Raw genomic sequence first — 53,852 nt, forward strand, 5'->3', positions numbered from 1 at the left:
GTGGAGGTAGCGCCTGCGGTGCGTGGCTGATGGCCTGACCTGACGCTTCAACAGCATTGGTGGATCCCCCAGCTTGGTCTGGGGGATTTTTTTGTTCTCTTTGCTGGGGTGATCTTTCCCAGAGCTTTTCTAGAGTTAAATTGGGGCCATTGCCTCTGTGACTTAGGGATATGGCAATCATTTCTTCTCGGGATACAGGCCAGAACGCTGAGGGCCCCAAGCGGCGGCAGCAAAAGTCTTCAGCCTGGAGAAAAGAAGGCAGAGAGTTGAGCTTTGCTGGGGAAAGGGGAGCGGATCCCTCTGCCCTGTTGCAGCCGCAAGCCCACCCTGGCGAAGCCCAGGAAGAATCCCTGCGCCCGCGCACCCTAGCGGAATATATTGGCCAGACGGAACTTAAAGAAGTGCTCTCCATTGCCATTGCGGCGGCCCGCGCTCGCCAAGAGCCTCTGGATCACCTGCTGTTCTACGGCCCGCCTGGTCTAGGCAAAACCACGGTGGCAGCAGTGCTGGCGGCAGAAATGGGATCCCAGTTCTACATGACCACCGCGCCGGCTTTGGAGAGCCCCCGCGACATTGCCGGGTATTTGGTGCGCTTGAAGCGGGGGGATGTGTTGTTTATTGACGAGATCCACCGCCTGCCCAAGGTTACAGAAGAATTGCTCTATCCGGCGATGGAGGATTTTCGTCTTGATATCACCATTGGCAAAGGTCGCTCTGCTCGCATCACCTCTCTGCCCTTGGAACGCTTTACCCTCATCGGGGCCACAACCCGCATTGGCGCCCTCACTTCTCCGCTGCGGGATCGCTTTGGCCACGTGCAACGGCTGCGCTTTTACGAGCCTCACGAGCTGGTGCAGATCGTGCTGCGCACGGCTCGCCTCTTAAATGTCTCCACCGATCCAGAAGGGGCTGCAGAGATCGCCCGCCGTTCTCGGGGCACGCCCCGCATTGCCAACCGCCTGTTCAAGCGGGTGCGAGATTACGCCCAGGTGCGAGGGGATGGCCACATTAGCCAAGAAGTGGCAGCAGCCGCTCTGGAGCTGTTCCAGGTGGATCCCATGGGTTTGGATTGGATCGATCGCAAGCTGCTGACGGTGCTGGTGGAGCAGTTCGGTGGAGGGCCAGTGGGCTTGGAGACGATGGCCGCGGTGACGGGTGAGGATCCCCAAACCATTGAAGAAGTGTATGAGCCTTATCTGCTGCAGATCGGCTACCTGCAGCGCACGCCCCGGGGTCGAGTGGTTACCCCTGCTGCGCTACGGCATCTGGGCTATGAAGCCCAGTCTCCTCTGCCTTTGTGGAGCTAATTTGTCTTTTCCCTCTCCCACAAAAGGAGAGAAGGGGTTGAGAGCTCCATATCTAGCTGCGGTCATTGCCCACAGGGCTGAAGCTGGGCACCACCAGCTCGCGGTTTTGCTTGGTAAGGCGACCGTACAGCTCCTGCGTGTTGGGGAAGTTGGCCGCCGGCAAGGTGGGGAAGCGGCGATAGGGCACCGTGTCCTCGCCGAAGAGATCCCGATACTCCTGGGTGTTCAGCAGGGCGCGCACAAAGGCTTTCACCCCCTGGGTGGCCAAGATCTGGTTGTACTTGCGGATCTCCTGCTGGTTGAGAGGCGCACGGCCCAGGAAGTGCTTGGTGCCCAGCTCGATCACCTTGGTGTTGGGATAGGGGGCATAGAACTCGGAGCGGTACAGCTCGGAACACCCCAGGGCCTCGATGAACTCCTTGACGGTGATCTCGCCGTTGCGCAGCTTGGACTCGGCAGAGCTGAGCTCGGCGCTGATGTTGTAGATGTCCATATCCCGCTCGAAGACCTGCCGGTAGGCGGCGCGGATGAGGTTGTTGACTTCCGCTTTGTTGGCCAGGCTGGTGAGCTTGAAGACAGGGATCTCTTGGCGTACCTTGGGCACCCCCTGCTGGGCCCGCCGCTGGATTTCCAGCTCGCCGGAAGGCATATCCCGAGGCTGACCCAACTTGACAAAGAGAGGGATGTCGTCGTCGGTGCGAATGGGCTTGGTCACTGCCATGTCGGTGGAGCCGGGGCGCATCCGCCGCAGCGCCAGGCCGCCGGGGGTGAGGTAGCGCTCGTAGGGCACGATATCTTCCCCGAAGACCTGCTGGTACTCCTCGCTGTCGAGGATGGCGTCCACGACGGCGTAGAACCCTTGCTTGGAGGCGATGTCAAATAGGCGGTTCATCTCCTGGCGCCCGTAGGTGGGTCGGCCCAGCAGCTTGCGGTGGATAAACTCGATGGCTTTGCAGACATACAAGCTGGACCAGTACTTGTTGCGGAAGAGATCCGACTTGGCCAGTTGGCGCACAAACTCTTTGACGGGAATTTCCCCCGACTCCAGCTTGATCTCCCAACGGGTTAGCCGTTGGCCTTCGTAGGGCATGTAACCGTACACCTGCTGGTAGCAGGCGCGGATCACCGCTTGCGTCGAGACTTCGCTGCCAACAATCCCCGCCCGCACCCCTAGCCGCCGGCTGCGATCGCCGGGAGTTTGGGTGAGCTTGAAGACTTTGGGGCCAAGGCTACCGGGATCCCCCACTGCCTTGGGATTGGTGCGGGCGTTGGTGAGGGCAAAGCCGCGCCGGATGAGGATGCGCTTGACATCCTTGTTGAAGGGGGCGGGGCGGGCGCTGAGGGAACGGGTTTCCTTGGGGAAGATGGCCCCAAATTGGATCTCCAGCGGGTCGTTGCCGGAGCCATAGGCATGCTGATCCGGCAGAGGCCGGTTGTAGCGGGCAAAGAGGGTAATGAACTGGGGCACCTTGCGGCGGGGGGCAGCGTAGGTGTAGAGGTCGAACTTGGCTCCCCAGTTGGCGCTGGTTTGGGCTTCTATCCCCAGCTTGCGCAGGTAGGGCACCGTCTCCTCGCCGAAGTAGTCCCCGTACTCGCGGCTGTCCACCAGGGCGTCCACCAGGCCGGCCAGGCCCTTGCTGGAGACGATGGAGAAGTAGGTCTGCACTTCCTCGCGGGTTTCAGGGGCCCGGCCCAGGAAGTGGCGGAAGGCCAGCTCGACAACGCGGCTGTTAATGTAAGGCTCGTAAAACTGCTTGCGGTAGAGCTCCGATTTGCCCAGGCGGCGAATGAACTCCTTCATGGAGATCTCGCCGTTTTTCACCTTCGACTCCAGGTTGGAAAGCTTGAGGCCGTAGGCGCGGCGGATGTCCCGCTCAAACACCTGCCGGTAGGCGGCCTTGATGACTTCTTCCTTCTCGGCGTTGGACAGCCCCGGCTTCATGGCAAAAACGGGAACTTTCTCGGCAGCCAAGTTGTAAACCTGGGGTAGCTGCAGCCCCTGCAGGGGCAGGCCGTCGGCGGTGCTGGCGTTGCGCTGCCGCAGCTTGTCGGAAGGGGCGGGAGCGATGAACTCGCTCAGCAAAACATCGAAGTATTGGTTGATAATGGCAACCGCTTCGGCATCTTTGCGGAAGTAGCCAGCCGCTGCCCGCTTCATCTCTTGAATGGCGACAATGGTGGCCTCGGCGGAGCAGGCATTTTCGATGATCTCCCGCAGGCCGCGCGTGTTGACGGCGATGATACTGGGATCCCCGGCCACCAGGGCGTAGGTAACGTAGCGCAAAAACCAGCTCAGATCCCGCAGCGATTTGCGCATGTTGGCAGCTCCGTAGCGGGAGATGTTGATGGGGCGGAAATTGGGGGGAATCTCCACGCCGCTGGCGCTGAAGATGTTGCGGATGGCCTCGATGAATCCGCCGGTGGATTCCACGTAGAAGGCAGTACCCAGCTTGAAGGCTTCTTTCTCGTCTTGGGTCGCTTCTGGCCGCTCCAGATAGGCCATGGGCGAGCCCCCTGTGAAGATGCGGTTGGCTGCCCGGCTGACGATGATTTCCGAATTGGCCGCAATGACCTCGGCAATCTCTAGCCGTTTCAGGCCGCTGGAGAAAAAGTCCTCGAGGCGATCCAGCTCGGTGCGTCCCAGATAGCGATCCTGCTGTTCCGCCTGGGAGATGGTCGATACAGGCACGGTTTGGTAGAGACGGGGGTTGGAAACGACTGCGCCAGCGGATACGTTGATACCCATCGATCTTTTAAACTCCGTTTTGATCGAAAAAACTGCCGACAAAGGCCGAGGACAGTGCCATCGAAGGGGGTGAAGAGGCTGACCCACGACTGGAGGAGCATCCCTCTCTGAGCTGAGAAGGATCGATGCCCGATCCCTGAGGGGGAAGCCAAGCCTAGAATACTAGGGGCACGGGCCCAGAGTGGGGAGGTTGTTGCAGTTTGTAACACTGTTTCTCATCCACAAAGACATGGCTCTCAACCCAGCTCTACCCTCCCATCTGTTGTCTTCCGCTTTTCTCCTTGAGGATTGGGAGCAGGGACATTACGAACGCGTTACCCAGGTTTTACAGCAACAGCTCGAGCAGGGATCCCCCTCTCCAGAGCTGTATTGGGAGCTGGGAGCCGCCTATCTCCTGCTGGGTCGGGAACTGGAGGCGCAGCTGGTGTGGCAAGAGGGCTTGGCGATGCTGCAAGCGGGGGGGGTGGCCGAATCCGAGGCCGTCTACCACCTGCTGAGGAGCTTGCAGGCTTTGGCGGAAAGCCTGTGGGAGAAGGGCCATTGGCCGCAGGCAGCAGCTCTGTATCGGCAGCTTCTGGAGTTGGGGGATGGACAGCTGGAGCTGTCTTCTGGCCAGGCTTTGGCTGCTCACCGCATTGGCCTGACCCAAGAGCGGAGCCGGCTGTGGGCTGCGGCAGCGGAGTGGTTTGAGCGGGCTTGCCAGCAGGATCCGACGGCGGCAGAGAGTTTTTGGCGCTGGGGCTTGGCCCTGATGAAGCTGGGCCGTTTGCGAGAGGCGATTTCCCCTCTGCAGGAGGCTGCGCGGCTGCGCCCTGAGTGGGGGGATCCCTGGGTACAGATGGGCCTGGCGTGGCTGGATCTGCAGGATCCAGTTCAGGCTGTGGGGTGTTTCCAGGCGGCTGAGGCGCGGGGCACCGGGACAGCGCAGCTCTACAGCTACTGGGCGGAAGCGGAAGTGCGGTTGGCTCACCCTGAGGCGGCTTGGGAGAAGGTTTGCCGAGCGGTGGCAGCGGAACGGAATTGGGTGCAGGCGTGGTGCGAGGGCAGTGGCGGAGAAAGCCCTCTGCGATCTGGACTGGAGCAGGCATGCAGAGGGGAGGGCCCCGATTGCCTGCTGTACTCGGCTTGGCGGCAGCGTTGGGCTCCAGAAGGCGTTGCCCCTCCAGCAGACTCCTTTTCCCAGAGTACTTCCCCTACAACTGACTTCTGGCCAGTGCCAACCCAAGGCTACCTCACCACCCGACAGTGGCATCAGGCCACGGGCGAAGGGGACTACCAACTGCTGGATCCAGGGGGGGTTCTCTGTCTAAAAGCGCCCCCTGCCGCTGATCCCGACATTTTGCAAAAGTTGCGTCCGCAGCGCATCCCCTTGGCAGAGACCTTTGTCGCCCAGATCCCCCGAGGATCCGTCCACGTGGGCCACTATCCCCGCCACCTCTACGCCAGCTTTGCCAGCGGGGTGCTCACCCGCCGGGGAGAATTGCTCGCCGATCTATCCCTGAGCTTGCCGCCGCCGGAGTTCCTCGACTGGGACTACAGGCCAGATCACCTGCGACACCACCCCCTGCTGGGCTTGCCCCATCTCCCCCCACCGATCCCACTGGATGGCCCCGTTGCCCTTTTGCCCTTGGGGGCAGTTAATTACTTTCACTGGATGGTGGATATTCTGCCGGCCCTCGATATCCTGCAGCGGTCGGGCGCCCTGGAAAAGGACATCCCCATCTTGATCCACGGGTATCAAAGAAAGCCCTTTCAGGTGCAGAGCTTGGCTGCTTTGGGGATCCCAGCCGAGCGCATCCTCAGCTTTGAGCAGTTGGGGGGATCCCATCTGCAAGCCCAAAACCTGATCGTGCCCTCAGCAGGCGCTCCGGTGGGGTGCTTGACGCCTAGGGGATTGGAGGTGCTGCGGCAACTGGCCCAGCCGAGTTTATCCATCGACCCCCTGCAGCCGCGGCGAATTTACATCAGCCGTCGGTCTGCCCGCTGGCGGCGGGTGATCAACGAAGCGGAGGTGCTAGCCTGTTTGCACCCTTGGGGATTTGCACCGGTGCAAATGGAAACCCTTTCTCTTCAAGAGCAAATAGCCCTAATGCAAGGGGCAGAGGCGGTGATCGGGATCCACGGGGCGGGCCTAACCAACCTCGCCTTTTGTCCACCCGGCACCACCGTCATCGAGATCTTGCCCAGCAATGCAGTGCTCCCCTATTTTTGGATCATTGCCCAGGTGGCAGGGTTAAGGTACTTCCCTTTGGTAGCACCTGTTTGTGATCCGGCTTTGGTGGCTCTTCTTTCCAGCCCCGATTTGGATCGAGAAGATGCCTGGGTTCGGATCCCGGACTTGCTGAATGTGCTGGAACAGACAGGGATCAAGGGATGATGGGATCGGAGGGACTCGAACCCTCACGTTCTTGAGGAACAACGGATTTTAAGTCCGTAGCGTCTACCATTCCGCCACGATCCCAATCTGTCGGCAATAGCCGTACTACTCTACCAAACTGCTTGCCTTGGGGGGGCAAGTCTTTAAGTTGGTTCACCCAGCCCTGCAGTGGAGGGTATGAAGTAGGGGATTGCTGCCCCTGCTGATGGGATCCCTGCTGTGCCCGCTGGCTTGAAGCTCCTACAACTTCTCCTTCAAAAAAGCGTTGGCCACCCAGATCCCCACCACCGCCAAGGCGGCCATCCCATAAAAGGTATAGCTATAGCTGCCCAGCCTATCGCGAATTTGCCCCGCGATCATCGTTCCCACCAAGGCCCCAACTCCATAGGCGGTAAACACAATGCCGTAGTTCTGGGCGTAGCGTTCGGGATCAAACAAGCGCAGGGTCAGGGCGGGAGCCATGGCCAGCCACCCCCCCAGGCAAAACCAAAGCAAGGAAAAAGTTACCCAGTAGGCCAGAAGGGATCCCTGAGGAGGCAGGAGCATTAGCCCACAGGCCAGCAGGATCAGCCCATAGGAGCCCGTAGTGACCTGATGGGGATGTAATCGATCGGCCAACCAGCCAAACAGAGGACGGCTGAGCCCGTTGAAAATGGCGAAGAGAGCCACGCTGTTGGCAGCCGCAGGGGGATCCAGGCCGATCAGCTCTTCCCCCACAGGACCAGAAATCCCAATGGCGCTTAAACCAACCAGGGTGCCGATGGCATAGCAGATCCACAGGCCATAGAAGGAGGGGTTCCTCAGCAGAGGGAGAGAGCGCCGAGAAGTCAACGGAGAGCGATCTGGGCCATTCGTGGATTTTCTTGGAAAAGGTGAGGAAGGGATCCAATCGGGGGGAGGAAATCTCAGTTGGGTTGCGATCCCCAGGATCACTGCCGCGAAGAGGATCCCCAAAATCAGCAGCGTAGGCCGAGCCCCCAGCGCCTCGATCAAGCGGTTGGCTAGAGGAGCGGTAAGCAGGGGGGATAGGCCAAAGCCGATAATGGTGGACCCCACCGCCAATCCCTTGCAATCGGGAAACCAACGGGCTGCCACGGCCATCGGCACCCCATAGGCTATTCCCACACCGCTGCCGGCAATGACTCCATAGCAGAGGGCAATCCACCCAATAGAAGGGGCAAAGCTAGCCAGCCCATAGCCCAAACCCACCAAGCTGCCCCCCAGAGCCAGTACTCGGCGGGATCCCCAGCGGGGGATGACAAACCCTGTGATGGGCATGAGGGTAGCGTAAAACACGAGGGCAACGGTGTAGGGCAGCAGGCTCTCACTGGCCCCGATCCCCAGCTCTGTTTCCAGAGGCTTGCGGAAAATGCTCCAGGAATAGACGGTTCCCAAGCAAAGAAGAACCAGGAGCCCCAGGAGGATAAAAAGCCATCTCCCTCCATAGGCTGGTTGTCTATACAAAGTAATGGGGGATCCAACCCTTTTCATGGGTATTTGGAGCTTGTTAGAGCTGAGTTCAACCCATTCTCTCAGCCCTTTCGAGGATGAGCCGATAGGAATAGAATTGCTTGAATTGTTCAGCCAACCGTTGGCTAGAGGCGTTTGGCCTCTACCGTCTTGGGCAGAGACAAAGGCTCCGGCAGCTCCGGGATGGACAATTCCCAACCGTTGCTCAAGGTGAAAATGGTTTCCCCGGCCTCTGAACGGGTGGCCACAACCGACTCTTCCAGATCTTTTTTGGGAACGTAGACCATCAAATGCCCGTAGGCACTTTCGTGCAGGATGACTTTCATAGCCCTTTCTCCACAAGTTCCAGCTCTTGGGCGCGGCACCCCACCACCAAGCCTTTGGCCAAGCAGTGGACGGCATAGACGTAAAACCGCTGTAGAAAGGTGCCAATGGAAATCACGTAACCTTCGTCGCCCGGAACGGCCAAGATTTTCCCCACCGGCTGGCCGAAGAAGGTGCCATCGTTGCGGATGACCTTACGGATGCGGACTTTGTCGCCTAGCTCAAATTGGGGAGGGCGATCCAGCTCCAGTTCGTCGCTCATGGGGTACCTCCTGTGATTTCTGCCAGCACCTGACAAAGCTCTTGGCGGGTTAGGCTGCGGCCTACTTGGCGCGCCCGTCGAGACACGGCTGCCAAAATGGCCTGAGATTTGGAAGTTTCCCTTCCGGACAAGCGGTTAGACAACATCGGGATGGCTCTCCTCTGGGATGGGTTCTGGAGTGTGTTGCGCCCATTGCGTCAGCGTTGCGCGGCAATAACGGGCCAGTTCCGCCGGCGGGATCGGATGTTTGCAGTGGGTGACGTGCTGCCGCACCTGTTCCAGGAGCTTTTCCAGTTGGCCAGGTGGGATCTGCTCGACAGGGATCCCCTGTTCCTTGAGGATTTGCAGCAGCAAATGCCGGCCGGAGTGTTTGCCCAACACCAGCCGCCGCTGGCCGCCCACGGCTTCTGGTGGGAAAGGCTCATAGGTCTGGGGATCCCGCAGCACTCCCGCCGCATGAATGCCCGACTCGTGGGCAAAGGCGTTGTCACCGACGATGGCCTTCCAGGGGGGGAGGGGAGCACCGCTGGCCCGTGCCACCTGTTGAGACAGCTCCCGCAGACGGCAGGTATCCACCCCAACATCGATCCCCAAGGTGTAGCGCAAAGCCATCACCACCTCTTCCAGGGGGGCATTGCCGGCCCGTTCCCCCAGGCCGTTGACGGTGGTGTTCACCGACTGAGCGCCGGCGCGGATCCCGGCCAAGGCATTGGCAGTGGCCATGCCCAGGTCGTCGTGGGTATGCATCTCCACAGGGATATCGATGGCCCGCACCAGACGGCGAATCTGCTTGTAGGTGCTAAAAGGATCCAAAACGCCCACCGTATCGCAGTAGCGGAAGCGCCGACAGCCCCAGCTCTGGGCCATTTGGGCCAGCTCGATCACCTGCTCCAGGGAGGTGCGGCTGGCATCTTCTGCCCCCACCGAGACCCACAGCCCTTGCTCCAAGGCCATCTCCACGCATTGGCGCAACTGTCGCAGCAGCCGAGGGCGATCCCCTTGGAACTTGGCAGCGATTTGCCGATCCGAGACCGGCACGGAGATGTGGATCCGCTTGAGGCCGCAACGAATAGAGGCGAGGATATCGCTGGGCACAGCCCGGTTCCAGCCCAGCAGCTGAGCCCGCAGCCCCAGGCTGAGCATGGCGCGAATGGCTTCCGTTTCCACGGCGCCCATGGCCGGGATCCCCACCTCAATTTCGGGTACGCCAATGGCATCCAAGAGGGCGGCAATGGAGATCTTCTCGGGGATTTGGAAGGCTACCCCTGCTGCTTGCTCCCCATCGCGCAGGGTGGTGTCGTTGATGGTAACAGAGGAATTCATGGGATCCATCCTCCAAGACCTACGGCCCGCCTAGGCAATCGGTAACCGTCGATGGTGCTCCGCACCGCTAGCGGGACCCCGGTTGCGTCAGGGCAATCATGTCCAGGGTAGAAAGCTCAACCAAGTTGCCGCAGAATTCATCAGATTCCTGTAAGGCTTGGCTGTTCCTCTTAGCGGGGTGGAGTCTTTGGAGCAGGGGATCCTTGACAAAGTCCGACAAAGTCCGGCCTTTGGGATCCCGCTGCTCTGGCCATCAACGAATTAAGTCGAAGGAGATGTCGGTTTTGCCGGGGATGATGCTGCGCCGATCGGCCTCATCCAGAATGGTGTTGACCAGCCAGTTAAGGAGGTTGAGCGCCCCCACATAGCCATAGGTGGGATAGCGATGCAGATGGTGGCGGTCGAAGATGGGGTAGCCGATGCGCACCAAAGGCGTGCCCGTATCCCGCCATAGGTATTTGCCGTAGGAATTGCCGATCAGCAGATCCACCGGCTCGGTGAACATCAGAGAGCGCAGATGCCAGAGATCCTTGCCCCCCCAGACGGTTGCCCCCTGCCCATAGGGGCTAGAGGCCAGCAGTGCCCGCGCCTCGGCTTCGAACTCCTCGTTGCTGTTGGTCACCACCACATGCACCGGCTCGGCCCCCAGCTCCAGCAATACGCTCAGCAAGCCCATCACCAGATCCGGATCCCCATACAGGGCTACCCGCTTGCCGTGGATCCACGCTTGGGAGTCGGTGAAAGCATCCACCGCCCGGCCCCGCTCGATCTCCAGCTCGGGGGGAATGGGCTTGCCGGTTAGCTGAGATAGCTGCATCAAAAACTCATCCGTGCCCCGAATACCCACTGGCCGCGCCGTCAGGGTGGGCCGACCCGAGGCCTCTGCTAGAAACTCCAGGGTCTTGGGCGTGGTGTAGCGCTGGAAGGAAAAAGTAGCCTCGGCGTTGAGGCATTGGGCAGCCGCCTCCAAAGGGGTTCCTCCGGGATACATGTGGAAAGTGCCGTCGTTGGGCGAATCCAAATAGTCGGAGTTGTCCGCCAGCAGGGTCAGCGGGATCCCAAATAAGCCGAAGATGCGCTTGATCTCCCGCAAGTTGCCCACGTAGGTATCGAAGCCAGGGATGACGTTGATGTAGCCATTGCTACCCGTGCGGCCCACCGGCTCGGTGAGGGTGCTGAGAATGGCCTTGAGCATGTTGTCATAGCCGGTGATGTGGGATCCCACAAAGCTTGGCGTGTGGGCATAGGGCACCGGGAAGTTGTGGGGAATAACTCCCTCATTTCTGGCCGTGGTGATGAAGGCTCCCAGGTCATCCCCGATCACCTCCGCCATGCAGGTGGTGCACACGGCGATCATCTTGGGCTTGTAGAGGGCGTAGGCATTTTCCAGTCCCTCGATTAGGTTTTTGAGGCCGCCAAACACCGCCGCATCTTCCGTCATCGAGGTGGAGACCGCCGAAAAGGGCTCCTTAAAGTGGCGGGTGAGATGGGTGCGAAAATAGGCCACGCACCCCTGGGATCCATGGACGAAGGGCAAAGTTCCCTCGAAGCCGACAGCGGCGAAGATGGCCCCCAAGGGTTGGCAGGCTTTGGCGGGGTTTACCGTCAGGGCCTCCCGTTGAAAGTTTTTCTCCCGGTATTCCCAAGATTTTGTCCATTCGGCCACCCGGGCCACTTCTTCCGGGGAAGGGAGATCTTCAAAGGTTTGCTTGCACTGCAGAAGCGCCTGATATTCCGGATCTTGAAACAGGCGGGCGTGATCTTTGATGTCTTGGATATCTTGCGGCATGGTCGGTCTCCTAATGAGGGGCAGGGGAAGGAAGGGCCGTTGGCGTCTGGGATCCCGGCGGCAAGCTAAGACTTCCAGGGGGCTTTGACCAGATCCCAGGTGGGGCTATTCAAAGCCAAATCCATATCGCGAGCGAACACGGCAAAGCCGTCGTAGCCGTGGTAGGGGCCGGAGTAGTCCCAAGAGTGCATCTGGCGGAAGGGCAAAGCCATCTTTTGAAAGACGTACTTCTCCTTGATGCCGGAGGCGATGAGATCTGGCTTCAACCTCTTGGCAAATTCTTCAAACTCGTAGCCGGACACGTCATCGTAGATGAGGGTGCCGTCGTCGATGTACTGGGTGGTGCGCTTGTAGTCGTCGCCGTGGCCGAATTCGTAGCCGGTGGCAATCACCTCCATGCCCAGCTCCCGGAAGGCCGGGATGACGTGGCGGGGCCGCAGTCCGCCCACCATCAGCATCACCCGCTTGCCCTCCAGGCGGGGACGGTACTTGGCAATGATGGCCTCGCTCTGGGGCTTGTACTTGGCGATCACCTGCTCCGCCTTGGCCTGAATGGTCTCGTCGAACCGCTGGGCGATGGCCCGCAGGGATTTGGCAATTTGGGTGGGGCCAAAGAAGTTGAACTCCAGCCAGGGGATCCCGTAGGCTTCCTCCATGTGGCGGCAGATGTAGTTCATGGAGCGGTAGCAGTGGATGAGATTCAGCTTCACCCGAGGGGCAAGCAGCATCTCGTTCCAGGTGCCATCGCCGGAAAACTGGGTCACTACCCGCAGGCCCATCTCCTCCAGCAAAATCCGGGAAGACCAAGCGTCGCCGCCGATGTTGTAGTCCCCAATCAGGGCCACATCGTAGGGGCCGGGCTCAAAGTTGAGGGATCCCTCCTTCGCTTTCTTGTCAGCAATGGGCAGAACCCAGTCCCGCACTGTATCGTTAGCAATGTGGTGGCCCAGGGACTGGGAAACCCCCCGAAAGCCTTCGCAGCGCACCGGTACCACCGGCTTGCCAATTTCTTTGGAAACTCTCTTGGCCACTGCCTCGATGTCATCCCCGATCAAGCCGACGGGGCATTCGGACTGGATGGTAATGCCTTTGGCCAAGGGGAAGAGCTCGCTGGCTTCCACCAAGAGTTTGGCCAGTTTTTTGTCCCCCCCAAACACCACATCCCGCTCCTGGAAATCAGAGGTGAACTGCATGGTGCCGAAGGTGTTCACCCCGGTGATTCCCACGTAGTAATTGCGCCGTCCCGACCAGGAGTAGTAGCCGCAGCCCACGGGGCCGTGGCTGAGGTGGATCATGTCTTTGACCGGCCCCCACACCACTCCTTTGGAACCGGCGTAAGCACAGCCGCGGGTGGTCATGACGCCGGGGATGGATTTAATGTTAGATTTTACTCCGCAATCTGCTTTGCCCTCGTCATAGACGTTGAGGTGCTTAGCTCTCTTTTTCTGAGCTTTTTCGGGGTAGGTTTCCAGAACCTCCGTTACGATTTTCCGGGTTTCCTCTTTGAGGGTACTTTTCAGAGTAGTCATGAGAACCTCAGCTATTGGGTGTCATGGATAAAAGCCACAGTGCGAAGGGGGGCTGAGGGAGGAAACCAGCTACCCCCAGCCCGTCTTTTCGGGGATCAGACAGGGGCCAACTCTTTTTCGGTTTTGCCGATGAGGTGGGCGATTTTCTGGTCGTCGTCCAAAACGCCGAACTCTATCAACAACTGCTCCAGCTCATCCATAGAGATGGGGGTGGGGATCCTCAGATCCGTGTTGTTGATGATCTTTTTGGCCAAGGCCCGATACTCGTCAGCTTGGTTGCAGTCGGGGGAGTACTCGATCACCGTCATGCGGCGCAATTCTGCGTGCTGAACCACATTGTCGCGGGGGATGAAATGCAGCATTTTGGTGTTGAGCTTTTCGGCCAGAGCTTCGATCAGCTCGATCTCGCGATCCACCTTGCGGCTGTTGCAGATCAAGCCACCCAAACGCACGCCGCCGGAGTAGGCGTATTTCAGCACGCCGCGGGCGATGTTGTTGGCCGCATACATGGCCATCATTTCGCCGGAGCAAACAATGTAGATCTCTTGGGCCTTGCCCTCCCGAATGGGCATGGCAAAACCGCCGCAGACCACGTCCCCCAGCACGTCGTAGCAGACAAAGTCCAGATCCTCGTAGGCACCGTTTTCTTCCAAGAAATTGATGGCGGTGATGATGCCCCGTCCGGCACAGCCAACACCAGGCTCGGGGCCACCGGATTCCACGCAGCGCACCCCTCGGTAGCCGGTGAGCACCACTTCTTCCAGCTCCACGTCTTCTACGGATCCCCGCTCAGCCGCCAGGTGAAGGACGGTGGTCTGGGCTTTGCAGTGCAACATGAGGCGGGTGGAATCGGCCTTCGGGTCGCAGCCGACGATCATGATCCGCTGCCCCAATTCGGCCATACCGGCAACGGTATTCTGACAGGTGGTGGATTTGCCGATACCGCCTTTGCCGTAGAATGCAATTTGTCTCATGGTTCAGTTCTCCTAATGAAGACTTGAGGAAAAACTTGAGGGCGACTTAAGGGTTAGAAATCTCTTGCCAATGGGCGCAACTGGTCGCATTAGCGAGACGGGATCCTTACTGCAAAGGATTTCAGCTCGCGGGAAGGCAGCCTTGGATCCCTTGGAATCCAAAAGCAAACCGGTTGAACGGTGGGGCCCTCCCGAATCGAGGCAGGAGATGGGGGAAGCGACGGGGAGTAACAGTGGGGCAGATCATAGGGCTCTCAGGCTTATCGAGAATGGGGAACTAGAGGGCATGCACGGTTAACGTGGGCCACACCTGTTCTTGCAGGCGGGTTTCGATGAGCAACCGCAGGGTGTTTTGCTGGCTGGGGCAGGTGGTGCAGGATCCCTTGAGGCGCACCCACACCTGATCCCCTTCCAGGTCGTACAGCTCCACATCGCCGCCATCGGCCAACAGCAGCGGGCGAACTTCCTCGTCTAGGACGGCCTGAATGCGGGCGATCTTTTGCAAGGTGGTGAGGGGAGAGGGAGCAGCGGGAGAGGGCTCTGTCTGGTTTTGGGAGTTCCCTTTTGAATTTCTTGAATCTTCTGAAGGGATCGTGTCGGTCTCGGCCAGAACGGCGGCAATCAGGTCTTCAATCTGGGCCAGGCAGGAGCCACAACCGCCGCCCGCTTTGCTGTAGGCTGTTACTTCCTCAACGGAGGTGAGGCGGTTTTCCCGGATCAGGCGGCGGATCTTCTGCTCGCTGACGCCAAAGCAGGAGCAGACCAAGGCGCTGTCATCATCCGTGTGGTCAGGCAGAGGAAGGCCGCGATAGCTGTAGATGGCTGCCTCCAGAGCCTCTTGCCCCATCACCGAGCAGTGCATCTTGGCGGGGGGCAGGCCGCCTAGGTAGTCAGCGATTTGGCGGTTGTCGATCTGCAGGGCTTCATCCAGGGTGAGGCCGGTGATCAGCTCCGTCAGAGCCGAGGAAGAGGCAATGGCGCTGGTGCAGCCGAAGGTTTGGAAGCTGGCAGCCAAGATGCGCTCGCTGGCCTCGTCCACCTTTAAGTAGAGCCGCAGGGCATCGCCACAGGTGATGCTGCCCACTTCTCCCACCACCACCCGAACACCAGGCTCGGAGCTGGGATCCATTGCCCCTTGGTTTTTGGGGTGGTAGAAGAGTTCCAAAACTTTTTCGCTGTAGTCCCACATGGCTGGATCCTGAGTTGAGGATGCTAACGGTCGAGCGAAGATGAGTTTGAGCCGGGCGGTCAGCGGTGAGCCAGTTCCCGCTCCTGCTGTTGCAGCCAGTCTTCCGCCTCGTGGCTGAAGGGGGAGATGGCCCGCAAATGCTCGATGATCCCCGGCAAAACCTCCAGCACCCGCTCCACCTCTGCCGGCTGGGTAAAGCGGGAGAGGCTGAAGCGGATCGAGCCGTGCAAAACGGTGTAGGGCAGGCGCATGGCCCGCAGCACATGGGAGGGTTCCAGGGATCCGGAAGTGCAGGCGGAGCCGGAGGAGGCGCAGATGCCGTATTTGTTCAGCCAGAAGAGGATCGCTTCCCCTTCCACGAACTTGAAGCCCAAGTTGGTGGTGTTGGGCAGCCGCTGAGTGGGGTGGCCGTTAACCTGGACATCCGGGATCCGCTGTAGCAAGCCCTGCTCCAAGCGATCCCGCAGCAGCCGCTCATGGGGATCCCCCAGGTGGGCTTGGGCCAGCTCCGCTGCCTTGCCCAGGGCGATGATGCCCGGCACATTTTCCGTTCCGGCGCGGCGGCCTCGCTCCTGATGCCCTCCCAGCAGCAACGGACGGAAGCGCAAGCCCCGCCGCACATAGAGAGCGCCGATCCCCTTGGGGGCATGCAGCTTGTGCCCGGAAAGGGTGAGGAGATCCACCGGCAGGCGCTGCAGATCGAGAGGGATTTTGCCCACCGCCTGTACTGCGTCCACATGGACAACAGCCCCATAGCTGCGAGCCAGGGATCCCACCGCCTCGATGGGGAAAAGCACGCCCGTCTCGTTGTTGGCGGCCATGCAGCTCACCAGGGCAGTATCGCCGGTCAGGGCTGCTTCCAACTCCAGCAAGTCCAGGCAGCCTTGCTCATCCACCGAGAGGTAGGTGACGCGGTAGCCTTGTTTTTCCAGGTGCTTGCAGACGTTGAGCACCGAGGCGTGCTCTACCTGCGTGGTGATGATGTGGCGCTTCTGGGGTTGGGCTGCCAAGGCTGCATAAATGGCCGTGGTGTTGCCTTCGGTGCCGCCACTGGTGAAGACGATCTCCGTCGGGTCGGCTCCCAGAAGGGCTGCCACCTGTTCGCGGGCTTGGTTGAGGGCACGCCCCACCTGGCCGCCAAAACTGTGCATCGAGGAGGGGTTGCCGTAGAAGGTCTGCAAATAGGGCAGCATCGCCTCCAGAACCAGGGGATCCACGGCGGTGGTGGCGTTGTTGTCCAGGTAGATCACAGGGTTCATACAGGCTCCGGTACAAGATAGGGGTTGGGCAAAGTTAAACGGCTTGCGGAGCGTGAGAATGGCACTGCTTTGGGCAAATGCGGGCGCAAGCCTGACAGCCGATGCAGAGGGCAGCGTTGAGGATGGTCATCACCTTACGCTCGCTTTCCTCTTCCTCTTCGTTGTCGACAAACTCGCCGTCTTCGTTGAGGGCTCTGAGGGCAAACACACCACGGCCACAGACCTTGAGGCAACGGCTACAGCCGAGGCAGCGGGTGATATCCAGGCTTTCGATAAACTGTGGGATCCAGGGCAGTCCGCCTTTGGTGAGAGCAGTTACAGTAGCCATGGCCGCGTCTCCAAAAGATGAGGTCTCAAGATCGGGAAGATTTGCTGTCCAGGGCCTGGTTGACCAACCAGGTGCGGTAAAACTTGAGGGCCACCGTTTCAATGAGGTCGTAGTCTTCCACCACTTCGATGCCGGCCTCGCGAATACGCTTCATGGGGCAATCGCCGATCTTGGAGACCAGCACGGCTCGGCAATCCCTAATGAGATCCAGGATTTGCTCTAGGTTGTTGTCCTCCCCGGATCCCCCGTGGCAGTACTGCGGGATCTTGCGGTGGCCGACAAACTGCGCCCCACGGGCGTTGACCTCGTAGATCAAAAACTCCCGTGCATGGCCGAAGTGGCGATTGACCAGGCCGCCGCCTTTGCTGGCTACGGCCACCAGGATGGAGGGGCTGTCGGGAGGCAGGTCGGCTGTCCAGTGGGTTGGGGTTGACTGCTGCTGAGCTTGCAGTTGGGCAATGCTTGCCTGGACCTGGCGGCGTTTTTCGGGGTCGTATTCGGGGGTCATCTGCATAAAGCGCTCCTTGGTGAACTCTTGGCTGCGGTCTTCCCCCAGCAGGCCCACCGCGTCCGCCCGACACTGGCGACAGTGGCGCATCATCCGCATGTTGCCGGAGCACCGATCTTGCAGGGCTTTCAATTCCTGAGGGGTGGGGCCCCGCTGGCCGATGAGGCCGAAGTAAGTGCCGTGTTCGGGCGCCGAGATCAGGGGCATGATGTTGTGCAAGAAAGCCCCTTTCTCCTGGATCACCCGGTTCACTTCCAAGAGGTGGGTGTCGTTGATGCCGGGAATGAGAACGGAGTTGACTTTGCAGAGGATGTCTGCCTCCCGCAGCAGATCCAGGCTTTCCATCTGCCGTTCGTGCAGGATGCGGGCTGCCTCCACCCCTCGAATGCGCTTGCGCCGCCAGCGGATCCAGGGGTAGATCTTGGCTCCGATCTCTGGATCCACCATGTTGATGGTCAGGGTGACGTGGTCGATGTTCAGCCGTTTGATCTCGTCGATGTAGTCCGGCAACATCAGGCCGTTGGTGGAAAGGCAAAGCTTGAGATCCGGAGCTTTCTCGGCGATGCGGGCAAAGGTCTCGAAGGTTTGCTTGGGGTTGGCCAAGGGATCCCCAGGCCCAGCAATGCCCACCACCGTCAGTTGCGGGATCTTGCCGGCAATCACCAGCACTTTGTGGGCGGCTTCCGCCGGGGTAAGCAGCTCGCTGACCACACCGGGCCGGCTCTCGTTGGCACAGTCGAACTTGCGGTTGCAGTAGTTGCACTGGATGTTGCAGGCGGGGGCTACCGCCACGTGCATGCGGGCGTAGTGATGGTGAGCCGCTTCGCTGTAGCAGGGATGGGTGGCGATGCGCTGCTGCAGATGAGGGGGGAGGGCCTGGCGGGGGCTGCTGCTGCAAGCGCAGGCCGATGGGGAAGGGGATCCCTGGCGGGGCGGAGTTGAAAGGGGCGGCATAGTGGGGTCAACCAGGGGATAGAACGTTACTGGCGGTTATATCAACCGCCCTCTGCCCGCTCCGTTGCACTCAGCCCGGTAGAACTGATCGAGTTTATTGGCTTTGTACTCAAGACCTGCAAAGCCTAATGGCAGGCCAAATCCAACTTTTTTTAGGGGTCAAGGGTCTGGTTTTTCAAGGCCGGGGATGCCGTATTTTGACCCAAAGGGGCGGGGGATCCGGCTGTGGGGAGGATCCCCGGAATCCCTGATTCGACAAGGGCTTGGGGCAATGCTTAAGAAATACTAAAAATCTGCTCAGATGCACTCAAGCGCCGCAGCCTCGGCTGCGTTTTGCATCAATTGCTACGATTTAATATCGTATCAGCCCAAAAGTGTATTGAAAATAGCCGTTTGAGTTTGAGGAAAGATCCCCCTGGGGCAAAGTCCTCGCCAAGGAAGTGAAGACTATTGCGGCGGCAGGCCGTCGGACTTTCTTGTTGTGACAGGGGGGATGTACTCGCTCAAATACCCATACCCTTCCCCAAAAATACCGGATCCCTGCGGGCAAAAGACTCAACCCCCTGCCCTCAGAAAAACTTTTTTTGCCCTCTGGGCCAAGCTTCCAGGGTTTGAGTACATCGGCAATAACTCAATCAATCCTGATCGCCCGCTGCCAAGCCTGAGCCCCTGCAGCCGCTTGCTATAAGCGGGGGATATAAGCGGGGGAACAGAACCCCAACGGTTCTGCCCCTCTGTTGAGACTCGCCCCCTGCTTCCCAACCGGTGAGCTTATGTCCCCCCTTGTTTCTCCCCCACCGAAAACGGCTGAAGTGCTGCAGGTGCCCCGTTGCGATCGCTGGCGGATTCTCTACCGTCTGCAGGAGCTGGATTTGACCTGTGGCTGTACCCCGACCGGCCAACTGTGGGTGATGATTCGCACCCCCACCGAAGCCCTCCTCGTCCACAGTGTGCTCCGCCTTTTCACCCTCAACCGCTCTGGCTGGCTGAGTTGGTTGGATCGCTGCTGGTCTCTCCAAACCTGGGATCCCCCTGAGAGATCTGCAGGAGGGGATGACCGCCCCTGAACCTCTGCCGTTTGCCTTCTTGCTTCTCCTGTTCACCTCGTTTTGGTAGCGCCAATGACCACTCCATCCCCCTCGACTCACTCCTTCCAACAAGTCCGAGACAACCCCGTTCATCTGGGACGTGAGATCACGGTTCCCATCTGCGAGGGCCTCAACCTAGTTTGGGCCAGTCTTCAGGGGCTGTATTTGCAGTATCTGAAGCACCATCTGGTTGTCGAAGGAGCAGAGTTCTACTCAATTCATCAATTTTTCAACGAAAGTCTACAGGAAGTTCAGAACCACGCCCATGAGGTGGGGGAGCGCCTGAACGGCCTGGGTGGGATCCCGGCCTCCAGCTTTGCCAAGCTGGCGGAGCTGTGCTGCTTCAGCCCAGAAGGGGACGATGCGTTGGCTGTGCGGCCCATGCTGGAAGCGGATTTGCGGGCCGAGCAAAGCCTAATCGATCTGCTGCGTCGCCAGGCGGCTCTGGCGGAAAGTGTTGGGGATCGCGCCACCCGTCACCTCTACGAGCAGATTTTGCTGCGGACGGAAGAACGGGCCTTTCACCTGGCCCACTTTCTGGCTGCCGACAGCTTGGTTTTGGGCTTGTCCCCATCCTAGCTTGCCCATCTACGCCCACCCCTCGTTTTGGGAGACTCTGCCATGCTTACCCCCGATCGGGCGCCGCTGCTGCAGTTTTTGCAAGTTGAGCTTGGGATCCCGGAATCCGCCCTCACCTTCGCCCTGAAACGGCATGGGTGTGAACAGGGCCCTTTGCCCATGATTCTTTGGCATTACGGGCTGATTTCCTTGGAGCAACTGGAGCAGATTTTTGAATGGTGTGCTCCCCCTCCTCTTGTTACCAATTCTACCCATTCGGAGGTTTAAGCCATGACTTATCCCTACCCTTCTCTTCCCTTTCCCAGAGTCGGCAACCCTTTGGGATGGCTCGGCCTGGTTTTGAACTCAATTTTCAGATCCGCCCTGAAGTGGCCACGCCGCTGGCTCAACAGCATTGAAATTCGGGGATCCCGGCAGGCCCGTTGGATTTGTCGTTTGATCCCGGCTTCCTGTCCCTTTGAGCGGGATATCCGACTGGGATCCCGCACCATCCACATTCCGGCCCTCTGTCGCATCAACCCCCTCTACGAGGAGATCATCGCCCTGCGGCTACGGGCGGCGGCTTATCTGGCCGAAGCTGCGGCTCAACCCCAGCCCCCCTCTTCTCAGGAGATCCCATCATGCCCTTGATCAGCCGGACTAAAGTGGCGGAGCTGCTCAACGAGACCGCCTGCGAGCACAACCACAAGAAAGACGGCAAAGGCAAAAACAAGGTCTGTGCCGAGCAAGCCAAGCCAGGAGGAGCGCAGGGAGGCTGTGCCTTTGACGGGGCTTCGATTGCCCTGGTGCCGATCGCCGATGCCGCCCATCTAGTACATGGGCCAATCGCCTGCAGCGGCAACTCTTGGGGGACGCGGGGCAGCCTCTCTTCTGGCCCCCAGCTTTATCGGGTGGGCTTCACCACCGATCTGAGCGAGAACGAGATCATCTTCGGGGGGGAGGAAAAGCTGTTCCAGGCCATCCTTGACTTGCAGGCCAAATACCAGCCTGCCGCCATTTTTGTCTATCTCACTTGTGTAACTGCCCTCATTGGCGACGATGTGGAGGCCGTGTGTCAGCGGGCCAGCCGCCAGCTTGGGATCCCGGTCATTCCGGTGAATGCGCCCGGCTTTGTGGGCAGCAAAAACTTGGGTAACCGTCTGGCCGGAGAAGCGCTGCTGGACTATGTGATCGGCACGGCCTCCCCGGAATACACCACCCGCCGCGACATTAACCTCATCGGCGAGTACAACATTGCCGGCGAGCTGTGGGATGTCTTGCCTCTGTTTGACGAGCTGGGGATCCGCATCTTGGCCAAGATCACCGGCGATGGCCGCTACCACGAGATCTGTACCGCCCACCGGGCCAAGCTGAACGTTCTCATCTGCGCTAAAGCCTTGCTCAATGTGGGCCGCAAGATGCAGGAGCGCTATGGGATCCCCTACATTGAGGCTTCCTTTTACGGGCTGCAGGAGATGAACCACTGCCTACGGGCCATTGCCCAAGGGCTGAAGGATCCCGAACTGCAGGAGCGTACCGAGGCCCTCATCGAGCGGGAAACTCGCGCCACCGAGGCGGCTTTGGCCCCCTACCGGCAGCGGCTGGCGGGCAAACGAGTTGTCCTTTATACCGGCGGGGTGAAAAGTTGGTCGATCATCTCCGCCGCTCGAGATCTGGGGATGCAGGTAACGGCCACCAGCACCCGCAAAAGCACCGAAGAAGACAAAGCCCGCATCCGCGAGCTGCTTGGCCAGGATGGCATTCTCTTGGACAAGGGCAGCCCGCAAGAGCTGCTCAAGGTGGTGGAGCGCACGAAAGCGGACTTGCTCATCGCCGGCGGACGCAACCAGTACACCGCCCTCAAGGCCCGCATCCCCTTTCTGGACATCAACCAGGAGCGGCACCATGCCTATGCCGGCTATCGCGGCCTGGTGAACTTGGCGCGGGAGATCGATGCCGCCCTCCACAGTCCCATTTGGGAGCAGTTGCGACGGCCTGCCCCCTGGGAGACCTCAGCAGCAAAGGAGGTGGGAGGATGGCCCAGTTGATTCAAGAACGCAAGCCCCTCAGCGTCAACCCCCTCAAACTCAGCGCTCCGCTGGGGGCGGCCCTGGCCTTTCTGGGGATCAAGGGCTGTCTGCCGCTCTTCCACGGTTCCCAAGGCTGTACGGCCTTTGCCAAAGCGCTGCTGGTACGTCATTTCCGCGAGGCCATTCCCATGTCCACCACTGCCATGTCCGAAGTGGACACCATCTTGGGAGGCGAGGAGAATGTCGAAGCTGCCATCCTCACCTTGGTGGAGAAGGCCCAGCCGGAGCTGATTGGTCTTCTGACCACCGGCCTCACGGAAACCCGCGGGGACGATATGCCGCGCATCCTGCGGGAGCTGCGCCGACGCCAGCCGCAATTGCAGGATCTGCCCATCGTCTTGGCCTCCACGCCTGACTTTAAGGGATCCCTGCAAGACGGCTATGCCATCGCCGTCAACAGCTTGGTCAGCACCCTGCCGGAATCGCCGTCGGGATCCGTCCGCCCTGCCCAGGTAACGGTGCTGTGCGGGCCTGCCCTCACCCCTGCCGACGCCCAGGAGATCAAAGAAATGGCGGAGGCTTTTGGCCTAGAGCCGATCCTGGTGCCGGATCCCGCGGGTTCCCTGGACGGACACTTGGGCACCGGCTTTAGGGCGACCCCAGACGGCGGCACCACCCTTGAGCAATTGCGCCAGCTCGGGCGATCTGGCCTCACCATAGCTGTCGGCGAGAGCATGCGCCCTGCCGCTCAGATCCTGGCCCAGCGCTTTGGCACCCCCTATCGGGTTTTCCCCCACCTGACCGGTCTCAAGGCTGTGGATCCCTTTTTGGCAACCTTGGCCGATCACAGCCAGCAGCCGGTGCCCTCTCGCTACCGCCGCCAGCGCAGCCAAGTCCAGGATGCCCTCCTGGATTGCCACTTTTTCTTCGGCAACCAGCGGATTGCCTTGGCCCTAGAAGCCGATCTGCTCTGGGGGTGGGTGGACTGGCTGCTGGATATGGGCTGTCAGATCCAGGCGGCCATCAGTCCCACACCGGATCCCCACTTGACCACCCTTCCCATTGAGGCAGTGCGGGTGGGAGATCTGGGGGATCTGGAGGAGCTAGCACCCGGGGCTGACCTGCTGGTGGGCAACTCCCACGTGGCGCGCCTGGGCAAGCGGCTGGGGATCCCGGTGCATCGGATGGGGATCCCTATCTTCGACCGGCTGGGGGCCAACCACATCTGTCAGGTGGGCTATCGCGGCACCCTATCCCAACTGTTTGCCGTCGGCAACCTGCTGATGGAGCAGGAGGAAGCCCGTCACCCCAGCCCACCCCAGGTTTCTAGGCAGGGATTCTAAGGGATCCAGAGCTTCGAAGGGCAGCCCAAGTGCCCCTAGCTCCCCCAAACCCTCAAGTTCACGTTTCTAAGGAGAACGCCTATGCAAGTGGCCTTTACAACCCGCGACGGCAAGCACGTCAATGCCCACTTTGGCTGGGCCAACCAGATCGACCTCTACGAAGTCACCCCCGAAGGCTACCGATTTTGTAAGACCCTCACCTTTGGGGGCAACTTGGAGGCAGATGGCAACGAGGACAAGCTGGTGCCCAAGCTGCAGGCTTTGGCCGATGTCACCCTCATCTACGTGGCTGCCATTGGCAGCAGTGCCGCCGCCCGCCTGATCAACCGCCGCATCACCCCCATCAAAGTGCAGTCGGAAGAAGAATCCATCGAGAGCTTGTTGCAGCGCCTGGTAACCACCCTGCACAATCCTCCCCCCTGGCTGCGCAAAGTGCTCTTGGCCGAGCGCGCCCGCAAAGCCGAAGCCCCAAATCCCTCTACTTCCCCTGCGGAGGTTTAGCCATGACGGTTACCCCTCTTTCCCGCTCGACCAGCCCCATCCTGCAGGAGATCGTCCGCCAGCTGCGGGCGGCGGATCCCTACGGCACCTACCGCACCTGGAGGGATGAGTTGCTGCTCAAGCCCTTTGTCGTCACCAAAGCCCAGAAGCGCCAAATATCCCTGGAAGGGGAGGTGGATCCGGCAGTGCGGAGCCGCATCCTCATCTACTACCGCGCCATTGCCGCCCTGATCGAAAAGGAGACGGGCCTCCTGGCTCAGGTGGTGCTGGATCTCAACAGTGAAGGTTTTGGTTGGGTGCTGGTCTTCTCGGGGCGGCTGTTGTTGGTGGTCAACACCCTGCGAGACGCCCATCGCTTCGGTTTCGAGTCTCTCGAACAGCTCACTGAAAAAGCTACTGCCCTTATCGACAAAGGGATCCAACTGGCCCGAACCTACCCCGAGGTGGGCCGGCTGTAGCCGCTTGTCTCCGTCCCGGCAGCCATTTTTTCTTCTTTTTCTTCAGCAATTAGGAGTGCCTTGCCCATGTTGAATGAGAGTGACGTTGAGAATGTTGTGAACGGCCTGGATTTCGAGCCCTTTGAACACCTGTCTGCCGACCAGCTCCGCAGCGAGATCAAACGACTAAACAGCAAAGCAGGCCAACTGAAAATGGATCTGCACGATCTGGCCGAGGGGCTACCCGACGGGTTCGAGCGACTCCCCGACTTGGCAGCCCGCACCTATGCCCTGTTTGCCCGGCTGCACACCCTCAGACAACGCTTGAAAACCCTGGAGACCTGCCGATGAGTTGGAACCACAACCGCCGTTGGAAAGACTTCCAAGCCCTAGTCAATGCCGAGGATTATTTCGCTTTTTTCGAGCTCCCCTACGATCCGCGGGTGGTCAACGTGAATCGCCTGCATATCTTACGCAAATTCGCTCAGTATCTAGGCCCTCTGGAGTGTTTCCAGGGCAGCGAAGAAGAGCGATTGGAGCAAGCTCGGCAAGCGCTGGAAAAAGCGTACCAAACCTTTCTCACCTCTACTCCGCAGCAGGAGAAGCTATTCCGAGTCTTTCAAGACTACGGTTGTCCAGATGCTGTCGGCGGCTGTGCCGGCTGCAGCTCTTCGGGAGAGCGGGGCGAATGCAGCCCTGGGATCCCTGCCTAAGATCTCTTGTTTACCCCTCGTCAGCTCTCTGGAGACTCCATCATGGCTACCTACACAGTTCACTTGGTTAACCCAAAACGACGGCTCGACACCTATATCTCAGTAGATGAAGATTCGACCATCCTAGAAGCGGCTGAGGATCAAGATGTGGACTTGCCCTCTTCCTGCCGCTCCGGTAGTTGTTCCTCTTGCGTGGCCAAAGTGGTAGAGGGAGAAGTCGATCAATCGGAGCAAACCTTTCTGGATGAGGAACAAATAGCCAAAGGATTTGTGCTGCTCTGCGTGGCTAAACCTCGCTCCAATTGTACGATTCGCACTCACCAGGAAGCTTACTTGGTTTGATAGATCGCTGCTTCCAAGCTGCTCGCAAATGGACTCGGGCAAGGCTCAAATGGCCTCTTCTAAGATTAGGGATCCCTATATGTTGGCACCGCCCACCGTCCCTAAGATCTCAATAACCATATCTCCTCTCCAACTCATGAAGGTTGGAGAAGAAGGTCGCATCTACCAACTGCGCGGATCCGAAGCTGCTTGCGCCCAATTGCAGCAAATGGGTCTCACTCCAGGTACCTATCTCCAGGTTATCCAACGTCACCCTGAGTGGATCCTACTCCTACCCAGTGGCCAACTTTCCCTTCCTGCTCATTTAGCTAAACCCATCTGGGTTTACATGGATCCCCGTTGCACCCTAGCGCCTCCCCAAGAACCGAATAAGAAAACAATCTTAAATTTGCCAAGAGCCTTCTAAAATGTAGTCTATTTACCCAATTTTTAACTTGCAATGAGAGACACTCAAGGTAAGCACATCTCTTCATAATCTATCTTGATTTGGGAGCAAAGCTATGAACACCTGTTTGCTACACCTGGGCTCCATCCTTAAAGCCGCTGAAGAGCTTAGCCTTGTGGAAAAGCCATTTCCCAAGTTGCAACACATTCAACTCTGCACAGGGCTCAGCCCAGAAGAAATCGTGCGGGCGCTGGAGCTAGAACCCAATCCCTTGGGTTGGCATCTGGAGCCAAGCCACAACCTTGCCGATGAATCGGCGTATTGGGTGGGCGGACGACCTTGTGTCGGCTTGGTTATTGAGCGTTTTGCCTGACACTTGCTGCAGTTCGGATCCCTAAAAGGCTCTCAAGGGGGGAGGAGTAGCCTGCAAAGCCATCTCAAAAGTTCACTGCAAACATTAGAAGTTAAGAGAAAACAAAGCTTTCCAGAAGGTTCACCCTAGACCAAATCTCCCTGGCCTGCCGGGGATCTTTTGAGGTATCGTTCAATCCAGTTCACGAATTGAGCTTAGGAAACAGACCTTAAACTAAGGTCTCTCGCCGGGCTGCCACGGCTTTGCGAGGAAGGTCTCCATGGCCGGGTTTAGGGTTGCGCAGATGCGATAGCAGGTGTGAACGAGGGAGAGCTACAGGGAAACGTTATGGAGTTTGAGGGCTATGGCTTATCAAATCTCAGGGGATTGTATCGGTTGCCACGCTTGTGTAGATAGCTGTCCTACGAAAGCTATTGTTGTTCAGGATGGGGAATACTGGATTAATCCTCTGTTGTGCAATGACTGCGAAGGTTTCTTCCCAGAACCTCAGTGCGTTAGCCTGTGTCCCGGTTCTGCCCCGCAGCCTTATGAAGCCATGAAGGGGCGCAACCGCACGGTCACGGCCCGCATTCGCAGCAGTCCACCTCTATTTTTGAACGGCCATAGCCAGGCTTTTGCTTCGTCAATTGTGGTCTGGGAAGCTTGCAATTTCCTATCTCAATTTCAATCTCTCAATCTGCAAAAGCAGGGAGATAACCAGGTTTGCTATCAGAAATCTGTTGGCCACAACCAGGGATCTCTGACCCTAACTCTATGTTCGGACGGGATCCCACAAAGTGCTCCGATCGATGTGCGAACTGCCTGTTTGCATCTTATTTTTGCTGCCTATGCCGCCGGGTTGGATAGCCCCTGGAAGGAATCCTTTGTTTTCACCGACTCACAATTGGAGTCCTATTTGGGCTGGGATAAACGTAAAGATCTGAGCAAGATGACCCGTCTCCACCTGTTCATGACCTGGATAGAGCAGCTCTGTCGGATTCAAGTCTCCATCGATTGGCCGGATCAGGGGCGGGTGAAGGGGTTTTCGGTACCGGCTGGCCCTCTGTGGAGGCTGCTCAAGATGCATCGCCACTTTCAAAAAGATGAGCAGGGCTGCAACCATCTGGTGGGCCTGACTTGGGCGATTCAGCCCGGCGAATGGACACGGTACTTTCTCAATCGACAAGGGTGCCGCCAGGGGCAAGCCTTTTATCAGTACAGCAGCCTGCCCCTATCCCTGCTGCAGGCCGTGATGAGCCATTGGCAACACCATGAAGGAGCCATGCGCCTGCTGCTGTGGCTGTTGTTCAAAGTGAGGATGGGGCGGCAACAGCGTCTGACGGTGCCCACCCTGATGCGAGTGGCCTACGGGGAAGAGCGACTGCAGGAAGCTTATCTCAATCTCCAAGAACGCAAACGGCTGGTGCGCACCTTTGAAAGCGATCTGGAGGTTCTCAACCACTACGGCCTCAAGCCGGAGTTCGATCCCCTCACCTATCCTTCTTCCATTCAACCCCTGTGGGCTCGCCTGGAAGCTGTGCCCGAGGATGCGGACGAGGCATTGAACTTTTGGATTGAAGATGCCAACAACGGTGGCTTGCTGACGGCTGCCGGGCCGCGGGGCAAGTGGGGACTCTTGATGCAGGCTCGCATTCAACGATTTCATCTGCCCTCCGACTGGCATCGTCAAGCAGTTCAAGAAGCCAGATCCCCAACCCGAGAATCGGGATCTCGGCGGCAGCGTAGGGCAAAGTCTGCGCCTGTTGCAACAGACTCGGATCTCCCTGGCCCTCCCGAAAACCCAAAAGACTTCCCCTCAAGCAAAGCTTTGCGTGGAGCGGATATCTCGGCGGCACGCCAGCAAAAGGGAATCAGCCAGCGGGAATTGGCCCAGAGGCTGGGGCGCAGCCAGAGCTGGGTGCGGGATGTAGAGAATGGGCGGCTTCAGATCAGCCTAAACGATCGCCAGCGCCTTATCAAAGCCCTGTATTTGGATCCCAGGCAACATCAAGTCTAGGCCAGTTACTCAATTCACTCATCCACTCACTCATCCACGGCAATGACCACATCCGAGGCTTTGATGGCAGCATACGCTTCTTTCCCAACTGCTATACCCAACCGTTCGGCAGAGTGCTTAGAAATAATGGCTGTTATTTCTATGCCTGGTGCAACTTCCAGAACAATTTCGGCATTGACCATGCCCACCTGGAAGCTTTTTACAGTTCCTTTAAACAAGTTGCGAGTGCTGATTTGCATGACTTCTCCTTTGTTGAACAAGCAGAGCAACAGGGGTGTTGACCGAACTGAACAAGAGAGGAGCTTGCCGGATGGTCATTCAACACCGGTTTCAATACTATCAGATGCTTATCGTTGCCTCTGGGGAGGAATGGCTGCCGATAGTCTAGGTGTGTATCTACAGATACAAATTACAACCCAATTCCGACAGTCAAAAGCACCGAACCATTGGCGGATTTTCCTGTTCTGAAAGTCGTCACGGGTCAAAGAAGAATGGCTATGAAACGAAGAACTGCAATGTTATTCCTAGGGATCCTGGCCGCTCTGGCTTTGAGGTGGGGGTCGGCTCCCGGCTTGGCGCAATCTCAGCCCATTTTGGTGGGGGCTGCGGTGAGCTTGCAACCGGCTTTAACGGAAATCGACCGGTTGTTCACCGCCCGCTATCCCGACATCAAGGTTGAGTACAACTTCGCCAATTCCGGCTCTCTCCAGCAACAGGTGGAGCAGGGGGCTCCTTTGGACGTGGTATTTTTCGCAGCCGCCTCTTTTATGGACGCCCTTGCCCAGCAAAACCTGCTGGTGGCAGGATCCCGGCGAGATCTTCTCAGCAACCGCATGGCTTTAATTGTGCCTGCCAATGCCAGAACCAAGGTTCAGGATTTTGCCGACCTGGTGGCGGAAGAGATCCGGGTTCTGTCCATTGGGGATCTGCAGGCCATGCCCGCCGGACGGTACGCCCAGGAAATTCTCACCCAAGCAGGGGTGTTTGAGACGCTGCGGCCCAAGATGGTGTTTGCCAGCACGGTGCGGGAAATCTTAACGGCGGTAGAACAGGGCAATGCCGACGCTGGGATCCTGTTTACCTCGGATGCTCAGCTTTCAAATCGGGTGCGAGTAGTGGCTACGGCGGATCCCATTACGCCAATTATCTACCCGGTGGCATTGGTGCGCGATACTCCCGCCGGACAGTCTTACTTGGAGTTTTTAACCTCAGAAGAAGCAGCAGAGGTGTTTGTGAAGTACGGCTTTATCCGCCTGTGAGGGATCCCTCTGCAATGGCGCGGATGAGTTACTCCAAATGAGCGACTACGACCTATCCCCGCTTTGGATCTCCCTACGGATTGCCGGCTTGGCCACAGCTATCACCTTTGGGGTGGGGACGCTGGCGGCTTACGGGATGTTGCACTACCGAGGTCGCTGGCGCTCTCTCATCGAGGCCCTCTTGTTGGCGCCGCTGGTGTTGCCGCCCACCATGGTGGGCTTCCTGTTGCTGCTGCTGTTTGGCCGGCGAACCCTTCTGGGACAACTTTTGGCCTCGCTGAACTTGTCGGTCATCTTCACCTGGTATGCCGGGGTGATCACGGCAGCGGTGGTGGCCCTGCCCCTGATGTACCGCACGGCCCTGGGAGCTTTCCAGCAGATCGACCCGACGCTGGTGGCGGCAGCCCGCACCCTGGGAGCAAGTAGGGCCAAGATTTTTACGCGGGTGCTGATCCCACTGGCCTTGCCGGGGATCCTGGCGGGGATTACCCTCAGTTTTGCCCGCGCTCTGGGGGAGTTTGGCGCCACCTTGATGCTGGCAGGCAATATCCCGGGCCGCACGCAAACCCTATCCATGGCCATCTTCTTTGCCGTTCAGGCGGGGGACATGCGGGGGGCAGCCATTAGCTCGGCCTTGGTCTTGATGTTGTCCTTGGGGGTGATGACGGCAGTTAACCTTTGGTTTCAGCGACGGCCCTGGCAGCGACCTCCCTCTCGTCCTCTACAGGTTCTCACCAGAAGGGATCCGGATTTCTCAACTCCGGCCCCTCGCCTCTGGGTAGACATCTACAAGAAGCTGCCCCAGTTTGAGCTTCAGGCACAACTGAGCTGCGATGGGCGACCCCTGGGCTTGCTGGGGGCCTCTGGATCCGGCAAAAGCCTGCTTTTGCGCTGCATTGCCGGAATTGAAACCCCGGATGGGGGGCGCATTTTGCTCAACGAGCGGGCCCTGTTCGACGCCGAACAGGGGATCCGGCTGCCCCCCGCTCAGCGACGGGTAGGGGTGATCTTCCAGAACTACGCTCTGTTTCCCCATCTCACCGTTGCCCAGAACATCGCTTTTGGGATCCCTGCGGGCTTGAGCGAAGCGGAAAAACAAGAGCGGATCCAGGCCCAGCTGCGGTTGGTCAAGCTGAAGGGCTGGGAAAACCGCTATCCCACGGAGCTCTCCGGAGGACAGCAGCAGCGGGTGGCCCTGGCGCGAGCCTTGGCTTCTGAGCCGGAGATCTTGCTGCTGGATGAGCCTTTTTCTGCTTTGGATGCCCACCTGCGCAGCCAACTGGAGCAGGAGATGGGGGAAATCCTAGCGGGCTACAAGGGAGTCACGCTTTTGGTAACCCACAACATTGAGGAAGCCTTCCGCCTCTGCGGGGATCTGGCTGTAATGGAGCAGGGGCGAATCATTGCCCAGGGGGACAAGCGTCAGCTATTTGAGGCTCCCCCCTGCCTTAGTGTGGCGCAACTGACGGGTTGCAAAAACATCTCGCGGGCCAAGCTCCTGGGCCCTCAACGGGTGCTGGCCTTGGATTGGGGCTGTGAGCTGCAGGTACAGGGATCCCCAGCGGGAGAATACATCGCCATCCGCGCCCACCACCTCACCTTCAGGCCCGACGGGAAGCTGCCCAACACGTTTCCGGCTTGGCTGGTGAAGTGGAGCGAGACCCCCCACCGACTGACTCTCTTCTTTAGGCTGGGCGGTCCTCCTGCCCACCGCCAGGACTATCACCTGCAAGCTGAGGTGTGGCGGGAGCGCTGGCGCGAGGTGGAGACTTGGGGATCCCCCTGGTGGCTACAGTTGGATCCCCGGCATCTGAGGGTGTTTTGAGTCTGGAGCCCAGGAGTCAGGTGGGCTCGCCCAAGCGGTAGCCCCGCGGGGTAATCAGCCGCTCCCCATGGCGAAAGGTCTGGGAGTTGCCGATAAAGACCAGGGTGAGCATGTCCACCTCCTCTGGATCCAGCTCCCCCAGGGTGGTAAGGCGGAGAGTTTCGCCAGGGCGGTAGAGGTTGCGGGCCAAAGCCACAGGGGTATGGGCGGGCCGGGCCTGCAAAAAGATCTGCAGAGCCTTGAGGAAGGGATCCAGCCGCTGCCGGGAGCGGGGGTTGTAGAGGGCCACCACAAAATCGGCAGCTGCAGCCGCCTGCAGGCGTTTTGCAATCACTGGCCAGGGGGTAAGCAGATCCGAGAGGGAAATGGCGCAGAAGTCGTGCATCAGCGGAGCCCCCAGCCGGGCAGCAGCCGCCTGGAAGGCAGAGATCCCCGGCAGCACCTCCAGAGAAGGGCGGATCCCATCCCAGCCAGAGCGGACCAAGCACTCCAGCACCAAGCCCGCCATGCCGTAAATGCCGGCATCCCCCGAAGAAATCACCGCCACCTTCAGCCCCTGCTGCGCCCAAGCAATCGCCCGTTCGGCTCGCTGCAGCTCTTGGGTAATGGGAGAGGCCTCCCAAATTTGGCCGGGGTGCAAAAGGGGGGCCACCAAGTCTAGATAAAGCTGGTAGCCAATCACCACCTCAGCTTGGGCTAAAGCCAGGCGGGCGGCCAAGGTCAGTTGAGCGGGATCGCCGGGGCCGGTGCCAATAAGCCACAGATGGCCACTGCGAGGGGAATATTCCCGGGCAGCGCGGGCAATGGCCAGGGTACAGGCCCCTTCGGTTTTCGAGGTGAAGACCTGCTTGGGGCAGAGGAGGGTTGCTCCCCCAAAGGGCTCTACCTTCTCCGCAACACAGGATGGCCTCTCAGGAACCTTGTCACCTCTTCCCCAAGTCTGACAAGTCTGAGCTGCCAAGAGGGCAGCCGCCTCCGCTACCGAGGGGGTGCCCACCGCCTGCCGCACCGCCTCCGAAGGGTGGGGCACTGGGATCCCAGCCAAAGCCTCTGCCGGGAAAAACTCAATGGGCCAGCCGTGGGCCTGAGCCAGCTCCAAAAGACCCGGCTCGTCTTGCTTGAGCTCTAGGGTGGCCAGGCCGGCAATGGCCTCGAACGCCAGCCCCTGGGCCTGCAGCAGGCGGCGCAGGGATCCCTCTAGCCAAGCGCGGGTGGTGCCCCGCTCGCAGCCCACCCCCACCCACAGCACCCGCGGATGCCAGTGCACGGTTGGGATCCCCGTGGGAGGGGAGAGGTATTCCCCAATCCAGATCTGGGCAACGGGATGGGGAGGAGAGGAGGCCACTAGGGGATGATCTGCCGGCCAAGCTTGTCGCCAAAGCCGCGTGCCGCAGGTCTGGTGAACGGCCACCGGCTCTCCCCGCGTCAAGGCGGCTGCCACCCCGTTCCAATCTCCAGCGCCCCGCCGCCAGCCGTAGGGATCCCCCAGCAAATCCAAAGGCGGGATCCCCAGCCCCTCGGAAGCAGAGGTGAGAACCGGCTGGGCTCCCAAGGTAGCGGCCACCTGCCGCGCCAGGGCATCGGCCCCCCCCACATGTCCCCCGCACAGGCTAATAGCCCAGCGACCGGCTTCGTCCACCACCACCACCGCCGGATCCCGCTGCTTGTCCTGCAAGAGGGGGGCAATGAGCCGCACCACCGACCCTGCGGCCAAGATGAAGAGACAGCCCTGCACCTGGGGCCAGGTTTGGGCAACGGCTTCTGCTAGGGAGCCTGGCGCTGTGGGATCCTTGGGATCCCCGTAAGCCTGCCAGGGGGAGGGCAGCCCCTGCGGGTCAGCTTTGCTCCAGCAGCTCACCTCCTTGCCCAAGAGCGGGATCAGAGAGTTGGCCAACCGGCGGGCGCGCGGGCTGGGGGCAAACAGAGCGAGCTTCATCGAGGTGGGCCAAGGCTGAAACTTCCCCGGATCCTATACTGGACATAGAGCCACCCGCGAATGGACAAGTGCTGATGGTCATCCCACCCGGACTGATGCTGCCCCTGATCCCCCTGGAGGTTTTGCTCTCCACCAAGGGGCTGATGTTTTTGCTGCTATCGGCCTATGGGGGGGCCATGTGGACATTTTTAAGTGGCGCTCCCCGTGTCCACACCATCATCGTGCCGGACTTGGAGCAGGCCAGAGGGTTTTATGAGAAGGTGTTGAAACTGCCGGAAGCGGAGCTGCCCCTGCAGTACTACTACGGCTACGAGCAAAGCATGGTCGGCTACAGCCTAGGATCCGCTTACTTTCCAGGGGATATTGGCCTCAGTCCCCGCTTGGATGCCAAAGCCCGTCCCACCTCTGGGCCCACCCAATTGGATACCCCCGGACTTTGGTACCAACTCTCCGACAATGTTCAATTGCACGTGATCCCTGGCTCTACAGATCCCTATGCGGGGTCCGGTTCCTACGGCAACGCCTCTAGGCCTAGCTCCTCATCTGCTTCTGCTTACGGGACTGTACCGGCAGCGGGCCGCAGCAGCGGCGTTCGCTATCGCCATGTCAGCTATGAGCGGGAGTCCCTTAAGGCCCTTCTGAAGCGAATCAACAAACAAGGGATCCGCAACAGCATTCGCTCCGAGAAACCCTTTGTCTTTTGGGTGCGGGATCACCAGGGTCAGATCATCGAATTTGCCGAACTGAAAGGCTAGCGGGATCCTCTAAGATTGGTAAAGGAAAGCAAAAAGTCGGCGGTGGGGAGACGCCAACGGATGAAACGGGTGCTGCTGTTGGTGCTATGTTTGCTGTGGCTCGGGGTGTGGGGCGGCCAGCCGGCCGTGGCTCTGTCGCGGGCCAAGGACAATCCGGTGGTGAGCGTGCAATCCCCAGCCAAGGACTTCATCACCACCGAGTCGGGATTGCAATACTACGATATTGCTCAAGGCAGTGGGCCTTCGCCTCAGCCGGGGCAAACGGTGGTGGTCAACTACGTGGGCAAGCTACAGGATGGCACCATCTTCGATAGCTCCTACAAGCGCAATCAGCCTTTTGTCTTCACCTACGGAGTAGGGCAGGTGATCCGTGGCTGGGAGGAAGGGCTGGCCACTATGCGAGTGGGGGGCAAGCGGTACTTGCGCATTCCGCCGGAGTTGGCCTATGGCAGCCGCGGCGCCGGCGGCGTGATCCCCCCCAATGCCACCTTGGATTTTGAAGTGGAGCTCCTGGCCATCCAGTAGATTCAGATCTTGCAGAGACCGAATATCCAAGCGGCATTGGGCTTGTGCAGGAACTCCCTTCCCCGGAACTGTCTTCTTCTTGGCGGCCCAGTTCTCTAGCAGCAGATCCTGCCCTAGAAAAAGCTCGCCTGCGCCAGCACTTTCGCCAGCTACGGCAGAGGTTGGACAGATCCCTTATCAGCCAGAAGATCGTGGCTCATTTGGCCTCTTGCCCCCAACTTTTGGCCGCCAAAACCATCCTGGCCTATGTGGCCTTCGGCTCCGAGGTGGACTTGGGATCCCTGTTTGCCCTTTTTCCAGAGAAGCAGTGGGGGATCCCCCGTTGTCTGCCGCGGCGGCAAATGCAGTGGCACCGCTACCAGCCGGCTGAGCTTGTCCCCAACTGCTGGGGCTTGCTGGAGCCTTCTCCCGGCAGCACAGTTATCGACCCTGGCAAGGCGGATTTGATCCTGGTGCCCGCCCTGGCCTGCGATCGTTGGGGAAGGCGTTTGGGCTATGGCGGCGGCTATTACGACCGCTTTTTGGCCGCTTTGCCGGATCCCAGTGTGCCCAAGTGGGGCATCCTCCCCCAAGCCTGCTTGCTGGAGCAGCCCCTGCCTCAGGATCCTTGGGATCAGCGCCTGGATGGGATCCAAACCGAGGAGAGGTTCTACGAGACGGGGATCCCCTAGACTAAAGAGGGTGGGCCTTGGAGGAAAAACGATGAGCCAAGTTTGGAAGCCGGCGCAGTGGCTAACCCAAAAGCTGCGTCTTGTCTGCATGAGCTTTGGCTGTGTGGCATTGGCGGTGCTCTTGATGGGCTTTGGGGCGATCCCCCTGCAACTGAAGGATCTCCACGTCACCCCCTGTCCCGATACCCCCGAATACACCAACCTGGTGACCAGCAACGGCAACCCCATACCGGCCAGGTGCCTGTTCGTCGAAGGCACAGTGGTCAACCGCTCCAAAAATACCCTGCTGAACGCGGATGTCTTCGGTCGGCTTTACGATGCCAACGGCAACGAGGTTCTGCCGGAGCGTACCCGCCTGGGGGCCATTGCAGAAGTTCCTCCCGGCGAGAGCCCTTTTTCAATTCGCATCTCGGTGCCCATAACCAGCCCCCTGCCCCTCACCCTGGAGCAATTCAAGGCCAGCGGCTTCAGCGGTACCGTGCGCCGATGAGGTCCAAAGCTGGCGGCTGAACTCCACCTGGGTGGGGCGCTCAGGCAAATGGAGTTGCGCGACGACAGGCGGCGTTTGGGCGATCAGCCGGCCCCGGCGGAAGACATACAGGCAAGCTGGTTTCAGGCGAATGGCTTCGACGGCATCAGCAGCCTGGAGCACCACCAGATCGGCGTAGCAGCCGGGTTCCAGGCCGTAGCCTTCCAACCCCAGAATGCGGGCCGGGTTTTCTGTTACCGCCAAGAAACACTGGCGCATCTGCTCATAGCCTGTCAGGTGGGCGGCGTGGATGGCCATGTGGGCCACCTCCAGCATGTTGCCGCTGCCCAAAGGGTACCAGGGATCCATCACGCAATCCTGGCCAAAGGCTACCGTCAAGCCTGCGTCCATCAGCTCGGGCACCCGGGTCAGCCCCCGCCGCTTGGGGTAGGTATCGTGGCGACCTTGGATGACCATATTGACCAGCGGGTTGGCGATCACCCCCAGCTCTGCCTCGGCCATCAGGGGGATCAGTTTGCTGACGTAGTAGTTGTCCATCGAGTGCATCGAGGTTAGATGGGATCCGGCTACCCGCCCCTGCAAGCCCAGCCGCAGCGTTTCGTAGGCCAAGGTTTCCACATGGCGCGAAAGCGGATCGTCCGTCTCGTCGCAGTGCAGATCCACCCGCAGACCCCGCGCTGCTGCAATTTCACATAGGGCCCGCACCGAAGCTGCTCCCTCGGCCATCGTCCGCTCGAAGTGGGGGATCCCGCCCACCACCTCCACCCCCAAATCCAGAGCCTTCTCCAGAAGCTGCACCGCCCCTGGCGAGCGATAGTAGCCATCCTGAGGAAAGGCCACCAGTTGCAAATCCAAGTAGGGAGCCACTTTTTGCTTGACTTCCAGCAGCGCCCGCACCGCCAACAGGTTGGGATCGCACACATCCACATGGGTGCGGATGGCCAGGATCCCACGCGCCACTGCCCAGTCGCAATAGGTCAAGGCCCTCTCTATGACTGCCTCGGGGGTCAACAGCGGCTTCAACTCCCCCCAGAGGGCGATCCCTTCTAGCAAGGTGCCCGACTGGTTGATGCGCGGGATCCCATAGGTGAGGGTGGCATCCATGTGAAAGTGGGCATCCACGAAGGGGGGCGACACCAAGCGGTTGCTGACATCAATTTCTTGGGGGGCAGTGGCTTGTAAGTTGCTTTCCAGAGCCACAATGCGATCCCCCTGGATACCGATATCGATTCCCTTGCGGCCATCCGGCAAGTTGGCCCGGCGCAAAATGAGATCCATATGTTGTGGCTATTTGTTTGAACTTAGGATGGAAAGAAGCAACTACAGTTGACTGAATGATAGGCCAAATCAGATAAAGATGTCTTAAATTACCTCAAAGCCCGAATTTAGGAAACCAGTTGATTGGGTTATTGCTCACTTTATAAAAGAGGGCTGTAGTCCCCAACAGCATCCGGTTGTGCAAGATATCAACCAAGTAGTCAGAGGGATAATCTATCGAGAGCTGATTTGAGAGGACTTGGCCCTTACATCCATTCCAACCGTCAGCGAAACTTCGTTGTCCATTACAAACAAGCTCCTTCTCAAAAAATTGTATTTCAGGATACATATTTTCAGGGATCTCCCCCTTAGGATAAGCCGAGCAGTAACCCGATCTCGAAGTAACCTCAACAGAAGCGACTATGGCACGTTTAGAACTCTCCCGGCGGGACTTCTGCCTGCGTTCTGGGGCTTTCGTGGCTGGCCTGATGGGGAGCCGCTGGTTGGTTCGCGATGCCGCGGTGGCTCAAGGAACCAAGCTGAAGGTGGCCGGGGTTTATACGGTTCCCATTGAGCAGCAGTGGGTGAGCCGGATCCATAAAGCCTTGATGACCGCCCAGAAGCGGGGGGATATTGACTACACCTGGTCAGAGTCAGTTTCCAACACCGACTACCCACGGGTGCTGCGTCAGTATGCCGAGAGCGGCGTCCAACTGCTGGTGGGTGAGGTCTTCGGGGTGGAGCGGGAAGCGCGGGAAGTAGCCAAAGACTATCCCAAGGTCAGCTTCTTGATGGGATCCAGCCTCAAGCCGGATCCTGCCCTGAGCAATTTTGCCGTGTTTGACAACTACATCCACGAGCCTTCCTAAGCGGTGGCGACCCAGAACTTCTTGATATTCTCTGTGTCTCTTGTGATACACCTCAGCCACTACCTCACCAGAGGGAGAACCACGTTATCAATCCAAAGCACCGCTGGAAAAAAGTTGGCCACCTGCCTTGGGAGGATATCAACAGTTGGCTAGACAACCCTGAGAATCTCTGGGGCACTGGCGAGAGCAGCTATGCTGGGTGGAACAACCGGTTAAGTGTCGGGCGAGAAAGCGGAGTTTCTCTTTACCTTGTACCGGTCGAGCATTTGCGTCTGTTGGTTGGTTACAAGGCACCAGGATACCCGAATTCTAAGCGTAGAGTACGCGGCGAGTTTGTATACAAGGGAGTAAAATACTGCATGGATGTTACCGATCCTGTGATTGAACGGGATTTCCTAATGGGCGAAGACGGTCAATATGACATCCCCGATCCGGTGCTGTGTGTTAGCCTTAGCGATCCCTACTTGGGCTATTACTACAAGCTGATAGCGGCTGTTCTCTACTCAGGTCGACTCATATGAAATCAGAGATCTACACGATTGGTCACTCAAACCACGAGATTGATTTTTTCATAGACTTACTGCGCCAGTACAACATCACCGGTATTGGCGACGTTCGCTCACGTCCATATAGCCGTTACGTCCCTCAATATTCACAAGAAAAGTTGAAAAGTGCTTTAGCGGCAGCAGGTATTGCTTACGTCTTTCTGGGCAAAGAATTGGGAGGACGTAGCGAAAATCCGAGCTGCTATGATCAGGGTAGGATTCAGTATGAACGACTGGCAAATGAGCCAGCCTTCCTCGAAGGGATCGACCGTCTGATCCAAGGTTCTAGTCGGTATCGGATCGCACCGATGTGTGCTGAGAAAGACCCTATTGAATGTCATAGATCGTTGCTGGTGGCGCGTAAACTTTTTCAAAGTGGGATTCCGGTCAACCACATCTTGGCCAATGGCTCTTTGGAGACTCATGAGGCCCTAGAATCTCGTCTTCTTGCCCTTTGCAAACTTCCAGAGGGGGACTCGTTTAGAAGTCGGGAATAGTTTATAGCCGAAGCCTATCTCATTCAAGGCAGGCGTGTCGCCTATCGAGATGAGAAAATGTCAAAAAATGATGAGCGGAGCGCGAGGCCATGAAGATATTTACGATAGGGTTTACGAAGAAAAGTGCAGAGCAATTTTTTAATCGCTTAAAACAGCCTGGTCTGGTTCGAGTTGTTGATACTCGACTTAATAACACCTCGCAACTGGCGGGATTCACGAAAAAGAGGGATCTAGAGTTTTTTCTTCACGAGATCTGCAAGCTTGGATATGTTCATTTGCCGGAACTTGCACCAACTCAAGAGATTCTCGATGCTTACAAAGCCAGTGGTGAATGGTCTAACTACGAGAGACAGTTTTTGTCGCTGATGGCCGAGCGTCGTATCGAAGATCAAGTGGATAAAAGTATTCTCGATGGAGGGTGTCTGCTTTGTAGTGAAGCTACACCTGAGCACTGTCATCGTAGGCTGGTTGCTGAATATTTGCGCAGAAAATGGGGTGATGTTGAAATCGTGCATCTATAAAAGCCAAGAGCTGGCACTACGGCTTTTTCCGATTTATGCAGCTATTCCAAGTCGCAGCAGGATTCCGGCAACACGGAGCGAAAGGGATCCCTGACTGCCCAACCGATTTGGAAACTCTCTCACCGACAGCAAGCTCAATACAGGGATCCCCGCTTGGGCAGATCCAACACATTGACATCTTTGGGGTTGACCTTGAGCAGATGATGGGCGAGCAGGAAGCCTGTGATCGTCTGGGTTTGGCTGCCCCATGCGTACCTCGGTTGGGTCATGGAAGTATTCCGCCTACTTTTGTTCGGGAATGACCTTGGTTTGAATGTTGCACCCGTTGCTGATGACATCGCCGTACTGTTGCCCCCGCAACACTGGGCCAGTGTTTGCCACCGTTGCTTTTGGATCCCAAGTTCCTGCGGGCAGCTAGCGTGTATGGTAGATGAAAGCTTGTTTTTGGGTCTTTCCCCGTCCCCATGCCCAGGGCTAGCACCTCTCGCCATCAGACCGACCCCCGCTTCAGCTCTGCTATCGCTCCACGACGCTTTCCCGAACAGGCCAAAGGGTTAAAGCCCCACCAACAAAAGCAACTGCAACGGCTCTATCAACTGCGCCTACCCCCCAACCGCCTGGTGACGGTGGAGTTTGCCCAACGGCTGGGATCCCTGACCCAAGAGTTGGAAGGCCGGCCCATCAGCGTTTACCTCAACCGGCGCGGCCAGGTGATCCGCGTAGGGGTGGGATCCCCTTTTGAAACCCAGATTCCCGCTTGGGAATTGCCCCGCCAGGGGGCCGAGCGCCTATCCGGGATCCGCTGCATCACCACCCAAACGGGGGAAGGGGGTCCCGGTCGAAAAGCGCTGACGGCCATGGCCCTGCAGCGTCTAGACGCCCTCATCACCCTGTCGGTGTCCCCCTCAGGAGGACGGCTGCGCCGCGGGGGAGGAGCCACGGGCTTTGTCCACTGGGCCTACCTAGCCCATCTGGTGCCGGAGGGAGAGAGCCGCTGGCGGGTCTCTGAGCCTCTGCCTTTGGGGATCCTGGCAGAACAGGATCTGCAGGAGCTGGTGGCGGAGCTAGAAGATGGCTTTCGGCGCCAGTTGACCGCCCGCCAGGTGGATCTGGATCAGGATCGGGCCATCCTGGTGGGGCTGCAGGAGTCCGGGCAGAGCTACGAGGATCTCATGGATGGGTTGGCGGAGCTGAGCCGCCTGGTGGAGAGTGCCGGCGGACAGGTGCTGCAAGCCCTCTGGCAACGGCGGGAGGGACCCAACTCGGCCACGGTAATCGGATCCGGTAAGGTGCAAGAGCTGGCTCTGCTGGTCCAGGATCTGGGCGCCAACCTGGTGGTGTTCGACCGGGAACTTACCCCCAGCCAGGTGCGCACCTTGGAAGAGGCGGTGGGGGTGCGGGTGGTGGATCGCAGCGAGGTGATCTTGGATATTTTTGCCCAGCGGGCCAGAACCCGAGCCGGAAAATTGCAGGTGGAGCTGGCGCAACTGCAGTATTTGCTGCCTCGCCTGGCCGGTCGCGGTCGCACCATGTCTCGGTTAGGTGGGGGCATCGGCACCCGTGGCCCGGGGGAAACCCAACTGGAAATGGAGCGGCGGGCCATCCAGCGGCGCATCAGCAAGCTGCGGCAAGAGGTGGAAGAGCTGCGCCGCCACCGCCAGCGGCTGCGCCAACGGCGCGAGGCATCCCAAATTCCCGTGGTGGCCCTGGTGGGCTACACCAACGCCGGCAAATCCACCCTCCTCAATGCCCTCACCCATGCCCAGGTCTACGTGGCCGACCAACTCTTTGCCACCTTGGATCCCACTACCCGGCGGCTGGATCTGCCCAACCGGCAGGCGGTGCTGTTGACCGACACAGTGGGATTCCTAACCGAATTGCCAGACCAACTGGTGGATGCCTTTCAAGCTACCCTGGAAGAGGTGACGGAAGCCGATGCCCTACTACATGTGGTGGATCTCTCCCACCCCAACTGGGAGGGGCAAATCGAGGCGGTGGAAACATTGCTGGACGAGATGCCCTTGGCCACTGGTCCCCGCCAGCTGGTGTTCAACAAAATCGACCGCCTCGACCCCGAATGGGTGGAAGACGTCCGCCTGCTCTACCCCAAAGCCCTGTTTGTTTCCGCCGCCACCGGCCAAAACCTGGATCAGTTGCGCCACACCCTGGCCCAGTTTGCTACAGCCCTAAGTCCTAACCCCTTCGATTGGCAGGAACCCAAGGATCCCTAAAAGCATTCCATAAGGATTTCCAAACCTGCATAGCTCATCTTCATCCGCCGTCAACATAAACATTCAGTTACATTGAGATCAGGATTGTGACCCGACTTAAAGTTAGGGAGAGAACATGGCCACCACTGCAGTTGCACCTCAAGTCGCACCTCGCCTGGCCCAGCCCCATCTGACGCTGCAAACTCTGCCCATCGGGGCCGACACCCTTGCCATTCGCTCCCAAGATTGGGATCGGGATCGATTTGATATCGAATTTGCTCTGGAAAATGGCACCACCTACAACTCCTTCTTGATTCGCGGCGAGAAGGTGGCCCTCATCGACACCTCCCACGAGAAGTTTCGCCAGTTGTACCTGGATTGCCTGCAAGGGATCCTAGATCCTGCCCAGATCGACTACCTGGTGGTCAGCCACACCGAGCCAGATCACAGCGGCCTGGTTGGGGATCTGCTGGAGCTGGCGCCCCAGATGACGGTGGTGGCCTCCAAGGTGGCGGTGCAATTTCTGGAAGATCTGGTGCATCGGCCCTTCCAGCGGCTGGTGGTGAAACAGGGAGATCGCTTGGATCTGGGCAAGGGGCATGTCCTGGAATTTATCTCTGCCCCCAACTTGCACTGGCCCGACACCATCCTCACCTACGACCACGGCACCCAGATCCTCTACACCTGCGACGTGTTTGGGATGCACTACTGCGACGATTTCGCCTGGGACGAACATCCCCACCTGTTGCAGGCCGACTTCAAGCTCTACTACGACTGCCTCATGGGGCCCAACGCCCGCTCGGTGTTGTCCGCCCTGAAGCGCATGGAAGCCTTGCCTCCCATCGCTGCCATTGCTACCGGCCACGGCCCCCTACTGCGCCATCACCTGTCCGACTGGGTGGGGCAATATCGCACCTGGAGCCTCGAGCAGGCCAAAGCCGAGCGCCTGGTGGCAGTGTTCTACCTGTCCGGCTATGGCCAGGCGGAAACCTTGGCTCAAGCCATTGCCCGTGGGATCCAAAAAACCGGCATCCAGGTGGAGCTGGCAGATTTGCGGCTGGTGGATGCCCACGAGGTGCGGGAGCTGATGAGCTTGGCCGCCGGTGTGGTGATAGGCATGCCGCCCCAATCAGGGCCTGAGGCCGCCACCACTCAAGTGCTGCTGAAAACCCTTTTGGCCTCTGCCCACAGCAAGCAAGGCTTTGGTCTGTTTGAGTCGGGCGGCGAAGATGATGAGTCGGTGTACCTCTGCCGCAACACCCTGCAGGAGATCGGCGCCAAAGAGGTGTTTGCCCCCATTCTGCTCAAGCAGCCTGCCGGCGAGGCTCTGCTGCAACTGGCCGAAGAAGCAGGTACCGATCTGGGGCAGTGGCTGACGCGGGATCGCAACATTCAGCAGATGAAAGCCTTGGATGCCGACTTGGATCGCGCCCTGGGCCGCATCAGCAATGGCCTCTACATCATCACTGCCCGCAAAGGGCAAGCCACCAGCGCCATGCTTGCCTCCTGGGTGGCCCAAGCCAGCACCGATCCGCCGGGGATCAGCATTGCAGTAGCCAAGGATCGGGCCATCGAATCCTTCCTGCAGGTGGGAGATACCTTCGTGTTAAACGTGCTGCAAGAAGGCCATTACCAACCCTTGATGCGCCACTTCCTGAAGAGATTTCCACCGGGGGCCGACCGCTTTGCCGGGATCAAGACCTACCCTGCTGCCAACGGATCCCCCATCTTGGCCGATGCTTTGGCCTACCTGGAGTGCCGTGTGGTGAGCCGCCTGGAAACCAGCGATCACTGGGTGGTGTACAGCACCTTGGAAGCCGGTCGGGTCTCCAGCCCAGAGGGCCTCACCGCCATCCACCACCGCAAGGTAGGGAATCATTACTAATACTGATAGTGAGCAGTGAGAAGAGAGAAGTGAGAGATAATTTCTCACTCCCAGCCCTTCTCCCTGGGGAAGCTGGGATCCCTGTAGCGAACAGACTCACAAATTCAATAGGACTGCCGATAGACCAACCCACTGGGATGTAGGAAAAAAGGGCTGTCTTCTCCCAGGCGGATCCCGATCTGCTCCAGCTGTTCCCCTTGGCGGGTCGCAGGCCCTAAGGGCAGCCCCTCTGTTCCCTGTTGAATCCTTTGGGATCCCTGCTGGGCTGGCCGATAAGGGACGCTGCCCAAACCCGAAGAGAGGGGATCCGAGGGGGCATACCTCTGTCGCCAGCGCTGGTAGGGGCTGACTTGGATCCCTGCCTTGTCCATCTGGGTTGTCGAGAGGGCAGAGGCAGGTGCTGACACCTCTGACAACTGCAGTGAAGAGGGCAGAAGGGCAACCGCCGGACATGGCTCAGCTTGTGCCCAAGCCCCCGGCGCAAAAAACAAGGCCAGAAGGCAGCCGCTCCAGCAAAAGAAGATGGCACGCCGCACGGGAAGATCCCTCCATAAGCTCAACCCAGCCGCTTCTCAGGCCATTTTCTGAAGAGGCAGGACTGAGAGCGCAGCTCCCATCTTGCCCATGCCAATTTGCAGGCCGAGTGAACGGGATCCCCTTGGCTGGGTGATCTGGATCAGCAGACCCACTCTTGACCCAAAAGTGCTGCGAGGCCCCCAGCTCATCCGCACCGCTAGAGCAACTGACTATAGGGGTGTATGGTCATTTCAATTCAAACTTCGATTCAAACTAGGACATTGCACCCACACCTCAAACAGTGAATGATTGAATGCACGAGGCCAGAAGGCTTTTCAAGGACTCCGTCCCGCTGGCGCGATCGGTAGTCCAGGCGTCTCACCCTAAACTGAAACGACCATAAAGCGCGGTGTCCCAAGCGAGATTTCAGCGGCAGGGCAGTCAACTGCTGAAAAAATGTGCTTTGAGTGCCAAAGTTTTGGCTTGTTTCCGCGAACGGTGCCCAAGGGCAAGGAGCATGTCATGAAACCGCGGATTTGCCAGGATAGTCTGCGCTGCTGACCCGTACATAGGCGTGCCAAGCCAAGTCCAGCAGGCCATCCAACACCGCTGCAGCCACTGCCGGGCCTCCTTTGCGTCCCTCAGTGCGGATGTGGGGCACCATGGAATCGGCTAGCTCCTGCTTGGCTTGCACCACGTTCACAAACCCAGCCGGCGTGGCGATGACCAGAGCAGGGGCCACCTCCTTCTTTCTAATCAGCTCCACCAAGGTGGAGAGGGCGGTCTGGGATTGGCCGATCACAAAGATCGCCTCAGGGTAGCGTTGGGCCAGGGTTTCCAAGCCCCAAGCGGAGCGGGTCTTGTCCCTTTGGGGACGGGTAATCGCTTCGCTGCTGCAATAGATGGGGTTGGAAAAGGTGTTCTGAACAGCCCAGGCAATGCCCACCTGTACCATCGGCTCATCGACCACAATGGTGGTACGCGCTGCCAGAGCCGCCGCTCCGGCCTGTAAGGCTTCGTTGCCAAAACGGATGAGGTGCAAGTACTCGAAGTCAGCAGTAGCATAAATAACCCGACGAACCACCTCATACTCAGCAGGAGAAAGCTCGTGCTTGCCCACCTCCTGGTCGATGATCATCAAACTCTCTGCATCGGTTACATGCCACTCCATCGGTTCCAGACCCCGCCCGCCGTTTATCCTCAGTAATGACAGGATTGTACCTGCAGAGGCTCCAATGGGTGGGAAAAACCATCGCTCAACCTGGGGGCCAGCCCATCCCCCGACCGCCCAGAACGTGAATGTGGAGATGAAAGACGGTTTGCCCGCCGTCTTCTCCTTCGTTGATCACCAATCGGTAGCCTTTATTTAAACCTGCCTCGGCAGCCACCCGCTGAGCGGTCAGCAGGAGATGTCCCAGCAATGCCTCATGTTCGGGCTTGGCCTGGGAAATGCCGGGGATGGGCTCTTTGGGCACCACCAAAATGTGGACAGGGGCTTGGGGGGCAATATCTTTGAAGGCCAGGGCTCTATCGTCTTCGTAAACGATTTGTGCAGGGATCTCCCTGCGAATAATCTTGCCGAAAACTGTGTCGCTCATGGGTGCTCACAAATTAGTTCTGCCCTTAGCCTACCTGCTAACCGCACATTCTCCCACCCAGGTGGCGAGAGTGGCGCTCGGCACCTACTGCTTCAGCAGCCATTCAAATTCCTGCCGCAGTGATTGAATATGCCCCACTCGCGAGACCAACAGCGCATCTCGCCCGGCATCGCGAAAACGAGAGCGCCACAAACTCACCAAATCGGGGTTGCTGCACCAAAAGCGGATAACAGCGTCGACCAACTGATCCAAGTCCCAGCCGCGCCGGGCCGGCACTTCCTCCACGGATCCCAGCAACGCATCGAGGGTGCAGGAGCTGGTACCCAGGTATTCCACCCCACAGGGCCGCTGGGCCAGCTTCTGTTGCTGATGAAAGAACTGTAGAGCAGGGGCGATGCCGATGATCTCGAAGGTGTAAACCATGTTGCTCCGCAACGCTGACGCGACTGGGCTCAGTCCTAACTTTTTGCGAAAATAAGGGTTCTCAAAAAATGGGGTTCAGCAGTCTCTCGACCGGTTTGAAGTCGGGATCCCTTCCCAACTGCCGTCGATCTCTGATTAGGCATTGATTATACCCAACTTGGGCAAGCTGCCAAGCCGGAAAAAACGCTGCCCTGCTGACGCGAGCGGCAGATAGAGACCTTATTGAGGGATCACGGCGACAGCGCTATTGCCTTGGTGTCCGGTGCATTTAGCTAGACCGCCGGGGAGCCCCGCCCTCTGTGCATCAGCGTGAGTGCGGGAGTATGTCACTGCTGCAGGGATCCTATCCAAGTTGGTATTGTGTCTTGGGTCTTTTCTTGAGTGGGGGGGAGTTGAAACTGAATGCGCGGCTGCCCTACCCCATAGGTGAGGGTGTAGCTCCACTGCAGGCAGCGCAGCCACAGGCGGGGGTAACGCGCTTCTAGCCAGGGCTGCAGGCGACGCAGCAGATTTGGAAGCCAGCCCCTGAGCAAAGCAGAGGTCAAGGCCAGGCCGGTATAGCTGAAGTAGGTGGGCAGCCACTGGGCAAAGCCTTTGGCCCCTACGGCCTCCCAGATCCACAGCAGCAGCCGTGGGTTTTGTAGGGCAGCTTTGATGGCCATGCGGTTAAAGGCCAGCCAGCCGGCCCGGTCTTTGATGAAATCGTCCACCACCTCCGGCGGCTCGGTGGCGAGAATGCCGAAAAAGCTGTTGAGAGTGGCATTGATGCGCTCGGGGGGCAGCACCTTGCCGGTGGGCACCATCATCCCCCGCGAGAAGAGCCAGGTGACGGCGGAGTTGCCCTGGTAGGCCCGGATCTGGGCTAAGTCTGCAGCCCTGAGCAGGTCGTGGCGCAGCGCCGTATCCAGCAGATCGCACAGGCGGGGGCAGTTGCGCACCAGGGATCCAAAGCCGGTAAAGCTAAGGGGCGATTGCATAGCCGCCGCATCCCCTATGAGCAGTATCCGGTCAAAGGGTTCCGAAGACTCCGCCCCGCTGCCGCGAACAGGGTGCCGGGGCTGGCCAAATCGTCCGGGGATATAGCCGAAGGTCGCTTTTTTCCACTGCAAGCGCTCTGGGTCGCAGCGGCGGTATTCCGGCAGAATAGTGAAAAAATCTTCGTACAGTTCCAGCAGGGATCCGGGGTTTTCCGGATGCACCTGGTGGTAGTGGAACAGATAAAAGGTAAGATCTTCGCCTGGGCCGGGGAACAGCTCCCAAATGAGTTGCCGACCGCGGCTGATGTCCCCGTGGCTGGCCAGAATGTCCCCAAACTGGGGATCCCATACCCCCGGCTCAAACCCCCCCGCAATGGTAGCCCCCACCGTGGGGCAGACGCTATCAAAAGCCCGATGGCGGTAAAGCTGCTGGGCAATGGGAGAGACTGTTCCCATAGCATCCACCACAAGGCGGGATCCCAGCCGAAACTCCTCGCCGGTGGGCAAATCCTTCAAAACCAGCGTGACGCCTTGTTCGCCAACATAGGCCCGCTGAAACTCGGTGCGCTCGTAGATAGCTCCCCCGCAGGAAGTGAGAATTTGGCCACAGAGCTGCAATAGCTTTTCCGCGTCAATGGCCAGATTGAGTACCGTCGGCGTGTGCAAAACGGGAGCGCGAACCGGGCTATTGCCGTCAAAAAACTTGTTGAACCCATCCGTGTATTCCCGCAGGATCAAGCTCTCCATCTGCTCGGCGCTCAAAAGGCCCAAATCCACCAGGGTTTGCAGCTCCCGCCGGGAGATGTTCCACTCGCGGTTCATGCGGCCAAAAGGGAGTCGCTCCACCAAGGCCACGCGGTAGCCCAAGCGAGCCATGGCCGCTCCATAGATGGCTCCCAGCGCTCCTCCCACGATGGCCAGATCCCACTCCACTGGGGCCGGCTCAGGGCCAGGCTGGCGAAACAAGACCGGCTGAGCAGGGCGGTGGGCTGCGTGGCAATGTTGCACTTCTTCCCGCCAGCGCTTTTCCCACCAGTACACCCGCTGCAGGTCAAATTCTCCATTGGGGATCCGCCGAAAATACTTCACCGTTTGCGGGTAGAAAGGCTCAAGCTGATCGAAGATGGATCCCCGGTTCAGGTCGATCTGGGGCAACTGCGGGTAGCGGTGGGGAAATTGGCTTTGAATGGCCTGTTCCAGCTCTCCCAGCCAGCGAGCTTGGCGGGGGAAGGGCTGTTCCGACCACTGGAACACCTTGAGATAGGTAGTGTTCAGCCCCGACCACAAGAAGAGGGCCAGCTCAGCGCCGGATCCCTGTAGGCGCAGGCCCGTGGGGGTAAGAACCTTCTGGCTGCCTTGGGGCAGGGGGATACACTCCTGTAGCCAGCGCAGCACTTGAGCACTATCGGGGCAAGGGATCTCGCGGTAGTAAAGGGAAGTAAGCACGGCGCCGAGATAAGAAACCGAGCAAATCTTTACCCATTGTGACATGAGGGGATCCCTTCCCCTTGCCGATCCCAGGGATCACCCCCTACCCAGGTTTCCCCCCAGCTGCAGATCTGCAGGGGTGTTGCAATTGGTGAGCATCCTCTCAAGGGACTCCGTCCCGCTGTCGGGAACGGTCAGGGGCAGGATGGCTGTTGGCACCTGGGACAACCAGCCCTGAAAGGATCTTCCTCCTGCCTGCAAGAAACTCTCCAGAGAACCTAGCTGCGCCAGGCGATAGAAGCCACACAGGGGCTCCCAGCCCCGCTGACTTTTGGGCAGGGCGGCCACCGTCTGAGGGGGCAGGGTGGCAAGGCGCTGTCGCCAATCCCCAAGAACCTGCTCCTGCAAGCAGGGCAGATCGCAGGCCAGCAGCAGGATCCACTCCGGGGGAGCAGCCAAGGTTTGTAGCCGCCGGATCCCCTCTTGAAAGGCCAGCAGCGGGCCTCGGTGTTGCTCCGCAATGCTGTCCCGACCACGTGGGTCTTGCCCGACCAGGGGGGGAACGTTTTCCCGCCAGAGGTGCCAACCGGGATCCACCACCGGCGCATAGCGCTCCGGCCAGGGGGTGAGGATGTAAACCGCGTCGGCGCAGGCTGCTGCCACCTGAGCCACCCGTCGCAGCAGGGGGATCCCATCCCAAAGCACCAAGGCTTTGTCGGATCCCATGCGGCGGCTGTTGCCCCCGGCCAAGATCAGAGCCACGACCGCAGGCGGGGAATCTTCAGACATCTTGGGCATGCGGCTTTTCCACAGGGTTGCCGAGCACCAGGTATGGGTGGGGGAATAGGATAGGGATCCCATCCTCTCCTCACTCTAGCCGCTATGTCTGAGCCCTCTGGTCGTCTGGTTTGGAACCACTCCACCCACATCTCAGGGTTGATCCCTGTTTTGGAACGCCTGACCCGGCAGGCCGGCATCAAGACCGTGACGCCGGGCGCTCTGTCCTGCAGTCGCGGGCGGATCCCCCAGTTGCAGTTGCGGGTTTCGGTGCCGATCCGGGGCGGGTACAAGCTGGTGGCCCGCAAGGGAAGCAGCGTGCAAGAGGTGTTTGTGGTAACGGATCTCAGCCAAACCGAGCTGGAGGCAGCCATTCTTCGCTGTTTGCAGTGAGCTCTTCTGGCAACGCAACCGAGCCTCGTTCTTGCTACACAACGCTGTCCCGATCCAGGACTCCGCCCTGCCAACGCGAATAGCACATCTGATTATGAGTCAATCTTATGTCTCGTACTAGCCTCAAGCCTGCCCGCATCAGTGCTGTTTTACCCGGATCCCTGGCAGCAGAAGCAGGCATTCGACCTGGAGAGGCCCTGGTCAGCATCAACGGCGAGCGCCCCCGCGATCTCATCGACTACCGCTTCCTGATCGCTGAGGAGTGTGTAAGCCTGGAGATCTTGAATAGCCAAGGGATCCCGCGCACAGTTGAGCTGGAGAAGGGAATCGACGAGGATCTGGGGCTAGAGTTTGAGACAGCCCTGTTCGATGGCCTGATCCAGTGCGCCAACGCTTGCCCCTTTTGCTTCATCGACCAACAACCTCCGGAAATGCGGGCAACGCTGCACCTCAAGGACGACGACTACCGCCTCAGCTTTCTCTACGGCAGCTACCTCACCCTCACCAACTTGCCTGCTGCCGAATGGGAGCGCATCGCTCGCCTGCGCCTTTCTCCCCTCTACGTGTCAGTGCATGCTACCGACCCGGAGCTGCGCAGCCGCTTGCTCAAAAACCCGCGGGCTGGCCTGATTTTGGAGCAGTTGGCCTGGTTTCGCCAGCATCGCTTGCAACTGCACGCACAGGTGGTGGTCTGCCCAGGCTGGAACGATGGGGATCACCTCACCCGCACACTCCTCGATTTGGCCGCCTTTCGCCGGCCCGTAGACGGGATCCCTACGGTGCTGTCGGCTGCTGTGGTGCCTGTGGGGCTGACCCGCTTTCGCCCCCCTGGAGATGAGCTGGTTCCTGTGGATGCAGCCAAGGCCCGAGAAGTGATCCGGCAGGTGGAAACTTTGCAGGTCGAGTTTCGGCAAACATTGGGATCCACCTTTGCCTGGCTGGCCGATGAGTGGTATCTGCTGGCGGGGTGGGAACTGCCACCGGCAGAGCACTATGAAGATTACCCCCAACTGGGGAATGGCGTGGGATCCCTGCGGCTTTTCCTCAGCAAGTTCGAGCAGCTCAAACTGCCGCCTGAGCTCCCTTCTCCCCTCAAGGTTCTGTGGGTGGTGGGCAATGCCGTAGAGCAAGCCTTCCAGCCTGTGGTGGAGCAGATGAACCGCATCCGCGGGCTGCAGTTGGATCTTTTGCCTATTGCCAGCCAATTTTGGGGACAAACCCTGACGGTAACCGGGCTGCTGACGGGCCAAGATGTCTTGAATGCCTTGAAATCGGTTGAAAACTTGGCGGCCTACGATGGGCTGCTGCTACCTCAGATTGCCCTTAAGGATGGGGAGCGCTTTTTGGACGATCTGACCTGGCAAGAGGTGCAGGCCCAGGTGGGGATCCCGGTGGTGCGGGTGGACGGCGGGCCGGCAGGCTTGGTGCAGGCGGTGCAACAGCTAGAACAGGGCTATGCCTACGGCACCCTGTGTTGTTCCGCAACGCTCGGGCGAAGGGAAACTGCACCGCTGACGCGACCAAGAACAGCTTTGAGCCGAGGATCCTGAGGCGATGCAGAGGTTGCGGCGAGGATTGTTTCTGCTGCTGGGGGTGGGGCTGGGGATCCTGGCCATCACGGCTTTGGCCTCTTTCTATGTAGATCTGGCCTGGTTTGCCGAGCTGCATGCTCTGCCGGTGCTGTGGACGCGGGTGATTGCCCGCTGGGGGCTGGGCCTGGGCGCTTTCCTCTTTGCCCTGGCGGTGACGGGATCCAACATCTGCTCCTGCTGGCGGGGGGCAACCTTGACCGGGGCCTGGGCGATTGCCACAGGTTTGAGTGTTTTCTTTGCTTGGTCTCTTTCCAATCACTGGTTCACGCTGTTGCTCTGGCTGAACCAGGGGCCCGTCGGGGAGTCGGATCCCATTTTCAACCGCGATCTCAGTTTTTTTCTCTTCAGCCTGCCTTTCTGGGAGACGCTGCAGCAGTGGTGCTTCAACCTGGTGCTGCTCACCTTGATTGCCGTTGTCCTCATCTACTTGGTAGAGCTGGGGCTTTCCGAGCAACGGCTGACCTTGGCCCTTTCTCTCTATGCCCAGCGGCACTTGCTGATCTTGGGGGGATCCCTGTTTCTCATTCGCGCCTGGGGCCATTGGCTGGAGCGCTACGAGCTGCTCTATTCCACCCGCGGCGTTGTGTTTGGGGCCGGTTTTGCCGATGTGCATGCAACCTTGCCGGCCACGACCTTGATGAGCGGGGTGGCGGGCTTGACGGCAGTGGGGTTCTGGGTTTTGGCCCGCCAGGGGATCCGCCTCAACCTTCCTTTCCTCAAGTCCTGGTGCCCTTCCTGGGCCAGCTCTCTCCTGGCGCCGGCCATCCTCTGGGGGGCCTACCTGGGGTTTGGGCTGCTAACCACCCAACTTTATCCCCAACTGGTGCAGACCTTCTTGGTCACCCCCAACGAGCTGGAGCTGGAGCGCCCCTACATCGAGGACAACATCCGTTTTACCCGTGCTGGCTTTGGCCTGGCCGATGTCGAAGTCCAACCCTTCCCGGAAGGGGGATCCCTCACCTGGGAGATCCTGCAGCAGAATCAATCCACCCTGAGCAACGTGCGCCTCTGGGATGCGGATCCCCTATTGGCCACCTACCGCCAACTGCAAGAAATCCGCCCCTACTACCAATTTCCCTATGTGAATGTGGATCGCTACCGCATTGGGGGAGAATTGCGCCAAGTTATGCATGCCGCCCGCGAGCTGGACTTTGCCCAGGTGCCCCCCGCCGCCCAAACCTGGGTTAACCGGCGGTTTTTCTACACCCACGGCTATGGCCTCACCCTCAGCCCGGTGAATGTGGTGACCCCTGAAGGCCTGCCGGATTTTTTCCTATCGGATATTCCGCCGCGGGTTTCTCCCCGCTACCCTGAGGTGGCCTCCGTCTTGCGGGTGGAGCAGCCGGCCCTCTACTATGGCGAGCTGACCACCACCGATGTTTTCGTGGGCGCTGAGGCGCGGGAATTGGACTACCCTGCAGCAGAGCGCTATGTGTACAGCAGCTACCAGGGCAGCGGTGGCGTGCCCATTCCCCACCTCTGGCAGCGGTTTCTCTACGCCTGGCATTTTGGCGATCTGCGCATCCTTCTCAGCCGCGAGCTATCTTCTGCCACCCGCTTTCTCTATCGCCGCCAAATCCGCGAGCGCATCCGTCGGGTGATGCCCTTTTTGCTCTACGACCGGGATCCCTACCTGGTCATTCAAGGCGGCAAGCTCTACTGGTTTTTCGATGCCTATACCACCAGCAGCCGCTACCCCTACTCGGAGCACCTGCCCGGCTTTCCCTTCAACTACATCCGCAACTCGGTCAAGGCGGTGATGGACGCCTACAACGGCAGCATCGATTGGTACATTGCCGACCCTCGGGATCCCCTCATCCAAGCCTACGCCCGCATCTACCCCACCCTCTTCAAGCCTCTGGAGGCAATGCCGGAGCCGCTGCGGCAACACATCCGCTATCCCCAAGACCTCTTCCGCCTGCAAGCGCAGCAGTTTGCCACCTACCACATGACGGATCCCCGCCTCTTCTACAACCGCGAGGATCAATGGCAGATCCCCGGCCAGTTCCGCAATCGACGGCGCATCCCCATGCAGCCGCAGTATCTCATTCTCACCTTGCCGAGGGATCCCCAAGGGGTTGCAAACCACACTCCTGAGTTCGTCCTCCTCTCCCCCTATGCCCCTGTTAACAAGCAGAACATGGTGGCTTGGATAGCGGCCCGCTGCGACGGGGAAAACTACGGCAAGCTCCTGGTGTACGAGTTTTCCAAGCAACGGCTCATCTATGGCCCGGAACAGGTGGAAGCACGGGTCAATCAGGATCCCTTAATCTCCGAGCAAATTTCCCTCTGGAACCAGCATGGGTCGCGGGTGAACCTGGGCACGCTGCTGGTCATTCCTATCGAGACTTCTTTGCTCTATGTTCAGCCCCTTTACATCGAAGCAGAACAGGGCCGCTTGCCTCAGCTCACCCGGGTGATCGCTGCCTACGAAGACCGGGTGGTGATGGAACCGACTCTCGGCCAGGCCTTAGAAGCCCTCTTTCTGCCGAGGGGCAGCCGATAGAGAAAGGGATCCCCTCCTCATTTTTGAGGCAGGTGGTTGACGAAACTTAACGGATGTTTTAAGTTTAGGTTGTCAATCTTCGCGCTTCCTTAGGGAAGTTTGTCCTCATGACTACTGTTATCCAACGTCGCTCAACCAGCAACGTGTGGGAGCAGTTCTGCGAGTGGGTCACCTCCACCGATAACCGCCTTTACATTGGCTGGTTTGGGGTGCTGATGATTCCCACCCTCCTGACTGCCACCACCTGCTTTATCATCGCCTTCATTGGGGCTCCGCCGGTGGACATTGACGG

Annotated in this window: 53 protein-coding genes, 1 tRNA gene and 2 pseudogenes; 32 read left to right on the forward strand and 24 right to left on the reverse strand. The window is 59.1% G+C overall.

Going from position 1 to position 53,852, the window contains the following annotated elements; genetic code table 11:
• Window positions 1–170 precede the first annotated feature (170 nt).
• Window positions 171–1,307 carry a Holliday junction branch migration DNA helicase RuvB gene (ruvB, locus tag ACVWY8_RS12370; protein WP_011430641.1) on the forward strand — a complete coding sequence of 379 codons (1,137 nt, stop codon included), beginning with the start codon at window positions 171–173 and terminating at the stop codon, window positions 1,305–1,307.
• Between the two features lie 52 nt (window positions 1,308–1,359).
• Here the strand turns inward: ruvB and ACVWY8_RS12375 are convergent, their stop codons facing one another.
• Window positions 1,360–4,053: a phycobilisome rod-core linker polypeptide gene (locus ACVWY8_RS12375; protein ID WP_457395356.1), complete on the reverse strand. Its 2,694-nt coding sequence runs from the start codon at window positions 4,051–4,053 to the stop codon at window positions 1,360–1,362.
• A 193-nt stretch (window positions 4,054–4,246) separates the two neighbouring features.
• On the opposite strand from ACVWY8_RS12375, the gene ACVWY8_RS12380 reads away from it, so the two are divergent.
• Entirely contained in the window at window positions 4,247–6,430 is a 2,184-nt protein-coding gene (locus ACVWY8_RS12380) for a glycosyltransferase 61 family protein (RefSeq protein ID WP_457395353.1), read from the forward strand.
• On the opposite strand, the gene ACVWY8_RS12385 is transcribed toward ACVWY8_RS12380, so the two are convergent.
• From ACVWY8_RS12385 to nifB, 13 genes are all read right to left on the reverse strand, one after another.
• Window positions 6,431–6,514 (reverse strand) — tRNA-Leu (locus ACVWY8_RS12385).
• A 156-nt stretch (window positions 6,515–6,670) separates the two neighbouring features.
• Window positions 6,671–7,927: an L-lactate MFS transporter gene (locus ACVWY8_RS12390; RefSeq protein WP_457395358.1), complete on the reverse strand. Its 1,257-nt coding sequence runs from the start codon at window positions 7,925–7,927 to the stop codon at window positions 6,671–6,673.
• Between the two features lie 98 nt (window positions 7,928–8,025).
• On the reverse strand, window positions 8,026–8,226 hold the full coding sequence (gene nifT / locus ACVWY8_RS12395; protein ID WP_011430645.1) for a putative nitrogen fixation protein NifT: 201 nt from the start codon (window positions 8,224–8,226) through the stop codon (window positions 8,026–8,028).
• Window positions 8,223–8,486 (reverse strand): nitrogen fixation protein NifZ, encoded by a 264-nt coding sequence (locus ACVWY8_RS12400; RefSeq protein ID WP_011430646.1) that lies wholly within the window; start codon window positions 8,484–8,486, stop codon window positions 8,223–8,225. The genes nifT and ACVWY8_RS12400 overlap by 4 nt, the downstream gene beginning before the upstream one ends.
• A complete protein-coding gene (locus ACVWY8_RS12405; RefSeq protein WP_457395350.1) occupies window positions 8,483–8,632 on the reverse strand; it encodes a hypothetical protein in 150 nt (49 codons plus the stop codon). The genes ACVWY8_RS12400 and ACVWY8_RS12405 overlap by 4 nt, the downstream gene beginning before the upstream one ends.
• Complete coding sequence (nifV, locus tag ACVWY8_RS12410; RefSeq protein WP_457395348.1) at window positions 8,622–9,809, reverse strand: homocitrate synthase; 1,188 nt, start codon at window positions 9,807–9,809, stop codon at window positions 8,622–8,624. The genes ACVWY8_RS12405 and nifV overlap by 11 nt, the downstream gene beginning before the upstream one ends.
• A 253-nt stretch (window positions 9,810–10,062) precedes the next feature.
• Entirely contained in the window at window positions 10,063–11,598 is a 1,536-nt protein-coding gene (nifK, locus tag ACVWY8_RS12415; RefSeq protein WP_457395345.1) for a nitrogenase molybdenum-iron protein subunit beta, read from the reverse strand.
• 65 nt (window positions 11,599–11,663) lie between these two features.
• Window positions 11,664–13,127, reverse strand: a complete 1,464-nt coding sequence (gene nifD / locus ACVWY8_RS12420) for a nitrogenase molybdenum-iron protein alpha chain (RefSeq protein WP_011432082.1) — start codon at window positions 13,125–13,127, stop codon at window positions 11,664–11,666.
• A 95-nt stretch (window positions 13,128–13,222) separates the two neighbouring features.
• The gene (gene nifH, locus ACVWY8_RS12425; protein WP_011430651.1) at window positions 13,223–14,101 is read right to left on the reverse strand and encodes a nitrogenase iron protein; all 879 of its coding nucleotides are present in this window, start codon (window positions 14,099–14,101) and stop codon (window positions 13,223–13,225) included.
• Window positions 14,102–14,378: 277 nt separating this feature from the next.
• Window positions 14,379–15,290 (reverse strand): Fe-S cluster assembly protein NifU, encoded by a 912-nt coding sequence (gene nifU / locus ACVWY8_RS12430; protein ID WP_457395343.1) that lies wholly within the window; start codon window positions 15,288–15,290, stop codon window positions 14,379–14,381.
• Window positions 15,291–15,349: 59 nt separating this feature from the next.
• A complete protein-coding gene (nifS, locus tag ACVWY8_RS12435) occupies window positions 15,350–16,549 on the reverse strand; it encodes a cysteine desulfurase NifS (RefSeq protein ID WP_414332070.1) in 1,200 nt (399 codons plus the stop codon).
• A gap of 34 nt (window positions 16,550–16,583) precedes the next feature.
• Window positions 16,584–16,877, reverse strand: a complete 294-nt coding sequence (fdxB, locus tag ACVWY8_RS12440) for a ferredoxin III, nif-specific (protein ID WP_414332069.1) — start codon at window positions 16,875–16,877, stop codon at window positions 16,584–16,586.
• A gap of 25 nt (window positions 16,878–16,902) precedes the next feature.
• On the reverse strand, window positions 16,903–18,339 hold the full coding sequence (nifB, locus tag ACVWY8_RS12445) for a nitrogenase cofactor biosynthesis protein NifB (RefSeq protein ID WP_414417548.1): 1,437 nt from the start codon (window positions 18,337–18,339) through the stop codon (window positions 16,903–16,905).
• 773 nt (window positions 18,340–19,112) lie between these two features.
• Here nifB and ACVWY8_RS12450 point away from each other — a divergent pair.
• The 14 genes from ACVWY8_RS12450 (at window position 19,113) to ACVWY8_RS12515 (ending at window position 28,105) form a co-directional block, all read left to right on the forward strand.
• A complete protein-coding gene (locus ACVWY8_RS12450; RefSeq protein ID WP_457395340.1) occupies window positions 19,113–19,406 on the forward strand; it encodes an Asr1405/Asl0597 family protein in 294 nt (97 codons plus the stop codon).
• A 54-nt stretch (window positions 19,407–19,460) separates the two neighbouring features.
• On the forward strand, window positions 19,461–20,006 hold the full coding sequence (locus ACVWY8_RS12455) for a ferritin-like domain-containing protein (protein WP_414388082.1): 546 nt from the start codon (window positions 19,461–19,463) through the stop codon (window positions 20,004–20,006).
• A 42-nt stretch (window positions 20,007–20,048) separates the two neighbouring features.
• On the forward strand, window positions 20,049–20,273 hold the full coding sequence (locus ACVWY8_RS12460) for a DUF2949 domain-containing protein (protein WP_011430659.1): 225 nt from the start codon (window positions 20,049–20,051) through the stop codon (window positions 20,271–20,273).
• 3 nt (window positions 20,274–20,276) lie between these two features.
• Window positions 20,277–20,636, forward strand: a complete 360-nt coding sequence (locus tag ACVWY8_RS12465; RefSeq protein WP_414522061.1) for a Mo-dependent nitrogenase C-terminal domain-containing protein — start codon at window positions 20,277–20,279, stop codon at window positions 20,634–20,636.
• Window positions 20,627–22,033, forward strand: a complete 1,407-nt coding sequence (gene nifE / locus ACVWY8_RS12470) for a nitrogenase iron-molybdenum cofactor biosynthesis protein NifE (protein WP_457395337.1) — start codon at window positions 20,627–20,629, stop codon at window positions 22,031–22,033. The genes ACVWY8_RS12465 and nifE overlap by 10 nt, the downstream gene beginning before the upstream one ends.
• Window positions 22,021–23,358, forward strand: a complete 1,338-nt coding sequence (gene nifN / locus ACVWY8_RS12475; RefSeq protein WP_457395334.1) for a nitrogenase iron-molybdenum cofactor biosynthesis protein NifN — start codon at window positions 22,021–22,023, stop codon at window positions 23,356–23,358. Before nifE ends, nifN begins: the two co-directional genes overlap by 13 nt.
• A gap of 81 nt (window positions 23,359–23,439) precedes the next feature.
• Window positions 23,440–23,859 (forward strand): nitrogen fixation protein NifX, encoded by a 420-nt coding sequence (nifX, locus tag ACVWY8_RS12480; RefSeq protein ID WP_414342057.1) that lies wholly within the window; start codon window positions 23,440–23,442, stop codon window positions 23,857–23,859.
• Window positions 23,860–23,861: 2 nt separating this feature from the next.
• Window positions 23,862–24,317 carry a NifX-associated nitrogen fixation protein gene (locus ACVWY8_RS12485; RefSeq protein WP_457395332.1) on the forward strand — a complete coding sequence of 152 codons (456 nt, stop codon included), beginning with the start codon at window positions 23,862–23,864 and terminating at the stop codon, window positions 24,315–24,317.
• 66 nt (window positions 24,318–24,383) lie between these two features.
• Window positions 24,384–24,647, forward strand: coding sequence for a CCE_0567 family metalloprotein (locus ACVWY8_RS12490; protein WP_011430665.1), 264 nt, complete (start codon window positions 24,384–24,386; stop codon window positions 24,645–24,647).
• Window positions 24,644–25,009, forward strand: a complete 366-nt coding sequence (nifW, locus tag ACVWY8_RS12495) for a nitrogenase-stabilizing/protective protein NifW (protein ID WP_457395329.1) — start codon at window positions 24,644–24,646, stop codon at window positions 25,007–25,009. The genes ACVWY8_RS12490 and nifW overlap by 4 nt, the downstream gene beginning before the upstream one ends.
• 42 nt (window positions 25,010–25,051) lie before the next feature.
• Complete coding sequence (locus tag ACVWY8_RS12500; protein ID WP_099813376.1) at window positions 25,052–25,351, forward strand: 2Fe-2S iron-sulfur cluster-binding protein; 300 nt, start codon at window positions 25,052–25,054, stop codon at window positions 25,349–25,351.
• A 136-nt stretch (window positions 25,352–25,487) separates the two neighbouring features.
• A complete protein-coding gene (locus ACVWY8_RS12505; protein ID WP_414390678.1) occupies window positions 25,488–25,757 on the forward strand; it encodes a ferrous iron transport protein A in 270 nt (89 codons plus the stop codon).
• Window positions 25,758–25,851: 94 nt separating this feature from the next.
• On the forward strand, window positions 25,852–26,109 hold the full coding sequence (locus ACVWY8_RS12510) for a hypothetical protein (protein WP_011430669.1): 258 nt from the start codon (window positions 25,852–25,854) through the stop codon (window positions 26,107–26,109).
• Between the two features lie 343 nt (window positions 26,110–26,452).
• Complete coding sequence (locus tag ACVWY8_RS12515; protein WP_457395326.1) at window positions 26,453–28,105, forward strand: helix-turn-helix domain-containing protein; 1,653 nt, start codon at window positions 26,453–26,455, stop codon at window positions 28,103–28,105.
• Between the two features lie 26 nt (window positions 28,106–28,131).
• On the opposite strand, the gene ACVWY8_RS12520 is transcribed toward ACVWY8_RS12515, so the two are convergent.
• Window positions 28,132–28,344: a TOBE domain-containing protein gene (locus ACVWY8_RS12520; RefSeq protein WP_457395323.1), complete on the reverse strand. Its 213-nt coding sequence runs from the start codon at window positions 28,342–28,344 to the stop codon at window positions 28,132–28,134.
• A 258-nt stretch (window positions 28,345–28,602) separates the two neighbouring features.
• Between ACVWY8_RS12520 and modA the strand changes: the two genes are divergently transcribed.
• Both modA and modB read left to right on the forward strand, forming a co-directional pair.
• Entirely contained in the window at window positions 28,603–29,364 is a 762-nt protein-coding gene (modA, locus tag ACVWY8_RS12525) for a molybdate ABC transporter substrate-binding protein (protein WP_457395320.1), read from the forward strand.
• Window positions 29,365–29,401: 37 nt separating this feature from the next.
• Entirely contained in the window at window positions 29,402–31,189 is a 1,788-nt protein-coding gene (gene modB / locus ACVWY8_RS12530; protein WP_414424485.1) for a molybdate ABC transporter permease subunit, read from the forward strand.
• A 16-nt stretch (window positions 31,190–31,205) separates the two neighbouring features.
• On the opposite strand, the gene cobJ is transcribed toward modB, so the two are convergent.
• Complete coding sequence (gene cobJ, locus ACVWY8_RS12535; RefSeq protein ID WP_457395318.1) at window positions 31,206–33,125, reverse strand: precorrin-3B C(17)-methyltransferase; 1,920 nt, start codon at window positions 33,123–33,125, stop codon at window positions 31,206–31,208.
• A gap of 74 nt (window positions 33,126–33,199) precedes the next feature.
• Here cobJ and ACVWY8_RS12540 point away from each other — a divergent pair, with 74 nt between their 5' ends.
• From ACVWY8_RS12540 to ACVWY8_RS12555, 4 genes are read left to right on the forward strand one after another with little or no spacing between them, the layout of a single operon-like run.
• Entirely contained in the window at window positions 33,200–33,880 is a 681-nt protein-coding gene (locus ACVWY8_RS12540; RefSeq protein WP_457395315.1) for a hypothetical protein, read from the forward strand.
• 60 nt (window positions 33,881–33,940) lie between these two features.
• Window positions 33,941–34,405, forward strand: coding sequence for an FKBP-type peptidyl-prolyl cis-trans isomerase (locus ACVWY8_RS12545; RefSeq protein WP_457395313.1), 465 nt, complete (start codon window positions 33,941–33,943; stop codon window positions 34,403–34,405).
• A gap of 44 nt (window positions 34,406–34,449) precedes the next feature.
• Window positions 34,450–35,076, forward strand: coding sequence for a 5-formyltetrahydrofolate cyclo-ligase (locus ACVWY8_RS12550; protein WP_414427761.1), 627 nt, complete (start codon window positions 34,450–34,452; stop codon window positions 35,074–35,076).
• Between the two features lie 31 nt (window positions 35,077–35,107).
• On the forward strand, window positions 35,108–35,566 hold the full coding sequence (locus ACVWY8_RS12555) for an FxLYD domain-containing protein (RefSeq protein ID WP_414332474.1): 459 nt from the start codon (window positions 35,108–35,110) through the stop codon (window positions 35,564–35,566).
• Here ACVWY8_RS12555 and ACVWY8_RS12560 read toward each other — a convergent pair.
• Window positions 35,474–36,844 carry an amidohydrolase family protein gene (locus ACVWY8_RS12560; RefSeq protein ID WP_457395310.1) on the reverse strand — a complete coding sequence of 457 codons (1,371 nt, stop codon included), beginning with the start codon at window positions 36,842–36,844 and terminating at the stop codon, window positions 35,474–35,476. The genes ACVWY8_RS12555 and ACVWY8_RS12560 overlap by 93 nt on opposite strands.
• 401 nt (window positions 36,845–37,245) lie before the next feature.
• On the opposite strand from ACVWY8_RS12560, the pseudogene ACVWY8_RS12565 reads away from it, so the two are divergent.
• The 4 genes and pseudogenes from ACVWY8_RS12565 to ACVWY8_RS12580 form a co-directional block, all read left to right on the forward strand.
• A pseudogene (locus ACVWY8_RS12565) lies at window positions 37,246–37,689 on the forward strand (BMP family ABC transporter substrate-binding protein); the annotation flags it as partial.
• A gap of 29 nt (window positions 37,690–37,718) precedes the next feature.
• Entirely contained in the window at window positions 37,719–38,213 is a 495-nt protein-coding gene (locus ACVWY8_RS12570; RefSeq protein WP_414342098.1) for a dual OB domain-containing protein, read from the forward strand.
• Complete coding sequence (locus ACVWY8_RS12575; protein WP_457395307.1) at window positions 38,210–38,734, forward strand: DUF488 domain-containing protein; 525 nt, start codon at window positions 38,210–38,212, stop codon at window positions 38,732–38,734. Before ACVWY8_RS12570 ends, ACVWY8_RS12575 begins: the two co-directional genes overlap by 4 nt.
• An 89-nt stretch (window positions 38,735–38,823) precedes the next feature.
• The gene (locus ACVWY8_RS12580; protein ID WP_414400650.1) at window positions 38,824–39,255 is read left to right on the forward strand and encodes a DUF488 domain-containing protein; all 432 of its coding nucleotides are present in this window, start codon (window positions 38,824–38,826) and stop codon (window positions 39,253–39,255) included.
• A gap of 134 nt (window positions 39,256–39,389) precedes the next feature.
• Here the strand turns inward: ACVWY8_RS12580 and ACVWY8_RS12585 are convergent, their stop codons facing one another.
• Entirely contained in the window at window positions 39,390–39,524 is a 135-nt protein-coding gene (locus ACVWY8_RS12585; RefSeq protein ID WP_414342083.1) for a hypothetical protein, read from the reverse strand.
• A gap of 195 nt (window positions 39,525–39,719) precedes the next feature.
• Between ACVWY8_RS12585 and hflX the strand changes: the two genes are divergently transcribed.
• Entirely contained in the window at window positions 39,720–41,486 is a 1,767-nt protein-coding gene (gene hflX, locus ACVWY8_RS12590; RefSeq protein WP_457395304.1) for a GTPase HflX, read from the forward strand.
• Window positions 41,487–41,601: 115 nt separating this feature from the next.
• A complete protein-coding gene (locus tag ACVWY8_RS12595; RefSeq protein WP_457395302.1) occupies window positions 41,602–43,350 on the forward strand; it encodes a diflavin flavoprotein in 1,749 nt (582 codons plus the stop codon).
• A 104-nt stretch (window positions 43,351–43,454) separates the two neighbouring features.
• Here ACVWY8_RS12595 and ACVWY8_RS12600 read toward each other — a convergent pair whose 3' ends face one another.
• The 6 genes from ACVWY8_RS12600 to ACVWY8_RS12625 all read right to left on the reverse strand — a co-directional run bounded on the left by ACVWY8_RS12600 (window position 43,455) and on the right by ACVWY8_RS12625 (window position 49,153).
• Entirely contained in the window at window positions 43,455–43,886 is a 432-nt protein-coding gene (locus tag ACVWY8_RS12600; RefSeq protein WP_457395300.1) for a hypothetical protein, read from the reverse strand.
• A gap of 500 nt (window positions 43,887–44,386) precedes the next feature.
• Window positions 44,387–45,037 (reverse strand): precorrin-8X methylmutase, encoded by a 651-nt coding sequence (locus ACVWY8_RS12605; protein ID WP_457395297.1) that lies wholly within the window; start codon window positions 45,035–45,037, stop codon window positions 44,387–44,389.
• Window positions 45,038–45,122: 85 nt separating this feature from the next.
• Window positions 45,123–45,464: a histidine triad nucleotide-binding protein gene (locus tag ACVWY8_RS12610; RefSeq protein ID WP_011432043.1), complete on the reverse strand. Its 342-nt coding sequence runs from the start codon at window positions 45,462–45,464 to the stop codon at window positions 45,123–45,125.
• 84 nt (window positions 45,465–45,548) lie between these two features.
• A complete protein-coding gene (locus ACVWY8_RS12615; protein WP_414329426.1) occupies window positions 45,549–45,887 on the reverse strand; it encodes a hypothetical protein in 339 nt (112 codons plus the stop codon).
• A 326-nt stretch (window positions 45,888–46,213) separates the two neighbouring features.
• Entirely contained in the window at window positions 46,214–48,355 is a 2,142-nt protein-coding gene (locus tag ACVWY8_RS12620) for an FAD-dependent oxidoreductase (protein ID WP_457395294.1), read from the reverse strand.
• A gap of 33 nt (window positions 48,356–48,388) precedes the next feature.
• Window positions 48,389–49,153 carry a molybdenum cofactor guanylyltransferase gene (locus ACVWY8_RS12625; protein WP_457395291.1) on the reverse strand — a complete coding sequence of 255 codons (765 nt, stop codon included), beginning with the start codon at window positions 49,151–49,153 and terminating at the stop codon, window positions 48,389–48,391.
• A gap of 21 nt (window positions 49,154–49,174) precedes the next feature.
• On the opposite strand from ACVWY8_RS12625, the gene ACVWY8_RS12630 reads away from it, so the two are divergent.
• The 4 genes and pseudogenes from ACVWY8_RS12630 to ACVWY8_RS12645 form a co-directional block, all read left to right on the forward strand.
• Window positions 49,175–49,462 (forward strand): DUF2103 domain-containing protein, encoded by a 288-nt coding sequence (locus ACVWY8_RS12630; protein WP_414373940.1) that lies wholly within the window; start codon window positions 49,175–49,177, stop codon window positions 49,460–49,462.
• Window positions 49,463–49,569: 107 nt separating this feature from the next.
• Window positions 49,570–51,012: a TIGR03279 family radical SAM protein gene (locus ACVWY8_RS12635; protein ID WP_457395288.1), complete on the forward strand. Its 1,443-nt coding sequence runs from the start codon at window positions 49,570–49,572 to the stop codon at window positions 51,010–51,012.
• Window positions 51,013–51,016: 4 nt separating this feature from the next.
• Window positions 51,017–53,560, forward strand: a complete 2,544-nt coding sequence (locus ACVWY8_RS12640; RefSeq protein WP_457395285.1) for a UPF0182 family membrane protein — start codon at window positions 51,017–51,019, stop codon at window positions 53,558–53,560.
• A gap of 107 nt (window positions 53,561–53,667) precedes the next feature.
• A pseudogene (locus ACVWY8_RS12645) lies at window positions 53,668–53,852 on the forward strand (photosystem II q(b) protein); the annotation flags it as partial.

The organism is Thermostichus sp. OS-CIW-32 (assembly GCF_054060415.1).

Coding starts and splice junctions, on each gene's coding strand:
- ruvB (WP_011430641.1), top strand. CDS start 171: ATGGCAATCATTTCTTCTCGGGATACAGGCCAGAACGCTGAGGGCCCC.
- ACVWY8_RS12375 (WP_457395356.1), bottom strand. CDS start 4,053: ATGGGTATCAACGTATCCGCTGGCGCAGTCGTTTCCAACCCCCGTCTC.
- nifT (WP_011430645.1), bottom strand. CDS start 8,226: ATGAAAGTCATCCTGCACGAAAGTGCCTACGGGCATTTGATGGTCTAC.
- ACVWY8_RS12400 (WP_011430646.1), bottom strand. CDS start 8,486: ATGAGCGACGAACTGGAGCTGGATCGCCCTCCCCAATTTGAGCTAGGC.
- ACVWY8_RS12405 (WP_457395350.1), bottom strand. CDS start 8,632: ATGTTGTCTAACCGCTTGTCCGGAAGGGAAACTTCCAAATCTCAGGCC.
- nifV (WP_457395348.1), bottom strand. CDS start 9,809: ATGAATTCCTCTGTTACCATCAACGACACCACCCTGCGCGATGGGGAG.
- nifK (WP_457395345.1), bottom strand. CDS start 11,598: ATGCCGCAAGATATCCAAGACATCAAAGATCACGCCCGCCTGTTTCAA.
- nifD (WP_011432082.1), bottom strand. CDS start 13,127: ATGACTACTCTGAAAAGTACCCTCAAAGAGGAAACCCGGAAAATCGTA.
- nifH (WP_011430651.1), bottom strand. CDS start 14,101: ATGAGACAAATTGCATTCTACGGCAAAGGCGGTATCGGCAAATCCACC.
- nifU (WP_457395343.1), bottom strand. CDS start 15,290: ATGTGGGACTACAGCGAAAAAGTTTTGGAACTCTTCTACCACCCCAAA.
- nifS (WP_414332070.1), bottom strand. CDS start 16,549: ATGAACCCTGTGATCTACCTGGACAACAACGCCACCACCGCCGTGGAT.
- fdxB (WP_414332069.1), bottom strand. CDS start 16,877: ATGGCTACTGTAACTGCTCTCACCAAAGGCGGACTGCCCTGGATCCCA.
- nifB (WP_414417548.1), bottom strand. CDS start 18,339: ATGCCGCCCCTTTCAACTCCGCCCCGCCAGGGATCCCCTTCCCCATCG.
- ACVWY8_RS12450 (WP_457395340.1), top strand. CDS start 19,113: ATGTCCCCCCTTGTTTCTCCCCCACCGAAAACGGCTGAAGTGCTGCAG.
- ACVWY8_RS12455 (WP_414388082.1), top strand. CDS start 19,461: ATGACCACTCCATCCCCCTCGACTCACTCCTTCCAACAAGTCCGAGAC.
- ACVWY8_RS12460 (WP_011430659.1), top strand. CDS start 20,049: ATGCTTACCCCCGATCGGGCGCCGCTGCTGCAGTTTTTGCAAGTTGAG.
- ACVWY8_RS12465 (WP_414522061.1), top strand. CDS start 20,277: ATGACTTATCCCTACCCTTCTCTTCCCTTTCCCAGAGTCGGCAACCCT.
- nifE (WP_457395337.1), top strand. CDS start 20,627: ATGCCCTTGATCAGCCGGACTAAAGTGGCGGAGCTGCTCAACGAGACC.
- nifN (WP_457395334.1), top strand. CDS start 22,021: ATGGCCCAGTTGATTCAAGAACGCAAGCCCCTCAGCGTCAACCCCCTC.
- nifX (WP_414342057.1), top strand. CDS start 23,440: ATGCAAGTGGCCTTTACAACCCGCGACGGCAAGCACGTCAATGCCCAC.
- ACVWY8_RS12485 (WP_457395332.1), top strand. CDS start 23,862: ATGACGGTTACCCCTCTTTCCCGCTCGACCAGCCCCATCCTGCAGGAG.
- ACVWY8_RS12490 (WP_011430665.1), top strand. CDS start 24,384: ATGTTGAATGAGAGTGACGTTGAGAATGTTGTGAACGGCCTGGATTTC.
- nifW (WP_457395329.1), top strand. CDS start 24,644: ATGAGTTGGAACCACAACCGCCGTTGGAAAGACTTCCAAGCCCTAGTC.
- ACVWY8_RS12500 (WP_099813376.1), top strand. CDS start 25,052: ATGGCTACCTACACAGTTCACTTGGTTAACCCAAAACGACGGCTCGAC.
- ACVWY8_RS12505 (WP_414390678.1), top strand. CDS start 25,488: ATGAAGGTTGGAGAAGAAGGTCGCATCTACCAACTGCGCGGATCCGAA.
- ACVWY8_RS12510 (WP_011430669.1), top strand. CDS start 25,852: ATGAACACCTGTTTGCTACACCTGGGCTCCATCCTTAAAGCCGCTGAA.
- ACVWY8_RS12515 (WP_457395326.1), top strand. CDS start 26,453: ATGGCTTATCAAATCTCAGGGGATTGTATCGGTTGCCACGCTTGTGTA.
- ACVWY8_RS12520 (WP_457395323.1), bottom strand. CDS start 28,344: ATGCAAATCAGCACTCGCAACTTGTTTAAAGGAACTGTAAAAAGCTTC.
- modA (WP_457395320.1), top strand. CDS start 28,603: ATGAAACGAAGAACTGCAATGTTATTCCTAGGGATCCTGGCCGCTCTG.
- modB (WP_414424485.1), top strand. CDS start 29,402: ATGAGCGACTACGACCTATCCCCGCTTTGGATCTCCCTACGGATTGCC.
- cobJ (WP_457395318.1), bottom strand. CDS start 33,125: ATGAAGCTCGCTCTGTTTGCCCCCAGCCCGCGCGCCCGCCGGTTGGCC.
- ACVWY8_RS12540 (WP_457395315.1), top strand. CDS start 33,200: ATGGTCATCCCACCCGGACTGATGCTGCCCCTGATCCCCCTGGAGGTT.
- ACVWY8_RS12545 (WP_457395313.1), top strand. CDS start 33,941: ATGAAACGGGTGCTGCTGTTGGTGCTATGTTTGCTGTGGCTCGGGGTG.
- ACVWY8_RS12555 (WP_414332474.1), top strand. CDS start 35,108: ATGAGCCAAGTTTGGAAGCCGGCGCAGTGGCTAACCCAAAAGCTGCGT.
- ACVWY8_RS12560 (WP_457395310.1), bottom strand. CDS start 36,844: ATGGATCTCATTTTGCGCCGGGCCAACTTGCCGGATGGCCGCAAGGGA.
- ACVWY8_RS12575 (WP_457395307.1), top strand. CDS start 38,210: ATGAAATCAGAGATCTACACGATTGGTCACTCAAACCACGAGATTGAT.
- ACVWY8_RS12580 (WP_414400650.1), top strand. CDS start 38,824: ATGAAGATATTTACGATAGGGTTTACGAAGAAAAGTGCAGAGCAATTT.
- ACVWY8_RS12585 (WP_414342083.1), bottom strand. CDS start 39,524: ATGACCCAACCGAGGTACGCATGGGGCAGCCAAACCCAGACGATCACA.
- hflX (WP_457395304.1), top strand. CDS start 39,720: ATGCCCAGGGCTAGCACCTCTCGCCATCAGACCGACCCCCGCTTCAGC.
- ACVWY8_RS12595 (WP_457395302.1), top strand. CDS start 41,602: ATGGCCACCACTGCAGTTGCACCTCAAGTCGCACCTCGCCTGGCCCAG.
- ACVWY8_RS12605 (WP_457395297.1), bottom strand. CDS start 45,037: ATGGAGTGGCATGTAACCGATGCAGAGAGTTTGATGATCATCGACCAG.
- ACVWY8_RS12610 (WP_011432043.1), bottom strand. CDS start 45,464: ATGAGCGACACAGTTTTCGGCAAGATTATTCGCAGGGAGATCCCTGCA.
- ACVWY8_RS12615 (WP_414329426.1), bottom strand. CDS start 45,887: ATGGTTTACACCTTCGAGATCATCGGCATCGCCCCTGCTCTACAGTTC.
- ACVWY8_RS12620 (WP_457395294.1), bottom strand. CDS start 48,355: ATGTCACAATGGGTAAAGATTTGCTCGGTTTCTTATCTCGGCGCCGTG.
- ACVWY8_RS12625 (WP_457395291.1), bottom strand. CDS start 49,153: ATGGGATCCCTATCCTATTCCCCCACCCATACCTGGTGCTCGGCAACC.
- ACVWY8_RS12630 (WP_414373940.1), top strand. CDS start 49,175: ATGTCTGAGCCCTCTGGTCGTCTGGTTTGGAACCACTCCACCCACATC.
- ACVWY8_RS12635 (WP_457395288.1), top strand. CDS start 49,570: ATGTCTCGTACTAGCCTCAAGCCTGCCCGCATCAGTGCTGTTTTACCC.
- ACVWY8_RS12640 (WP_457395285.1), top strand. CDS start 51,017: ATGCAGAGGTTGCGGCGAGGATTGTTTCTGCTGCTGGGGGTGGGGCTG.